At 62.3% G+C, this 49,280-nt stretch carries 45 protein-coding genes and 1 pseudogene; 22 read left to right on the forward strand and 24 right to left on the reverse strand.

Going from position 1 to position 49,280, the window contains the following annotated elements; all coding sequences use genetic code 11:
• Positions 1-58: 58 nt before the first annotated feature.
• The 4 genes from FSO04_RS30285 to FSO04_RS30300 all read left to right on the forward strand — a co-directional run bounded on the left by FSO04_RS30285 (position 59) and on the right by FSO04_RS30300 (position 4,014).
• Complete coding sequence (locus FSO04_RS30285; protein WP_154565327.1) at positions 59-589, forward strand: (2Fe-2S)-binding protein; 531 nt, start codon at positions 59-61, stop codon at positions 587-589.
• Positions 586-1,848 carry a c-type cytochrome gene (locus FSO04_RS30290; protein WP_414693484.1) on the forward strand — a complete coding sequence of 421 codons (1,263 nt, stop codon included), beginning with the start codon at positions 586-588 and terminating at the stop codon, positions 1,846-1,848. Before FSO04_RS30285 ends, FSO04_RS30290 begins: the two co-directional genes overlap by 4 nt.
• A 124-nt stretch (positions 1,849-1,972) precedes the next feature.
• Positions 1,973-2,389, forward strand: a complete 417-nt coding sequence (locus FSO04_RS30295; RefSeq protein ID WP_154565291.1) for a hypothetical protein — start codon at positions 1,973-1,975, stop codon at positions 2,387-2,389.
• A 650-nt stretch (positions 2,390-3,039) separates the two neighbouring features.
• Positions 3,040-4,014, forward strand: a complete 975-nt coding sequence (locus tag FSO04_RS30300; RefSeq protein ID WP_154565292.1) for a peptidoglycan DD-metalloendopeptidase family protein — start codon at positions 3,040-3,042, stop codon at positions 4,012-4,014.
• 151 nt (positions 4,015-4,165) lie between these two features.
• Here FSO04_RS30300 and FSO04_RS30305 read toward each other — a convergent pair whose 3' ends face one another.
• Positions 4,166-4,984 carry an alpha/beta fold hydrolase gene (locus FSO04_RS30305; RefSeq protein ID WP_154565329.1) on the reverse strand — a complete coding sequence of 273 codons (819 nt, stop codon included), beginning with the start codon at positions 4,982-4,984 and terminating at the stop codon, positions 4,166-4,168.
• Between the two features lie 461 nt (positions 4,985-5,445).
• The gene (locus FSO04_RS30310; protein WP_154565293.1) at positions 5,446-5,844 is read right to left on the reverse strand and encodes a hypothetical protein; all 399 of its coding nucleotides are present in this window, start codon (positions 5,842-5,844) and stop codon (positions 5,446-5,448) included.
• 449 nt (positions 5,845-6,293) lie between these two features.
• Here FSO04_RS30310 and FSO04_RS30315 point away from each other — a divergent pair, with 449 nt between their 5' ends.
• From FSO04_RS30315 to FSO04_RS30325, 3 genes are read left to right on the forward strand one after another with little or no spacing between them, the layout of a single operon-like run.
• Entirely contained in the window at positions 6,294-6,749 is a 456-nt protein-coding gene (locus FSO04_RS30315; protein WP_054036421.1) for a (2Fe-2S)-binding protein, read from the forward strand.
• Between the two features lies 1 nt (position 6,750).
• Entirely contained in the window at positions 6,751-8,985 is a 2,235-nt protein-coding gene (locus tag FSO04_RS30320) for a xanthine dehydrogenase family protein molybdopterin-binding subunit (protein WP_154565294.1), read from the forward strand.
• A 12-nt stretch (positions 8,986-8,997) separates the two neighbouring features.
• Positions 8,998-10,278 (forward strand): c-type cytochrome, encoded by a 1,281-nt coding sequence (locus FSO04_RS30325; protein WP_154565295.1) that lies wholly within the window; start codon positions 8,998-9,000, stop codon positions 10,276-10,278.
• 78 nt (positions 10,279-10,356) lie between these two features.
• Here FSO04_RS30325 and FSO04_RS30330 read toward each other — a convergent pair whose 3' ends face one another.
• The 7 genes from FSO04_RS30330 to FSO04_RS30360 form a co-directional block, all read right to left on the reverse strand.
• Positions 10,357-11,013 carry an amino acid ABC transporter permease gene (locus tag FSO04_RS30330; protein WP_054036418.1) on the reverse strand — a complete coding sequence of 219 codons (657 nt, stop codon included), beginning with the start codon at positions 11,011-11,013 and terminating at the stop codon, positions 10,357-10,359.
• Between the two features lie 2 nt (positions 11,014-11,015).
• The gene (locus tag FSO04_RS30335; RefSeq protein WP_154565296.1) at positions 11,016-11,768 is read right to left on the reverse strand and encodes an amino acid ABC transporter permease; all 753 of its coding nucleotides are present in this window, start codon (positions 11,766-11,768) and stop codon (positions 11,016-11,018) included.
• A gap of 67 nt (positions 11,769-11,835) precedes the next feature.
• On the reverse strand, positions 11,836-12,660 hold the full coding sequence (locus FSO04_RS30340) for a transporter substrate-binding domain-containing protein (protein ID WP_154565297.1): 825 nt from the start codon (positions 12,658-12,660) through the stop codon (positions 11,836-11,838).
• A gap of 90 nt (positions 12,661-12,750) precedes the next feature.
• Positions 12,751-13,824, reverse strand: coding sequence for an ABC transporter ATP-binding protein (locus FSO04_RS30345; RefSeq protein WP_154565298.1), 1,074 nt, complete (start codon positions 13,822-13,824; stop codon positions 12,751-12,753).
• Between the two features lie 49 nt (positions 13,825-13,873).
• Entirely contained in the window at positions 13,874-14,761 is an 888-nt protein-coding gene (locus tag FSO04_RS30350) for an ABC transporter permease (protein ID WP_154565299.1), read from the reverse strand.
• Positions 14,758-15,741, reverse strand: a complete 984-nt coding sequence (locus tag FSO04_RS30355; protein WP_154565330.1) for an ABC transporter permease — start codon at positions 15,739-15,741, stop codon at positions 14,758-14,760. Before FSO04_RS30355 ends, FSO04_RS30350 begins: the two co-directional genes overlap by 4 nt.
• Positions 15,738-16,832: an ABC transporter substrate-binding protein gene (locus FSO04_RS30360; RefSeq protein WP_154565300.1), complete on the reverse strand. Its 1,095-nt coding sequence runs from the start codon at positions 16,830-16,832 to the stop codon at positions 15,738-15,740. Before FSO04_RS30360 ends, FSO04_RS30355 begins: the two co-directional genes overlap by 4 nt.
• 550 nt (positions 16,833-17,382) lie before the next feature.
• Between FSO04_RS30360 and FSO04_RS30365 the strand changes: the two genes are divergently transcribed.
• Positions 17,383-18,276 carry a LysR substrate-binding domain-containing protein gene (locus tag FSO04_RS30365; protein WP_154565301.1) on the forward strand — a complete coding sequence of 298 codons (894 nt, stop codon included), beginning with the start codon at positions 17,383-17,385 and terminating at the stop codon, positions 18,274-18,276.
• 47 nt (positions 18,277-18,323) lie between these two features.
• Here the strand turns inward: FSO04_RS30365 and FSO04_RS30370 are convergent, their stop codons facing one another.
• Positions 18,324-19,406, reverse strand: a complete 1,083-nt coding sequence (locus tag FSO04_RS30370) for a calcium:cation antiporter (RefSeq protein ID WP_154565302.1) — start codon at positions 19,404-19,406, stop codon at positions 18,324-18,326.
• Between the two features lie 437 nt (positions 19,407-19,843).
• Positions 19,844-20,206, reverse strand: coding sequence for a BON domain-containing protein (locus FSO04_RS30375; protein ID WP_154565303.1), 363 nt, complete (start codon positions 20,204-20,206; stop codon positions 19,844-19,846).
• Between the two features lie 394 nt (positions 20,207-20,600).
• Here FSO04_RS30375 and FSO04_RS30380 point away from each other — a divergent pair, with 394 nt between their 5' ends.
• Both FSO04_RS30380 and FSO04_RS30385 read left to right on the forward strand, forming a co-directional pair.
• The gene (locus FSO04_RS30380; RefSeq protein ID WP_154565304.1) at positions 20,601-21,248 is read left to right on the forward strand and encodes a DNA-3-methyladenine glycosylase; all 648 of its coding nucleotides are present in this window, start codon (positions 20,601-20,603) and stop codon (positions 21,246-21,248) included.
• A gap of 269 nt (positions 21,249-21,517) precedes the next feature.
• A complete protein-coding gene (locus FSO04_RS30385) occupies positions 21,518-21,862 on the forward strand; it encodes a DUF4148 domain-containing protein (RefSeq protein ID WP_154565305.1) in 345 nt (114 codons plus the stop codon).
• A gap of 284 nt (positions 21,863-22,146) precedes the next feature.
• On the opposite strand, the gene FSO04_RS30390 is transcribed toward FSO04_RS30385, so the two are convergent.
• The gene (locus tag FSO04_RS30390) at positions 22,147-22,590 is read right to left on the reverse strand and encodes a CBS domain-containing protein (protein ID WP_154565306.1); all 444 of its coding nucleotides are present in this window, start codon (positions 22,588-22,590) and stop codon (positions 22,147-22,149) included.
• Between the two features lie 267 nt (positions 22,591-22,857).
• Between FSO04_RS30390 and ribA the strand changes: the two genes are divergently transcribed.
• A complete protein-coding gene (gene ribA / locus FSO04_RS30395; RefSeq protein ID WP_154565331.1) occupies positions 22,858-23,508 on the forward strand; it encodes a GTP cyclohydrolase II in 651 nt (216 codons plus the stop codon).
• Between the two features lie 176 nt (positions 23,509-23,684).
• Here ribA and FSO04_RS30400 read toward each other — a convergent pair whose 3' ends face one another.
• Positions 23,685-23,885 (reverse strand): hypothetical protein, encoded by a 201-nt coding sequence (locus FSO04_RS30400; protein WP_154565307.1) that lies wholly within the window; start codon positions 23,883-23,885, stop codon positions 23,685-23,687.
• 26 nt (positions 23,886-23,911) lie between these two features.
• Positions 23,912-24,826, reverse strand: coding sequence for an NAD(P)H-binding protein (locus FSO04_RS30405; RefSeq protein ID WP_168435897.1), 915 nt, complete (start codon positions 24,824-24,826; stop codon positions 23,912-23,914).
• Between the two features lie 207 nt (positions 24,827-25,033).
• Here FSO04_RS30405 and FSO04_RS30410 point away from each other — a divergent pair, with 207 nt between their 5' ends.
• The 3 genes from FSO04_RS30410 to FSO04_RS30420 all read left to right on the forward strand — a co-directional run bounded on the left by FSO04_RS30410 (position 25,034) and on the right by FSO04_RS30420 (position 28,232).
• Positions 25,034-25,969 carry an AraC family transcriptional regulator gene (locus tag FSO04_RS30410; RefSeq protein ID WP_154565309.1) on the forward strand — a complete coding sequence of 312 codons (936 nt, stop codon included), beginning with the start codon at positions 25,034-25,036 and terminating at the stop codon, positions 25,967-25,969.
• A 105-nt stretch (positions 25,970-26,074) separates the two neighbouring features.
• Positions 26,075-27,169, forward strand: a complete 1,095-nt coding sequence (locus FSO04_RS30415; RefSeq protein ID WP_154565310.1) for a triacylglycerol lipase — start codon at positions 26,075-26,077, stop codon at positions 27,167-27,169.
• Between the two features lie 4 nt (positions 27,170-27,173).
• A complete protein-coding gene (locus FSO04_RS30420) occupies positions 27,174-28,232 on the forward strand; it encodes a lipase secretion chaperone (RefSeq protein ID WP_154565311.1) in 1,059 nt (352 codons plus the stop codon).
• Positions 28,233-28,260: 28 nt separating this feature from the next.
• Here the strand turns inward: FSO04_RS30420 and FSO04_RS30425 are convergent, their stop codons facing one another.
• The 3 genes from FSO04_RS30425 to FSO04_RS30435 form a co-directional block, all read right to left on the reverse strand.
• A complete protein-coding gene (locus tag FSO04_RS30425) occupies positions 28,261-29,088 on the reverse strand; it encodes an anti-sigma factor family protein (protein ID WP_154565312.1) in 828 nt (275 codons plus the stop codon).
• Positions 29,085-29,603 carry a sigma-70 family RNA polymerase sigma factor gene (locus tag FSO04_RS30430; protein ID WP_154565313.1) on the reverse strand — a complete coding sequence of 173 codons (519 nt, stop codon included), beginning with the start codon at positions 29,601-29,603 and terminating at the stop codon, positions 29,085-29,087. The genes FSO04_RS30425 and FSO04_RS30430 overlap by 4 nt, the downstream gene beginning before the upstream one ends.
• 141 nt (positions 29,604-29,744) lie before the next feature.
• Positions 29,745-30,470 carry an anti-sigma factor family protein gene (locus FSO04_RS30435; RefSeq protein WP_154565314.1) on the reverse strand — a complete coding sequence of 242 codons (726 nt, stop codon included), beginning with the start codon at positions 30,468-30,470 and terminating at the stop codon, positions 29,745-29,747.
• A gap of 167 nt (positions 30,471-30,637) precedes the next feature.
• Between FSO04_RS30435 and FSO04_RS30440 the strand changes: the two genes are divergently transcribed.
• The 3 genes from FSO04_RS30440 to FSO04_RS30450 all read left to right on the forward strand — a co-directional run bounded on the left by FSO04_RS30440 (position 30,638) and on the right by FSO04_RS30450 (position 32,649).
• Complete coding sequence (locus tag FSO04_RS30440; protein WP_154565315.1) at positions 30,638-30,907, forward strand: DUF4148 domain-containing protein; 270 nt, start codon at positions 30,638-30,640, stop codon at positions 30,905-30,907.
• A gap of 114 nt (positions 30,908-31,021) precedes the next feature.
• Positions 31,022-32,113 carry a catalase family peroxidase gene (locus FSO04_RS30445; protein WP_168435898.1) on the forward strand — a complete coding sequence of 364 codons (1,092 nt, stop codon included), beginning with the start codon at positions 31,022-31,024 and terminating at the stop codon, positions 32,111-32,113.
• Positions 32,110-32,649, forward strand: a complete 540-nt coding sequence (locus tag FSO04_RS30450) for a cytochrome b (protein ID WP_154565316.1) — start codon at positions 32,110-32,112, stop codon at positions 32,647-32,649. The genes FSO04_RS30445 and FSO04_RS30450 overlap by 4 nt, the downstream gene beginning before the upstream one ends.
• Here the strand turns inward: FSO04_RS30450 and FSO04_RS30455 are convergent.
• A complete protein-coding gene (locus FSO04_RS30455; RefSeq protein ID WP_154565317.1) occupies positions 32,646-35,150 on the reverse strand; it encodes a GcvT family protein in 2,505 nt (834 codons plus the stop codon). The genes FSO04_RS30450 and FSO04_RS30455 overlap by 4 nt on opposite strands.
• A 166-nt stretch (positions 35,151-35,316) precedes the next feature.
• Between FSO04_RS30455 and FSO04_RS30460 the strand changes: the two genes are divergently transcribed.
• The 4 genes from FSO04_RS30460 to FSO04_RS30475 all read left to right on the forward strand — a co-directional run bounded on the left by FSO04_RS30460 (position 35,317) and on the right by FSO04_RS30475 (position 40,597).
• Positions 35,317-35,613 carry a type II toxin-antitoxin system MqsR family toxin gene (locus FSO04_RS30460; protein WP_168435899.1) on the forward strand — a complete coding sequence of 99 codons (297 nt, stop codon included), beginning with the start codon at positions 35,317-35,319 and terminating at the stop codon, positions 35,611-35,613.
• A 2-nt stretch (positions 35,614-35,615) separates the two neighbouring features.
• Positions 35,616-36,017 carry a type II toxin-antitoxin system MqsA family antitoxin gene (locus tag FSO04_RS30465; RefSeq protein WP_154565318.1) on the forward strand — a complete coding sequence of 134 codons (402 nt, stop codon included), beginning with the start codon at positions 35,616-35,618 and terminating at the stop codon, positions 36,015-36,017.
• A 114-nt stretch (positions 36,018-36,131) separates the two neighbouring features.
• Entirely contained in the window at positions 36,132-36,911 is a 780-nt protein-coding gene (locus tag FSO04_RS30470; RefSeq protein ID WP_154565319.1) for a DeoR/GlpR family DNA-binding transcription regulator, read from the forward strand.
• 200 nt (positions 36,912-37,111) lie between these two features.
• Positions 37,112-40,597, forward strand: a complete 3,486-nt coding sequence (locus FSO04_RS30475) for a DEAD/DEAH box helicase (RefSeq protein WP_154565320.1) — start codon at positions 37,112-37,114, stop codon at positions 40,595-40,597.
• Between the two features lie 675 nt (positions 40,598-41,272).
• On the opposite strand, the gene FSO04_RS47730 is transcribed toward FSO04_RS30475, so the two are convergent.
• The 4 genes from FSO04_RS47730 to FSO04_RS30495 form a co-directional block, all read right to left on the reverse strand.
• Positions 41,273-41,404 (reverse strand): porin, encoded by a 132-nt coding sequence (locus FSO04_RS47730; protein WP_233465025.1) that lies wholly within the window; start codon positions 41,402-41,404, stop codon positions 41,273-41,275.
• Positions 41,405-41,685: 281 nt separating this feature from the next.
• The gene (locus tag FSO04_RS30485) at positions 41,686-43,329 is read right to left on the reverse strand and encodes a glycoside hydrolase family 32 protein (RefSeq protein WP_154565322.1); all 1,644 of its coding nucleotides are present in this window, start codon (positions 43,327-43,329) and stop codon (positions 41,686-41,688) included.
• Positions 43,330-43,370: 41 nt separating this feature from the next.
• Positions 43,371-43,622 carry a GntR family transcriptional regulator gene (locus tag FSO04_RS30490; RefSeq protein ID WP_154565323.1) on the reverse strand — a complete coding sequence of 84 codons (252 nt, stop codon included), beginning with the start codon at positions 43,620-43,622 and terminating at the stop codon, positions 43,371-43,373.
• Between the two features lie 147 nt (positions 43,623-43,769).
• A complete protein-coding gene (locus tag FSO04_RS30495; protein WP_154565324.1) occupies positions 43,770-45,350 on the reverse strand; it encodes a glycoside hydrolase family 68 protein in 1,581 nt (526 codons plus the stop codon).
• Positions 45,351-45,851: 501 nt separating this feature from the next.
• On the opposite strand from FSO04_RS30495, the gene FSO04_RS30500 reads away from it, so the two are divergent.
• Positions 45,852-46,862 carry a substrate-binding domain-containing protein gene (locus tag FSO04_RS30500; protein ID WP_154565325.1) on the forward strand — a complete coding sequence of 337 codons (1,011 nt, stop codon included), beginning with the start codon at positions 45,852-45,854 and terminating at the stop codon, positions 46,860-46,862.
• A 208-nt stretch (positions 46,863-47,070) separates the two neighbouring features.
• Here the strand turns inward: FSO04_RS30500 and FSO04_RS30505 are convergent.
• Positions 47,071-47,370, reverse strand: a pseudogene (locus FSO04_RS30505) (DDE-type integrase/transposase/recombinase); the annotation flags it as partial.
• 65 nt (positions 47,371-47,435) lie between these two features.
• Positions 47,436-48,854, reverse strand: coding sequence for an ISKra4 family transposase (locus FSO04_RS30510; protein WP_154565326.1), 1,419 nt, complete (start codon positions 48,852-48,854; stop codon positions 47,436-47,438).
• Positions 48,855-49,280: the final 426 nt, after the last annotated feature.

The raw sequence follows: 49,280 nt of genomic DNA on the forward strand, positions 1-49,280 counted from the left end.
CCGCCGCCCGACAGACAGGGGGGCGAGGCGCCCGCAGCCCCTTTCCCGCCCCCCGCCGCTGCGGCCAAGGGTAGCGGGGAAGACCGTCGGCCCGACCGACGTGCCCGCCGGTCTGATGATGATCGACTTCCTGCACGAGTATCTGCACCTGACCGGCTCGCGCCTCGGCTGCGGCCAGGGCATCTGCCACGCGTGCGTCGTGATCGTCGACAAGCCGGACGGCACCAGCGAAGAAGTGCGCACCTGCATCACGGGCGCGAATTTTTTCCACGGCAAAACCATCCGCACGATCGAAGGCCACGCGAAGCGCAACGAAGCAGGCGAGGTCGTCGAACTGTCGCCGATCCAGCAGAAGTTTCTCGAACACTTCAGTTTTCAGTGCGGCTACTGTACGCCCGGTTTCGTCAATGCGGCGACCGTGCTGATCGAACGTCTGAAGCGTCAGCCGATTGCTAAAGACAAGGTCGAGCAAACCATCACCGAGGCGCTGAACGACCATATCTGCCGTTGCACGGGCTACGTGCGCTATTACGAAGCCGTGAAGGAGGTTGTGATGACCACGCCAGGCCTTGTAAAGGACGCGGCATGATGACTCCCTCGAAGAATGTGCGCCGCGCGTTGCTGTTGCTCGGCACGGCCGCGTTGCTAAGCGCTTGTGGCCAACAGGACGACTCCGCCGCAGCGATGCGGGCTGCCGCCGCAATGGGCCCGCAGTCCACCGCGGCCGATCCGCTCGCGCGCGGCCGCTACCTCGTGAAAGCCGCCGATTGCGCCGCCTGCCACACCACGTCGGATGGCGCGCCGTTTGCCGGTGGCGTAAAGCTGGCTTCGCCGTTCGGCACCTTTTACGGCACCAACATCACGCCGGACAAGGACCACGGCATCGGCAACTGGAGTGCGGACGATCTCTACAAGGCGCTGCACGATGGCGTCACGCCGACCAAGCAGTTGTATCCGGCCATGCCGTACACGTCCTACCGCCAACTGTCGCGCGCGGATAGCGATGCGATCTACGCGTATCTAATGGCGCAGAAGCCGGCGGTCGTGGCGAACCACGAGCCCGAGTTGTCGTTCCCGTTCAACATGCGTTTTGGTGTGCGTTTCTGGAACTGGGTGTTCCTGAAGGACACGTTGCCGGACGCATCTAAAGGGCAATCTGCAGACTGGAATCGCGGGCGCTATCTGGCGAGCGCGCTCGGCCATTGCGCCGAATGTCATACGCCGCGCGGCAAGTTCGGTCAGCTCGACGGTGCCAGGCCGCTGACGGGCGCGGCGCTCGGCAGGATCGCCGCACCGGACATCACACCGCATGGTTTGGCAGCACGCGGCTGGACGGCCGCGGACCTGCAGACGTTCTTCGCGACGGGCATCGCGCCGCAAGGCTCGGCGTTCGGCGAGATGTATCCGGTCGTGCATCTGAGCAGTCAGTACATGACGCATGACGATCTGCGCGCGATGTCGACCTATCTGCTTGGTGACCAGGCGCTGGCGCCGCAACCATCGCAATCGGTCTCCGCCGATGCCGCGCAACTCGAGGCCGGGCGCAATGTGTATCTCGCGGTGTGTGCGGGCTGTCACGGGCTGAGCGGCGAGGGCAAGCCGCACGTTGCGGTGCCGATGCACGGCAACTCGACAGTGCGTCAAGGCGATGCGCACAACCTGATCGTGGCGATGCTCGACGGCATCGGCGCGCAGGATTTCCCGGGCCTCGAGCGGATGCAGGAGATGCCGGGCTTCGCCACGCAACTCAGCGACGCGGAACTCGCGCAGCTCGCGAATTATCTGCGCGCGACGTACGGCGGCCAACCCGCCGACGTGACGGCCGATGCGGTGAAGGCGTTGCGTTGAAGCGTGAACGGCGCGCAATGAACTCACGCGTAATGGTCTGCTCAAACGGTATCGCGCCGTTGCCGTCCGGCGGCGCGCCGTACGTTTCGCCGTAGACCGGTCCGATGTCCTTCACGGAGACTTCATGAGTCATCTCGCCACGCAGATTCTTCCTCGTCATAGTGACCCTCATTCGGTGGGTGCACCGCTGGCTTGCGTACAGGGTACGATCAGCAAGGTGTTCCTCAGCCCGGAATTCCACCACGCCGCCGATCACCAGCAATTCGTCATCAGGATCGACAAGGTCGTGAAGTTCGAAGGCGGCACGCAGAACCTGGTCGGTACCGAAGTATTCGTTGCCGTGCGCTACGGCGACAGCGAAGGGCTCGCGCAGGCAATCCCCGGTCTGCAGGCCGGGCAGCCAATCGAGGCGCAAGGCGAATACATCGCCGAAGCCAGCGCCTATCCCACCGCCGACAACAACAACCCTGTTCTGCCGGTGCTGCACTTCACGCATCATCCGGTCGGCTACGTGCTGTATCAAGGTCATACCTACAGCTAGGCCAGGCCAGTCGCTGCGAGCCGGGCGGGCGCACGCCTGTCCGTCCGCTCGCCTGCGCATTTCCCCTTGGCTCCTCGTCTCGCGTACCGGCAATTCAAGTTTTCGCAGGGTTCTGCCGATAAGCAAACGTTATCGTCCGGTCGTCGGGCGACGCAGCCGTTTGCGGGTCTTCGCGATCATGCGCGTAGAGACACCAGGCAGACACCGCGCGTGCGGCGCGGACGGACCTGATGTGCCGGCTGATGCCGCCTGGGCGGCGGCCACTGGACCAGCACCGAGCAGCGGAGGCTCCAGGACATGCGGCGCCGGACTGGTTGCGGATGCAACCGTGTCTGCAACACCGTGAGTAAGGTTTGTATCTGTTTGTGTGAGCCGGGACGTTTTTTGCAAAATGCACTTTACAATTCCGCGTGAATTTTAATCGGCAATCTGGCCCTTTTCGCGGAAGATCGGCTGTTTTTGAGCATCCGGGCGTCCGGGCATCCGGCGTCCGGTGAAGCGAAAGGGATTGGGTTGGACGGCAGGGCACGGATGGGCGCCGCACGAGGCGGCCTCGCTGTGTCGCGACAGAAAGCAGCGCTTCGTCAGAACGCGCGCATCGCACGCGACAGGGCAGCATCCGGCTCGCCAATAAAAAGCAGGAGTCGAACATGTTGGGAAAGCGTTTCGACAGAACAATGATGGCCAGTCTGGCTGGCGTGTGGGTTGCGCTGGCGGTCAGCGGTTGTGCGAATGTGGGGCAGCAGGACGCGCAAGCTGGCGGGGCATCGGGCGCATCGGCTGCGTCCGGTGTGCCGGCAGCGGCTGCAGTGCCGGCTTCTGATGCGCTCGCAGGTTCGTCGGTCAAGCCAGCCGCCGACGACGGCACGCCGCTTAAAAAATCGCCGCCGTTGGTGTATCGCGTCAAGCGTGGCGACACGTTGGCACGCATCGCGCAGCATCATCATTGCAGTGTCAGGCAGTTGCAGGCGTGGAATGGCCTCAAGCCCTCCTCGCGGTTGAAGCTCGGGCAGGTGCTGCACGTCGCTTCGCCGGAAACGGTCCGGGCGGTTAGTTCGGCCAATGCGGCAGCAAACGCGGCAGCCGCCGCTGCGAAGGCTGCGGCGGCGTCCGCGCCGGCTGTTCCGCTTGCCGCGCAGCAGGCGCCGGCGGCAACCACGTCGCAGGCAACGGCGCAGTCCGCCACGCCATCACCCGCGCCCAGCGCCGCCGAGGCACGCGAAGTCGCGCAGCAAACCTCCCGGCATGCAAACGGCGTATCGCTGGCATGGCCTGCAGGTGGCCGTGTAGTCGAAGCATTCCAGCCGGGCGAAACACGCGGCATCGAAATCGGCGGAAAGGCCGGCGATCCGGTGCGGGCCGCGGCCGACGGCAAGGTAATGTACGCCGGCACCGGTTTGAACAGCTACGGCAGTCTGATCATCGTCCAGCACAACAAGGACTTTTTGACCGCGTACTCGCATAACCGCAAGCTACTGGTCAAAATCGGCGACATCGTGCGGCAAGGCCAGCAGATTGCCGAGATGGGCGACGAGAACAACTCGCGCGTCTCGGTCGGCTTCGAGTTGCGCCGCGACGGCAAGCCGATCGATCCGATGCCGTATTTGCCGCAAGGCCGCGGCTAGGCGAGCCTAGGAATTAGCCGACGATTTTTCGCCAATACCAAACAAGCAGCGATCCCGGTTAGTCATTTGCCGGTATCGCTGCTTTGTCACATCCTCGCATCCGGGTCGACTACAGGGCAGATCAGATCGGCTACCGGTAACGCGCCTTCCTTCAATCGAACCAGCGCAGCGCCGCTGCGACGATCGCTTCGGGTGCATCTTCCTGCACCAGATGACCGGCCTTGGGCACTGCCTGAAAGCGCGCCTCGGGTATGACCGCCGCCAGTTGCCGGCCGCGTTCGAGTGGAATCCACTGGTCGTCTTCGCCCCACAGGATTTGCGTCGGGCAACGCATCTGCGGATAACGTGTTTCGACCGCGTCGGTATAGCGCTGATCCATTTGGGCGATCTGGCGGTAGAACGCGGCTTGTCCCGTTGCGCCGAGCCACGGTGTTACATAAGGCGCGAGTTCCTCGTCCGGAATATCGCGAGCGATGGCGCCACGCACGTATGCCTTCACGACCGCTTCGTGGATATACGGCGGCAGCCCGGCGAAGGCTGCGCCGTGTTCGCGCACGTGCTGCACGAACGGCGACCCCCATGGTGCGACGGCGACCGGATCGATCAGCGTCAGGCTGCGATAGTCGCACCCGTCAATGAGATGCGCGCGCAAGGAAGTCGCGCCGCCGAAATCGTGCGCGATGATGTCCGGATTCGTCAGTTGCCAAAGCGCGAGCAATTCCGCCAGCAGCACGTTCTGCACGCCGAGCGAGACATCCTGAGCGTCGCGTTGCTCGGATTGGCCGTAGCCAAGCAGATCGTAGTAATACACGGTGCGAACTTGCGCGAGATGCGGGGCGATGCGATGCCACACATACGAAGAAAACGGTGTGCCATGAACCAGCACCAGCGGCGGGCCGTTGCCGGTCACGCGAAAACGCACGGTTTGATCACGGAACGTATAGCTTTCGGGAAGCAGCCAGTTTTGCATGGTGATGAGCGTCACGAGAAAGTCTGCTTACCTTAGCAGGGTGCTCCGAAGCGCGCTGACCGGCTTTTCGCAGCATCCTCCGGGTACCTCCCGCAAAAGCTCACCTTTGTTTTAGTCAGCAAAGCCAGGCAAATTCAAAAGACTGTGACTCACGGCGTCGCCGGATCGATCGGTGAGTGGTGCTGACACAGCGCACTGTTACGAAACGAGCATAAATCACCTTGAAACAAAGTATTTTTGTGTTGGCTGGATTCGGGAAGCCTGGTAATCGTCGAGGACGCGTCGATTCGGTATTCAACGAAACGACGCGTGACCGACCAAAATGTGCGCATGGCAATGGTGAGCTAATTCGGGGGCCGAAGGCTCAATCAATACCGGATGCGGCACTGCCACACTCCACCACGGCGACCAGCTCTGCTGGCTAACGCCGACGAAGCCCAGGTGAAGTGACGCGCCGCCGGCTACTTCGCTTCAGCGCCGCGCAGCAATTGCGAAACCTGGCCGTGGTGATGCAGGATCGCCGGGTCGGCTTGCAGGAGCGGCAAGTAGCGCGGCAGGAATGCGTTGTTGGGCTGGTCGGGTGAAAAGAGGCCAGAGACGGCTTCGGCTGCGGCGAGCCGATCGGCGGCGTCCGCCTCCTTGTCGTCGAGAATTTCGTCGACGTTAGCGATCACCGTGGAGAGCGGCGTGAGCCAGCGGAACGCAGAGCCGTTGATGAGCACCTGCAGGAAGGCCGCCGGGGTCACGGGGCCGAATTCCTTTTCGTACGACGCGCGCTCGTGATCGAGAATCGACTTATGCAGCGCCAGTAGCGGTTTGCGAATTTCCGAGAGGAATTGAATGCATTGCTGGTCGTTCATCTTGCCGCTCCTTCGGATAGTCATGCCGGATCAAGCCGGGCGATCGGGTCAAGCCAGATCCATGCTAACAAAATCGCTCGAAGATGCATCAATAAATAAGATTGATGCGCGCACGCGAAGCGCATCAGATCAAGCCGGTGTCGCAATGGTAACGCATTGATTTAAATCTCGTTTCACTTGCGGCAGGGGCCGCGGCTGCGTCTTTCTCAATGCGTGGACACGCTGCGGACATGTGCACCCTGTCTGCGAACTTCTTTATCCACGGCTACAATTTCCAGGTCTCTTCCAGTGCACTCGCGCTGCGCATCATCTCCTGTACGCATTGAACCGCAGCCGCATCGCGTATTAGCACGGCGTGTCGAATAAACCCGGCAAGTCTTTGCGTTTTGGTTCGACGTCTCTGTCTAAACATCCGCCTGACAAACAATAAACCCCACCCGGAGCCGCCCATGACAACGTTCAACATCAACGGCCAGACTCATACTGTCGACGCACCGCCTGACATGCCCCTCTTGTGGGTGTTGCGCGATCTCGTCGGCTTGACCGGCACCAAGTTCGGTTGTGGCATCGCGCAATGCGGCGCATGCACCGTGCACCTCGATGGCGTCGCGGTGCGCTCGTGCGTGCTGCCGGCGGCGGCTGTGGGCGACAAGAAAATCACCACCATCGAAGCGGTCGGCAGCACGCCGGCCGGGCAGAAGGTGCAGCAGGCATGGCGTCAACTGGACGTCGTGCAATGCGGCTACTGTCAGTCGGGGCAGGTGATGTCGGCGGCCTCGCTGATCGCGAGCAACCCCAATCCAACCGATGCGGATATCGACGCCGCCATGGCCGGCAACATCTGCCGCTGTGGGACATACAACCGCATCCGCGCGGCGATCAAGCAAGCCGCGAAGGGAGCCTGACATGTCCCAGGGATTGCTCGATTCACAAAACGGCGCGCAGCCGTCGAAGGGCGGCATCTCGCGCCGCACCTTCCTCAAATTCGGCATCACGGTTGGTGCGGCAACCGGCGGCGGCTTGCTGCTCGGCTTCAGCATGCCGGCCGCCAGTCAGGATCAGAAGACGGGCAAATCGGTCATCGGCGGCGATGGGGATGAAGCGCCGCAGAACGGCGTGTTCGCGCCGAACGCCTTCATCCAGATCGACACGGCGGGCAAAGTTACGCTGGTGATTCCGAAGGTCGAAATGGGGCAAGGCGTCTACACGTCGATCCCGATGCTGATCGCCGAAGAGCTCGAAGTGCCGCTCGACTCGGTCACGCTCGACCATGCACCGCCGAACGAAAAGCTCTTCATGGATCCGCTGCTCGGCGGCCAGCTCACCGGCGGCTCGACGTCGATCCGCTATGCATGGGAGCCGATGCGCCGGGCTGGCGCGACCGCGCGCACAGTGCTGATCAGCGCCGCCGCGCAGCAATGGCAAGTCGATCCGGCAAGCTGTCATGCAGAAGCCGGTCAGGTGATTCATGCGGCGAGCAATCGCAGCATTGGCTACGGCCAGTTGGTGACAGCGGCTGCCAAACTGCCTGCGCCGCAGAACGTCAAGTTGAAAGACCCGAAAGACTTCAAGCTGATCGGCACCGCGGTGAAGCGTCTCGATTCGCCCGAGAAGGTCGACGGCACCGCCATGTTCGGACTGGACGTGCGCGTGCCGGACATGGTCTACGCGGCCATCGCGAACTGCCCGGTGTTCGGTGGCACGCTCGCGAGCGTCGACGATACCAACGCGAAGAAGATTCCCGGCGTGCGCCAGGTCGTCAAAGTGGATAACGCGGTCGCCGTGATCGGCGATCACACGTGGGCCGCCAAACGCGGTTTGCAGGCGCTGGATATCAAATGGAACGAAGGCGCGGGCGCGCAGATCGGGATGAAGCAGATCGTCGACGATCTCGCCAATGCCGCGCAGCGAAACGGTGCGGTGGCGCGTAAAGACGGCGACGTGAACAACGCGTTTTCAAACGCGAAAACGCGCGTCGACGCCGTGTATCAGCAGCCGTTCCTCGCGCACGCCACGATGGAGCCGATCAACTGCACGGTACACGTGCGGCCCGACGGTTGTGATATCTGGCTCGGCTCGCAGGTGCCGACGCGGGTGGTGGACGCCGCGGTTGCCGTCACCGGCTTGCCCGCGGACAAGATTGTCGTGCACAACCATCTGATCGGCGGCGGCTTTGGCCGGCGGCTCGAGTTCGACATGGTCACGCAGGCGGTCAAGATCGGCAAACAGGTGTCGACGCCGGTGAAGGTAGTGTGGACGCGCGAAGAAGACATCCAGCACGACATGTACCGGCCGTACTACTACGACAAGATCTCCGCCGGGCTCGACGCGAACGGCAAGCCGATCGCGTGGCAGCATCGGATTGTCGGCTCGTCGATCCTGGCGCGTTTCGCGCCGCCGGCGTTCAAGAACGGTATCGATCCGGATGCGGTGGAAGTCGCCTCGGACCTGCCGTACGACTTGCCGAATCAGCTGATCGACTATGTGCGGCAGGAACCGCACGCAGTGCCGACTGCATTCTGGCGCGGCGTGGGACCGACACGCGGCACCTTCGTGGTCGAGAGTTTCATCGACGAACTCGCCACGCAGGCGAAAATCGATCCGGTCAAATACCGCCAGGATCTGCTGGGCAAAACGCCGCGCGCGCTGAACGTGCTCAATACCGCCACGCAGGCGGCGAACTGGGGCAGTGCGGTGCCCAAGGGCCAGGGGCGCGGCGTGTCGGTGATGCATGCGTTCGGCAGCTTCTTTTCGATGGTGGTCGACGTCGCGGTGGATCAGGGCGAGGTGGCCGTCAAGCGCGTGGTGTGCGCGGTCGATTGCGGGATGGTGGTGAACCCGAACACGATCGAAGCGCAGGTACAGGGCGGCATCATCTTCGGCATCACGGCGGCGCTCTACAGCGAAATCACGATCAAGGACGGTCGAGTGGAGCAGAACAACTTCACCGACTACCGGATGCTGCGCATCGATCAGGCACCGCCGATCGAGGTGCATATCGTGAAGAGCAGCGAGGCGCCTGGCGGCATCGGCGAGCCCGGGACGGCGGCGCTCGCGCCGGCTCTGACGAATGCGATTTTTGCGGCCACCGGCAAGCGGCTGCGGCAATTGCCCGTCGGCAGTCAACTACAAACCGCCTGACTGGAGCCCAACATGAAAAACACACTGAAGGGTTTCGGTGCTGCGCTGTGTATGGCGTTACCGTTCCTCACGCAAACTCCGGCGCAAGCCGCGGATCAGGCGCTGGTGCAGCGCGGCGCCTATCTGGCGAAGGTTGGCGATTGTGTCGCTTGCCATACGGCGCCGAAAGGCAAACCGTTCGCGGGTGGCCTGCCGATGACCACGCCGATGGGCCAGATCTACACCACCAACATCACGCCGGATCAGCAAACCGGCATCGGCAATTACACGGAAGAGGACTTTGCGAAGGCGATGCGCGAAGGCGTCGCGAAAGACGGGCACAACCTGTATCCGGCGATGCCGTATCCGTCGTATGCAAAGGTCAACGACGACGACATGAAAGCGCTGTACGCGTACTTCATGAGCGGCGTCGCGCCGGTGCTACAGGCGAATCGCGAGCCGGACATCAAATGGCCCTTGAACATGCGCTGGCCGTTGAAGTTCTGGAACATGGTGTTCCTGGAGAAGGGCGCCTATCAGGACAAGCCGGGCAAGGATGTCGCGTGGAATCGTGGCGCGTATCTGATTCAGGGGCTGGGGCATTGCGGCTCGTGTCATACGCCGCGCGGCGTCGCGTTCCAGGAAAAGGCGCTGGATGAAAGCGGCAACGCGTTCCTGACGGGCGGCGTGCTCGACGGCTGGTTCGCCGCGAACCTGACGGGCGAGCACAACGTCGGCCTGGGTCGCTGGAACGATCAGGATCTGCAGGCGTTCCTGAAGACCGGCGCCAATCGCCATGCGTCGGCATTCGGCTCGATGACCAGTGTGATCAACAACAGCACGCAGGGCATGAACGATACCGACATCGCTGCGATGTCCACGTACCTGAAATCGCTACCGCCGGCGGGCGGCAGTGGCGCGCCGCCGTATACGTATGACCCACAAGCGACGAAGGTATCGCTGAACCGTCCCGCGAACGATGCCGGTGCGCGTGTTTATACGGCGTATTGCATGCACTGCCATGGCGTCGATGGACGCGGCTTTGCGCCGATGCTCGCGCCGTTGGCCGGCAATCCGAACGTGCTGGAGAAGGATCCGTCCTCGCTGATCAACGTGACGCTGAACGGCACGGAGGACCTGGTGATCGGCGGTATTCCCGCGCCGTATCCGATGCCGAAGTACGCGCCGGTGCTCAACGACCAGCAGATCGCCGACGTGCTGACCTTCGTGCGGGCCGGGTGGAATAACGGTGGTTCGGCTGTCACGGCGGGCGACGTGGCGAAGTTGCGGAAGTCGACCCAGGCGGCTCGATAGACGCACCGGGCTGACAACGAAAAAAGCGGCAACCGTGCAAAACGGTTGCCGCTTTTTTTACAAGCCAGTATGAAAGCGTCAGCGGTGCTGCCCCACCTTCTGCCGCTTCTCCAGCACCCGCGCGTACCACGTCAACGGGAAACACATCGCGAAGTAAATCATCGCGACCATGCCGTAGATCGGGAACGGGCGGAATGCGGCGTTGGTGATCATCGTGCCGGTCTTGGTCAATTCCGTGAAGCCGATGATCGACGCGAGCGCCGTGCTCTTCACCACCTGCACGAGGAAGCCGACCGTCGGCGCCACAGCGATCTTCAGCGCCTGCGGCCAGATGATGTAGCGCAGTTGCTGGCTGAACGTCATGCCCAGACTCGCGCCCGCAGCCCATTGACCACGCGGCACGGCTTCCACGCAACCGCGCCAGATATCGACCAGATACGCGCTGGTATAAAGCGTCAGCGTGACGGCTGCCGCAACCCATGGCGACACATCGACACCCAGCAACGGCAGGCCGAAGAACGCCAGAAAAAGCTGCATCAGCAACGGCGTGCCCTGAAACACTTCCACATACACCACAACGATTCGCCGCAGCCAAGGCAACGGCGACACGCGCATGGCGAGCAGGATCAGCCCGACAATGCCGCCGCCGACAAACGCGATCAGCGACAACAACACCGTCCAGCGGGCGGCGAGCAACAGATTGCGGGCGATGTCCCACAGGGTGAATTCGACCATGATCAACGCTCCGTCGGCAGAGTGCGGGCGGCGCGCCACATCAGTCGGGTGCGCCAGTTACGCGGCGCGCTGTCGCTGCTGCCGCCGCGAGCTACGCGGCCCGCGAAGAGGCCACGGCCGAGCCGGTTCATGAGTTGCCGCAACACGATCGACAACACCAGATACGTCGCGGTGATGATCACGTAGCTCTCGAACGAGCGGAAATTGCGCGACTGGATGAAGTTGGCCGCATAGGTCAGATCGGGCACCGAAATCTGCGAGACCACCGCCGAACCGAGCATCACGATCAGCACCTGGCTCAGCAGCGCGGGAAACACGTTGGCGATCGCCTGCGGCAGCACGACGTAGCGAAACACCTGCCGTCCATGCAGGCCGAGCGCTTGCGCCGCCTGCACCTGACCGCGCGGGATCGAGTCGATACCGGCGCGCACGATTTCGATTGCGTACGCGCCGAGATTGACGGTCATCGCCAGAATCGCGGCCTGCACCTCGTCGATATGAATGCCGAGGCTCGGCAAGCCAAAAAAGATGAAGAACAACTGCACGATGAAGGGCGTATTGCGGATCAACTCGACGTAGGTCGCGACCACCCAGCGCGCCCACTTCGGCCCGGCCACCGCAATGCTCGCGCCACCAATGCCGACGAGGCCGCCGAGTATGGTGGACACGGCGGTCAGCCCCAGCGTGACGGCGACGCCGCGCGCGAGCAGCCCCGCATACAGGCCGAAGCCGCTGAAATCGAACGCATAGGTCATGGCGTGGCGCTCATCGTGAGGTCAAACTCCGGCGCGGGCCGGCCTGGCCGGTCCGCGCAATAAAGGTTCAGAGGTCGGCCGGCAGCGGCGCACGCAGCCACTTCTGCGAAATCGCGTTCATGGTGCCGTCCTTGCGGGCCTTGGCAATCGTTTCGTCGACTTTCTGCTTCAGACGCGGCTCGTTCTTGTTCAAACCGACGTGATCCGGCGAGCTGAACAGCGAGAATTTCTGCTCCGGATCGTTCGCCGGATGACGCGCGAGAATCGTTGCGCCGACGTCGTTGCCGACTACCATCAACTGTACCTGACCAGAAAGAAACGCCGAAATTGCGCCGTTAGGATCGTCGAATCTTTTGATGGTCGCGCTGGGGGGCGCGATCTTGCTGACGCTCAGGTCTTCCAGCGTGCCGCGCGCGACCGAAATCGATTTGCCGGCGAGGTCGGCGGCGTTCTTCACGGGCAGCGTTTTCGGGCCGAAGACGGCGAGATAGTAGGGCGCGTAGGGCTGCGAGAAGTCGATCACCTTTTCGCGTTCCGGGGTCTGGCCGACTGAAAGCAGCATGTCAGCCTTGTGGTCGGCGAGGTAGGCCATGCGGTTGTCGCCGGTCACCTGCACGAGTTCGACCTTCGCGTTGAGCGCCTTGCCGATCAGATTGGCGACGTCGATGTCGTAACCCATCGGCTTCATGTCCGCGCCGATCGAGCCGAAGGGTGGGTAGTCCTCGAATACGCCGATCCGTACCGTGCCGGACTTGGCGATGTTGTCGAGCGCGTCCGCATGCGCGGCCGACGAAAAGGCGCACAGTGCGCCGAGGCCGGTGAAGGCGAGCGTCGCGGCGAGGGTGGCGAAGACTCGGCGTGCGTTTGATTGGGCAACTTGGGGTTGATTCATGGTCTTTCCTCTGTCGAAAACTCGGTATTGGAATGGGTTTCAGTGAACGCTTCAGCGACGCGTTTCGGTGCCTTGCCTCAGCGATACGTTTCAATGCGCCGCACGGGCGGCGATCAGTTTGCACGCGTGTGGTGGCAATTCCGCGAACACCGGCATGCCGAGCGTCAGCCCCGGCGTTTCGCGCGGTGTGGTCGCGGCAGTCAGGGTGAATCCTGCGCAATCGATCGTGGCTTCCAGGGACGCCCCCACGTCACGGATAAAAGTCACCGTGCCCGCGAGCCGGTTCTGCCCGGCATCACCGGACGCTGCTTTGACGCAGACGTCTTCCGGCCGGATCAGCAGGCGGATATCGCTGCTGGACTCAGGCATCCGCGCCGGTTGCGCGACCGCAATGCGCCTTCCACCCGGCAGACTGACGCCACCCGCGCCGTCGTAGCTGACCGGCAGGATGTTGCCGAGGCCGATGAAGTCAGCGACGAATTCGCTGACCGGATCGCGATAAATATCAAGCGGCTTGCCGACTTGCGCAATCCGGCCTTTTTCCATCACCACGATTTCGTCGGCCATCGTCATCGCTTCGCGCTGATCGTGCGTGACCATGATCGTCGTGATGCCGAGACGCTGTTGCAGCAGGCGGATCTCGACCTGCATCGCTTCGCGCAGCTTGGCGTCGAGCGCAGAGAGCGGTTCGTCGAGCAGCAGCAGTTTCGGTTGCGAGGCGATTGCACGGGCAATCGCCACGCGTTGCCGCTGGCCGCCGGAGAGTTGCGTGACCGGACGGTTCGCCATGTGCGGCAACTGGATCAGTTCCAGTAATTCAGCGACGCGGCGCGCTTGCGCATCTTTTGCGGTCTTGCGCAGCTTGAGCGGATACGCGACGTTCTGCGCCACCGTCATATGCGGAAACAGTGCGAGCGACTGGAACACCATGCCGAAGTCGCGCTGGTTCGCAGGCAGATGCGTGATGTCGCGGCCGGCAAAATTGATGCTGCCCGAGCTCGGCGTTTCCAGCCCGGCGATCATCCGCAAGAGCGTGGTCTTGCCGCAGCCGGACGGCCCGAGAAAGCACACCAGCTTGCCGTCGGGCACGCTCAGATCGACGCTGTCGACGGCATAGGCCGCGTTGAAGCGCTTGGTCACGGCCTGCAAGGTCAGATGGGTCATCGAATGCTCCAGCAAAAAGACATCAGCACAGCGCGAATCGGAAGGATGGTCAAAGCGCCACCCCTTCGTCGCCGATCAGCTTTTCGAGCAGCCAGATCAGCGCGAAGTCGATTGCGACGATGAATACGGCGAAACAGAACACGGTCGGATCGAGCGACGACACCGTGCGGCTATAGAGCCACACCGGCAGCGTCATCGTGTCGATGCCGTACAGGAAGAAGGTCACCGTGAATTCGTTGAACGAGACGATGAACGCGAACAGCATGCCGGCGAGAATACCGGGGCGCATGAGCGGCAGGATCACGTCGATCAGCGCGCGGCTCGGGCTCGCGCCCATCACGCAGGCGGCTTCCTCGAACTCCGGGCCGATCGAGGCCACTGACGCCGCGCAATTTTTCACGGTGAACGGCAGCGCCAGAATCACGTGCGCGATGATCAGGCGGAATACGCCGAGTTCGACCGGCAGCACGTTGAACACCAGCAACAGCGACAAGCCGAGCATCACCAGCGGATAGACGAGCGGCAACGCCACCAGTTGTTCGACCGCGGGCTTGCCGCGAAAACGGTAGCGGCTCAGCGCGTAGGCGGCGGGCACCGAGACGAGCGTGGCGATGACCATCGTCGAGAGCGCGACGATCAGGCTCGTGCTGAGCGCGGCGCCCATCGAGAGGGAGTCGCTCGCATCCGGCGAGACGAAGCTGTGCCACGCCGCGCGATACCAGTGCAGGCCGTAGGCATGTGGCGGGAATTCGAGCGTGTCGGCCGCGCTGAACGACATCGTGATCATCGTCAGGATCGGCAGCGCGGCGAGAAACAGCACGATGGCGGCGAGCAGCGCGGTGGCTTTGCCGAGCTGGCCGGGCATGGTGGTCGGCAAACGCGGCAAACGCGGCAGGCGCGGTGGGCGTGCCAGGGGAGTCTGGATCGGCGTGCTCATGCGTGAGGCTCCTCGGCGAGACGTTGTGTACGGCGCACGAGGCGCTGCGACAGTGCCATCACGGTGAGCGTCGCGACCATCAATACGACGCCCGATGCGGATGCGGCGGGCCAGTTAAGCAAGGGCGCGACCTGGTCGTGGACCAGCACGGCGAGCATCGGCACGCGGCGTCCGCCGAGCAGCAGGGGCACGGCGAAGGCGCTGGCGTTATACGCAAACACGAGCAGGGCGCCGGACACGAGCCCCGGCATGGCGAGCGGCAGCAATACATGACGCAGCGTTTGCCAACGCGTCGCGCCAAGCGTGGCCGCGGCTTCTTCATACGAGCTCGAAACCGCGCGCATCGCGCTCGACAACGGCAGCACGGCCAGAGGAAACGCCGTCTGAATCAGACCGAGCAACACGCCATGTTCGCGATACAGCCACATCACCGGGCGCTCGACGAGGCCGCTGCCGAGCAGCGCGTGATTGAGGAGACCGGCCGGGCCGAGAATGATCAGCCAGCCATAACCTTGCAGCAGCAGATTGACGAGCAAGGGCAGCAGCACGCCTGCGAGCAACAGTCGCCGCGCCAGCCGCGACTTGGTGCGCGCCATCGCGAGAGCAACGGGAATCGCCAGCAGCACGGCGCAGATCATGCTTTGAAATGCGAGCCTCAACGTGAGCCACAGCGACTTCATGAAATAGCCGTCGATGAGATCGGCGTAGTTCTGCAGCGTGAAGCCGTGCCATTCGTTACCTTGCGTGCCGAAGCTCATGCGCAGCACGACGAGTGCTGCCGCGCCGAGAATGGCCAGAAACAGCAGGATCGGCGCGAGCAGAATCCAGGGGCGCGCTTTCGCGAGCGCCGTGGACGCCTGCTCGTCCGGTGCGCGGGAAGCGGCGCCGGGCGAGCCGGAAGCCGCGCCCGACGCGTCACCGGACGCAGCGTCCGACGCCGACGAGGCACGCCGCGAGAAACGCGCGAGCATCGCGGTCATGCCGAGAAAATTTCGGTGTAGCGCTTGATCCACGCAGGCTGCACGACGGCGAGCGCTTTGTCGTCATGCAGGATTGCTTTCTCGGCGATCTGCTGCGGGCTCGGCACGAACGCGCGGCTCTCGGCCGGAATCACCGCCTTCGAATTGACCGGTCCGTTCAGCACGTCGGCAGCCATGCGGCCTTGCACACCGGCATCGAGCGAATGGTTGATAAAGGCGTGGATCAGATCGCTGTCGGCGGGATGCGACTTCGGGATCACCGTGAACATCAGTTGTGTGGCGAAGCCTTCCTTCATCCCGTAGGTCACGCCCATCTTGTACTCGGGTTTGCGGATCTGGTCCGGGAAAAAGGCCGGCGAATAGATGCCGCCGATATCGAGCGAGCCGGTGCGGAACAGATCGGCCACCTGGTTCGGATTCTCGCCAAGCGTCATCACGCGATCTTTCAGCTGCATCAGCTTCTTGAAGCCCGGCTCGATGTTCTGTTGCGAGCCGCCGTTCATTTTCGCTGCGATGATCGCGAGGTCCACCGCTTCGGCCCATTCAGGCGGCGGTAGGAACAGGCGTCCGGCGTACTTCGGGTCCCACAGCGCTTCGTACGAAGACGGCGCCGTCTTGACCGTCGACGTGTTGTAGATCAACCCATCCGACCACAGCAGATAACCCACGCCGAAGCCGTTCGCGCCCGTGCGGTATTGCGGCGCGACCTCTTTCAGATTCGGCAGCTTGTCGAGATCGGGCTTCATCAGCAGGCCCGCGTCGCCTAGACCCGCCGCGCCGACACCGGCCAGGGTGATGACGTCGTAAGTGGGGCGATCGCCCGCGGCCTTCACCTTGGCGACCATGCCGGAGGTGCCGTCGGCGCGGTCGGCGATGACCTTGGCGCCGGTCTTCGCCGTGAACGTGGCGGCGATGTTGCGCAAGGCGGCGGCGCCGGTGTCGTCCGACCAGGTCAGCAAGCGCAGTGTCTTGCCGGAGAAGTTGTGCTCCTGTGCCCGCACGTTGATGAACGGCATCGGCAACGTGGACGCCGCGAGTGCTGCGCCGATTGCCTTGATGGCCTGCCTTCTACCCCGTTTGATCTCTTGCATGGCGGTCTCCTGTGTTGAACGCCTGTTGCCTGGTGATATTCGCTCTGACCGCTGCTGCTGCATCGCCCATTTGCGTTGCCCGTCGTTCCCAACCTCACGCGATACCGGGTGCGTTGCGTGTTGATGCACTCTAGGTTTGCCAAAATCCCTCAACAAACGAAATATGCGCATGGAACGCATGACGGAATCTCATGGGTAGGCTGTCGCGCGACGCTAGCGGCGGCTTTGCTGTGGTCCGTGGGAACGCCAATCCAGTGGCGTATCGGGGTTAACGTCCATGATTTTTTTGCGCAGGCGGGCTGGAGGGAGGTATGAGGAAAGCTCGGTTCTGGTGCGGTATCCGGCGGGATGCGCCCTGAGTCGGTGCAAGCGGTGGCGCTCAGACTCGGATTAATAACCGGGCCATGAGCGAAATGCATGCATATTTGCCCGCGCACAACACGTGCGAAACATTCTGATCGCTTATCCTGTGGGCTCGATGGGCGTGATGGCACGCAAGGCCGCCCGCCCGCGCAATGACTTTTCCTGATCCCTGACCGGACTTATCCAGATGCGACGTCTCCCGCCGCTCAATGCGCTGCAGATTTTCGAAACCGTCGCGCGGCATCGCAGCTTCACACGCGCCGCTGACCACCTATGCCTGACACAAGGCGCGGTCAGCCGGCAAATCATCGCGCTCGAGGACTACTATAAGTTTCCGCTCTTCAAGCGCCATGCAAAGGGCCTGACGCTGACCGCCGAAGGCGAACTGTTGCTGCCGGCCGTCAAGGAGAGCTTCGCGCGTATCGAAGAGATATCGCTGCGCCTCACGCGTCAACGCACCGATCTCGCGCTGAAAGTGCCGACCTGCGTCATGCGCTGGATGTTGCCGAAGATCATGCGCTTCCAGGCCGAGTATCCCGAGCTGCACGTTCAGATCACCACCACCTGGCAACATGACGTCGACTTCCAGCTCGAGCCGTTCGACGCGGCGATCATCTATGGTTCGTCACCGGGTGCGGACGTGCAGGCGGTGCCCTTGTTCGAGGAGCGTCTGACGCCGGTGTGCGCGCCCGATCTGCTGAAAGACAAACCTCTGGACGAGGTGGCGGATCTGGCGCGCCACACGCTGCTGCATCCAACGCGCGACCATCGCGACTGGAAGATGTGGCTCGCCAAGGTCACCGAGGTGGATGCCGCGAATGCGCCTGCGATCGATGCTGAGCACGGCCCGAGCTTCGACACGCTCGACATGGCGACCAACGCCGCTTTGCAGGGCTTCGGTGTTGCCATCAGCGATCTTGCCCTGATCGACGAAGACGTCGCGGCCAAGCGTCTCGTGCGGCCATTCGATACGGTGCTCAAGACCGGCTGGCGGTATTACTTCGTGTATCCGGATTCAGTCGCGCATCAGCAGAAGCTGAATCTGTTCCGCGACTGGATTGCGGAGCATTGGGAAGAGTAGGAGAGCAGCCCGTCGTTTGGGTAGAGCGCGGATCGTCAAGCCTATCGTCAGGGCGCGAAGGACAGAAACAGATACGCCGCGAACAACGACAGATGGACGGCGCCTTGCAGGATCGTCGTGCGTCCGGAACTGAGCGTCAGGGTGCCGACGATCAACGTGAGCACCAGCAGCACAGTTTCCTTGCCGTCGATACCGAGGATGAGCGGCTGGGCGGTCCACAAGAACACCACGGCGACCGTTGGAATGGTCAGCCCAATGCTGGCCAGCGCCGAGCCGAGCGCGAGATTCAGGCTGTTCTGCAAGCGATCGGCGCGCGCCGCGCGCACGGCGGCGAGCCCTTCCGGCAACAGCACCAGCGCGGCAATGATAATGCCGACCACCGCCGGCGGCGCGCCCGCGTTCTTCACTGCCGTTTCGACCACCGGCGAGAGCACTTTCGCGAGCAACACGACGGCGACGAGGCACACCACCAGCAAGCCGCCGGCTGCCAGCGCGACACCGGCACTCGGTGGGGCGGCATGGACGTCCTCGTCGGGGACGCCGGCAAGAAAGTAATCGCGATGCCGCACGGTCTGGACGAACACGAACACCCCATACAGCACCAGCGAAGACACCCCCGCGAACGCCAGTTGCGACGACGACAAAACCGGGCCGGCACTCGTCGTCGTGTAGTTCGGCATGACCAGAGTCAACACGGACAATGACGCGAGCACTGCCAACGACGCCGCAGCGCCGCGACTTTGAAAATCCTGCTCGCGATGCCGGATACCGCCCACCAGCAGGCAGATGCCCACGATCCCATTGCACACGATCATCACCGCGGCGAATACGGTGTCGCGCGCAAGCCCGGCTTTTTCCGGCCCGGACGTCAACATCACCGAAACGATCAGCGCGACTTCGATCACCGTGACGGCCACCGCCAGCACCAGTGTGCCGAACGGCTCGCCGACGCGATGCGCGACCACTTCCGCGTGGTGCACCGCTGTGAACACCGCAGCGCACAGTGCGACCCCGATCAGCGCGAGCAGCAACCCGTTGCCCGGCAAGGCATACGCGATGCCCAGCACGATCCAGGCAACGAAGGGCGCGGCAATGGTCCAGCGGGGCAAAACGGTCGCGGGCGTGGTCATTCAGGGCTTCCTTTCGTTGCGTGTTCTTGTTGCTTGTATTGGACTGGCGCAGCAAGCGCGGACGGGCGCCGATGACACACGGGCGTGAGACACGGGCGCGGGCGCAAATCCTAAACCATCCTGTCAACAACGCGCCCTAACGCATTAAATTATAAAGGATAGTTCATAGCGGACGAGGTTTTGTCAGTCCGTGCGACGGATTGTGCCGACGCAGTGGCGAAGGCGGCAAGGCAACCTGCGGCTCATCGGCATCTGAAGGATTGAGTCGCGCAGGATTGCGCGGAAAATGCGACGCGGGTTCGATGGGTGAAACTCCATCAGACCACCACTGCCAGGTTGGCAGTTTCAGGGAAAGAATCCGAATGTTTAGGTCCGGACGCGCCGCCTCGTGATGAAGCGTTGCGTCCGGATGTAGCGCAACGACTGACTAAAGCGGTTTACTGTCCGACCGGACGGATCGACAGTGCGTTCTTGACCGACGTCACGCCCGGCACGGCTTGCGCGGCCTGGGTTGCCAGGTCGACTTGCGGTTGCTCAGGCACCGTGCCGGCCAGCGTCACTGCGCCGCCACGTGCGCGCACGGTGATGTTGGTCACGCTCAGGCCCTTGGTTTTCGACAGGGCGGTGCGCACCTTGCGTCCCAACGCACGGTTGGCCGCCTTGGCCGCCTTGGCGCTCGGCGCCGAAGAAGCAGCCATGGGGGCCGCCGGAGCAGCGTCGCTGCTTTGCGCGTACGCATTGACGGATGCCAGAACGATCAGCGCGCCGCCGACCATCTTGATTGCCTGGAATGCTTTCATTCAACTCTCTCCTATTGTCATGGATACGACGGCCCCGGGATGGGCCGGTGTACTGCACCAGCGGGTACTTCGGGATCAAATCTGAATGGAACGTTGCTGCGATCGAGCGACTTCTTGCAATCTGTAAGCTGATCAGGCGCGCCTAAGCACACGCATGCCGGCAAAGGCTGTCCTGCAAGCCGGAAACACACGATACTCCAATTAGTGCCATGGTGAATGCGTCAGTGCCTGGAAATGAGGTTTTGGTACAACGAATGGGCCGATGAAGGCAGGCCGATGGCGCTCCACCGCTTGGTGCGGCGCGGGTGGCACGCCCGTTGGCGTGTCTGCTGCACTGGCAGGTCGCGCATCTATCGAACCCTGCGCCTGGCGCCTAACGACTCGTCCGAATTGCATGCCGAATCAGCCTCTATCTATCCTCCCATTGCTTCGTGACGATTTGCCGCTCGATACCGTCGCGCTGGCACGTTTCATGATCGGCAAATATCTGGTGCACGACCTCCCCGAAGGCCGTATCAGCGGCCGCATTGTCGAAACCGAGGCGTACCCGCTCGGCGATTCGACCAGCCACGCGTTTGCAGGCCGCCGCCCGTATAACGGGTCGATGTTTCTCGCCCCCGGCCACGCTTATATCCGGCTTACGTACGGGCTTTCGTACATGCTGAACATGTCTGCGGAAGCGGAAGAGGTCGGCGCAGGCATTCTGCTCCGCGCGATCGAACCGCTGGAGGGCTTGCAGTTGATGGAAGCGCGGCGGCCCGGCGTGCCGTTGCGCGATCTCGCGCGCGGTCCCGGCCGGCTCACCATGGCCTTGGGCATCGACCAGTCGTTTGACGGCCGCGATCTTTGCAGCGGACATGGCCTGTGGATCGGCGTGATCGAGACGGGTGATGTGCAGATCGGCGTGACGACGCGCATCGGCTTGTCGCGCGAGATGCATCGGCCGTTACGGTTTTTCGAACCCGGCAGCGCGTTCGTCAGCGGACCGCGAAAATTGCTGCTGCCGCCGCACGCCGACGCATTGACCAGTGCGCAAATCTGACTATCCGCGCCGGGCAATGCGGCAAAACACGCTCAGCGGGGGTGCTTTCTCGAAACGTCAGACGCAAAGGTTACGATTCCGACAATTATTACGGTAAAACGAAGCCTTCAATCAAGTTTGGCGGTAAGTTTCGTCACACTCTTGCGTTTTGAACAATTATCTATCTCACAATTAAGGGTTTTCCCGCGATGATTGGGTGACTAGACTGAAATCACTCGCTTCTCACATGGTGTGGCAAGCGAAGCAAAAAACAGGTCTGGAGGTAAGTCATGAAATCGCTCATCAAGGCAATCGCCATTGCAGCCGTTCTCGCCGCCCCAGTTGCTTCGTTCGCTCAATCGAGCGACCAGCCTGCGACCCGCGCGGAAGTCCGCAGCCAATTGATCCAGCTTGAACAAGCGGGTTACAACCCGGCCGCCAGCAACGACACGAACTATCCGCGCGACGTTCAAGCCGCCGAAAGCCGTGTGCAGGCGCAAAACCCGGCTGTCGCGCAGACGCAGGAACCCGTCGCGGATACCAGTGGCTACGGTGGCCGGGCGAGCGGTTCGTCACAAGCGGGTGGCGTCTTGCAACCGACGTCCGGTCCGAAGTCGGTTTATTTCGGTAACTAGGTTTGGAGCCCGGCTGGTGCGGCCGGCAGTTGATCTGATCGAAGCGGGGCGTGCGTGAACCAGCTCAACGCACGTTCCGCGTTCTGCAAGCAATCAGCAGTGTGATATGGCGAGGCACATGCGCGCTTTATGCGGCGTGCATTCTCGCAGTCCACAATTCAGGAACCTCCGCTGCCGCAAGGTAGCTTCGCCCAACCTTTTTCAAGGATTGGGCTTTTTTTGCGCCCCGTTTCGGCAGGGTGCGACGCCCGGCGTGTGGCGCGACCTGCGATAGGCCGCGAACCTCAGGGGCGTTCGCCGTGGATATAGAACTCGAGTTGCTGAATCGTGAATTGCTGCTCGGCGATGATGTTCTTCACCAGGTCGCCGATCGATACCATGCCTACCAGGCGGTCGTTTTCGATGACCGGCAAGTGACGCATGCGCCGTTCGGTCATCAGGGCCATGCAGTCGTCGGTGGTCTGGTCGGGGCGGACGAAGCGCACGGCTTTGCTCATGATGTCGCGCACCGGCGTAGCCTTCGATGAACGGTCCAGCAGGACGACCTTCCGCGCATAGTCCCGCTCCGTAACGATCCCGGCGATGCTGTCGCCGTCCGTTACGACCAGTGCGCCGATGCCTTTTTCAGCCATCAGCTTGATCGCCTCGTAGACAGAATCGTCGGCCCCGACCGTGAAGACGGTGGTGTTGTTCGGTTTGGTTTTAAGAAGCTGTGCAACGCTTGTCATGGAGCGACTCCGTTTCGCAGTGCAGCACGCCGATGCGGCGCGCTGGCGTGAGGGACAGGCCATTCCAGTATAGGCGCGGTGTGCGGCGGACGGACCTCGGGAATACCTGTGGCGCGCGGTGCGTTCAACTCAGGTAGCCATGTGATGTGCGTCGGTTTCGTACGCGGCACGCGGGCATCCGGGCGCGGTGTGCCGATTAGCGGTAAACTGCCGGTCCATACCGCATCCCAATATTGCGGGTTCATGTCAGCACCATTGTCCAACGCCATGCTCACGTCTCACGATCCGTCGCAAGCAACAGACGGCGCACCCAGCGGCGAGTGCGTCGTCCTCGACGCTACCGCCACGCTCCCCACGCGCTACGGCACGTTTACCTCCTACGTGTTTCGCGTGGCCGAAAGCGGCGCCGAACATCTCGCGCTCGTGATGGGCGACGTCGCAAACCAGTCGTCCGTGTTGACGCGCCTGCACTCCGAGTGCCTGACGGGCGACGTGCTCGGCTCGTACCGCTGCGATTGCGGCGAACAACTCGATCTGGCGCTGCGCTATATCGCGGCTGAAGGCTGCGGCGTGCTGCTGTATCTGCGCGGCCACGAGGGGCGCGGCATTGGCCTGTCGAACAAGATTCGCGCCTATGCGTTGCAGGAGCAGGGCCGCGACACCGTCGAGGCCAATCTCGATCTCGGCTTGCCCGACGACTCGCGCGAATACGATTCCGCGGCAGGCATTCTGCGCACGCTCAAGGTCACCTCGGTTCGCCTGATGAGCAACAATCCGGAAAAATTCGACACGCTGTCAAAGCATGGCATTCCGGTGTGCGAGCGCGTCGCGCTGGCAATTCCGATGCGCGAGGAAAACGAGCGCTATATCCGCACCAAACAGTTGAAGTTTGGGCACTACTTCGACGAAAACGAATAATTGACGTGTGCGCACCGGCCACCGTTTGCAAACGGCGGCCGGTGTCGTGGCGTCGGTTTTGTCAATTTAGTGCGGACTTTGACATGGTGATGACCCATCTGCGGCGTGTCTACGGCTTATCGAACCGCGAGTGGAGCCGAATTGATTCGATTCGATTCGATTCGAGCCGCGTCGAATCAGAACAAACCAAAGTCGTCGTTGCTATCGGGAATCGCGTTGAGCATGTCCCGAAGCGCTCGCCAACCGATGAGTCCCGCAAGACCTGCTGAGATGGCCGTCCAGTAGCGGGTGTTCGTCGTTCCGCGTGGTTGCGGGATGTGATGCGTCGCGCTTTTCCGAGCTTCCATCGATGCGCGCAGCAAAGGGCAAGTATGCATGTCGTTTCTCCTATCGCGAGTGCGGTTTAGCGAGCCGTCGCAGTTGCAGTTGAAGTTGCAGCGACACGCGCCAGGATCGACGCAAACACATCCGCTAGCGCAGTCGCGCCGAAGCGCCGCTCGCTGATCTCCGTTTCGACGTCGATGCGGCCCGCGTTGTGCGCGTCGTATAGATCCGTGATGAGACGCGCGTGGTTCTCACCGAGTCCCGCGCCATGGAGCATGGCGGCCCATTCGCCGCGTGGCACTTCGTAGGCCGTGATCTGGCGGTGCGCCAATGCACCGAGCGTACGCGCGACGTCTAACGCGCTGACACGCGCTTCACCTTCGATGCTCACCACCCGTGGTGACACCTTCGCCGGTCTGTCGTCGAGCAATAGTTCGGCGGCCAGCAGCCCGACATCCTGTGCGGCGACCGTCGGATACAGCTTGCTCAATGGATGATGCAGACTCGGCAGCACGCCTCTCGCGAGCGCGATTGGCAGCACGCGACCCCAGTTGTGCATGTGTTCCGCTGCACGCAGAAACGTCAACTGTGAGGCAACGGGCGCGAGTTGCGTTTCGAGGGTGTGAAACAGCGTCGTGATGCCGGTGCCGCTCGCGTGTTCCGCGCCGTAGTCGGACAGCGCGAGCACGCGTTGCGGCGGGTTGGCGCGTAATGCGCCCGCGCTCACGTCGATCATGCGCCGCATCGTGGTTGCGGGATCGGCGTCTGCGTGTGGCACTGGGCACAGTATCTGCACCGCGTACGCTCCCTCGATAGCGCGTGCTACCGAAGCTGGGTCGAGCAGATCGGCGATGGCGATTTCACAGCCGATTTCCGCTAACACGTCGCCTTGCTCGGCTTGGCGCACGACCGCGCGCACTTCGCGGCCCGCCCGGCGCAACGCCGCCGCGCTCACTCTGCCAACATTGCCTGCTGCTCCAAAGATCACGAACACGTTGAGCTCCTTCCTGGGTCGGTATGCGGCCATCTTAGGGATACGGGGACGGAGAAACGCGCGGGCACGGATCGTCGTGCGCAGATTCGGATGATTGTTTTTCTTTGTGGCGGCGCAGCACGTGTGTTGAGGCGGTGCGAGCCAAGCGAAGGAGCGAAAAACGCAGCACAATGCACACACGTTTGCCGCCATCCACGAGGAAAAGCAATGAACGCCGTGACACCGATACCGCAGCCGCACAGTGGCTCCCGCATCGCGCTGCTCTCGAGCAAGACGCTCGGCTGGCAGGGCTTCGGCGCGGAACTGGTCAACGTGTCGGCCGGGCTGCACCGGATTCCGGCGCTCAAGCATCATCGCGTGGGTGTGCATGTCGGCGCGCCGGTCAAGGCGCGTTGCATGTGCAATGAGCGCCGCTTTTCGCGGATTCAGGCGCATGGCGATGCGGATGTGATTCCCGCTGGCGTCGACGGACAGTGGACCGATGAAGCCGCCTGCACGATTTTCAGTGTGTGGATCGGCGAAGACTTCGCACAGAGGACCGTCGAGCAACTGGAATTGAAGACGAGCGAAGCGCGGCTTCGTCCGCAGTTCCAGATGCGCGACCCACGTTTTCAGCATCTGGCCTGGGCGCTACGCGCGGAACTCGAAGCGGACGATGCGTCCGATCCGCTCTTCGCCGAAAGCCTGTGTACCGCGATGGTGGTACGGCTGATCGGCAGCGCGCCGGTGCTCGACAAACTCGAGAACAAACGTCGCACGCTTGCGCCGAAGACTGCCGCTCGCGTGATCGAGTTTATCGAAGCGCACCTCGATCAACGCCTCACGCTTGGCGAACTGGCGGTGCATGCTGAATTGAGTGTCCCGCATTTCAAGGTGCTGTTTCGCGAAACGCTCGGTATGCCGGTGCATCAGTATGTGGTGCAACGGCGAGTGGAGCGGGCGAGGGCGCTATTGCTTCAAGGCAGGTTGAGCGCGAGTCAGATCGCGCTGGAGACGGGCTTTGCGCATCAGAGTAATATGGCGCATTGGATGGGGCGGTTGTTAGGGGTGACGCCGCGGGAGTTGGTCAAGTCAAGCGCGAATCCAGGCAGCATTGTCGACCTCGATGCCGTCAATGCCCGTCGCATCGCCACACTGCGATAGACCTTAGAAACGCACTGCAGCATAAGCAGTTTGGAGTTCCCGCTCTATTGCCCTCGATCGATTTGTATAGCTAAATACGCGGACTTCGCAACCGGAGGCCGTCACATGTCGAAATCGAAGGGTTCTCGCATCGTCGCCTGGGCGATTGCGGCCGCTGTCGCCAATGCGCCGCTCGCTGTGCTTCTCACAATCGCCACACCGGTTGCCATCGATCGCGCAATCGCCGCGACGTCGACCACCAGCGCCGACGATTATGCGGCAACCCGCTATCCGATCATCCTCGTCCATGGCCTCACCGGGACCGACAAATATCTCGGCGTACTCGACTACTGGTACGGCATTCAGTCCGACCTCCAGCAGCACGGCGCAAGCGTGTATGTGGCGAACCTGTCGGGCTTTCAGACCGATGACGGTCCGAACGGGCGCGGCGAACAATTACTCGCCTACGTGAAACAGGTCCTGGCCGCGACCGGCGCACAGAAGGTGAATCTGATCGGCCACAGCCAGGGTGGCTTGACCTCGCGCTATGTCGCTGCGGTAGCGCCGGAACTCGTCGCTTCGGTCACCACGATTGGGACGCCGCATCGCGGCTCGGAGTTCGCCGATTTCGTGCAGGACGCGTTGCAAAAAGATCCGACCGGTCTTTCGACATCGATCATCGGCGCGTTTGCGAATATATTCGGCATCCTGACGAGTAGTAATAACAACACGAATCAGAATGCGGTAGCCGCGCTGCAAACGCTGACCACGGCTAACGCCGCGGCCTACAACTTGCGCTATCCGAGCGCTGGCCTCGGTGCACCCGGCTCGTGCCAAACGGGCGCCGCGACTGAGACCGTCAACGGCAACACGCATCTGCTGTACTCGTGGGCGGGCACTGCGATTCAGCCGACCTCCGTGCTGGGCATCCCTGGCGCCACCGACACCAGCGCCGCCCCAATCGATTCCGCCAACCTCCTTGATCCGTCGACACTCGTTTTGTACGGCACCGGCGCGATCATGCTGAGCCGCCAGTCGGGGCAGAACGACGGACTCGTCTCGGTGTGCAGCGCGCTCTACGGCAAGGTGCTTGGCACGAGCTACAAGTGGAACCATCTCGACGAGATCAACCAGTTGCTCGGCGTGCGCGGCGCGAATGCGGCGGATCCGGTGGCAGTGATTCGCATGCAGGCGAACCGCCTGAAGACGCAAGGCGTGTGAACGGATGCGGCGATTGGAGAGGCAGCGGGGCAGCGCGCGGAGTCAGTGGCTGGTTTTCGTGGCGGTGGGTGCGGTGTCGGCGGGTGCGGCCTTGTGGCTGAACCGCCCGCCGTCCGCGCATCATGCATCCGCGCTGCATGCGGTGAATGCGGCGAGTTCTGCGAAACCCGCGCTCGCTTCGGGCAAGGACATGGCCGCCGGCACGTCGGCGGCCGGCGCATTGCCCGCTTCGCTCGACGGTTCGTCGCCACCTCATCTGCCAACCGATGGCCGCGGCCACCTCGCGCACACGCGTGCGGTCCGCGATTTCTTCGACTACTTCCTGACGGCGCAAAACGAAATCTCTCCCGCGACGCTCGATGCATTGGTGCGTCGGCAGATCGCCGCGCAACTCGACGGCACGCCGGCCGCCGAAGAAGCGGTGACTGTCTGGCAGCGCTACAACGCTTATCGCACGGCGCTCGACCAGTTGCCACAAACCTCGCCAATCCAAAGCCAGAGCGGCGCAAAGCTGGACCTCGACGCGCTGCAGCTCTCGCTCGACCAGCGCGATGCCTTAGGCACCCGCTTGATGGGCGAATGGAGCGAGCCGTTCTTCGGCGCCGAATCGCAGCAGCAACATACGGATGTGGCGCGTCTGCGCATCGCGTCAGATGGCGCGATGAGCGCCGCGGAAAAAGCGGCGCGTCTCGCCGCACTAGACGCGGCACTGCCGCCGGAAACACGCGCGGCCCACGAACGGGCACGCCCGCAGCAGGCCGCACTCGACGCGATCAGTCAGGCGCAGAAGCAGGGCGGCTCGCTCGATACGATGCGCGCACGGATTACGCAGACACTTGGACCTGAAGCGGCGCAACGCGTCGTGCAGATGCAGCAGGCTGACGACGCCTGGCAAGCCCGCTATGCGGACTATTCAAGCCAGCGCGCGCAGATCGACAAACAGGGTTTGCCACCTCAGCAACGCGACGCGCAGATTGCGCAGTTGCGCCAGCAGTTCTTCACCAATCCGAGCGACGCGATGCGCGCGGCGTCGCTCGATCGCGGCAGCAGTGCGACAAACTGAACCCGCTATCGCGACCTGACACGGCATCTCAACCCGGCGCGGCGCCCGTCAATTGCGAGTACACGTCATGCGACAGTTGCAACAGCACCTTGCGATCGATCCCGCCTGACACGGCATAGCCAAAGTCGCCGTCGACCCAGTAGAACACGTTCACCGGCCCGTCCTGATACAGCTTGAACGCGGTGGTATTCGAGTTCACCTGACGATGCGAAATGCACAGTGTCACGCGTTCGCCGTTCGGCCCGCGATACATGAACTGCGCGGTCGGCCCATCGGCGCCTGGCAACAGACGCCCGCCCGAAAGATTGAAACCGCTCTTCGAAAGCATCGGCGGATGCACATTGGTGCCGAGCCGGTTGGACAGCCACTGCACGAAATCCTGTTCGTGATCCGCCGTCATTTCGGCTGGACGGTCGACGGCGGGCATATAGACCACATGCGCCACCGCGGCTTGCCGCGCAAACATTTCCGAACTGTCCGCACTGACCGGGCGCGTGTCGGAGTGGTCGGTGACCGGCGCCACGACGTCCTGTCCCATATGCGTGCCGACGCCGATGCCTACGCCCAGCACCAGCGCTGCCGCCATCCCGGCGAACTGCGGCCAGTTGGCGGCTATGCGCCAGCGGCGCCTACTGGCCAGAGGCGTTTGCAGACGTTTGGGCACGGGCTCGCTCAGCACGCGGTCATAGCGTTCATGAAACATGCTGTTCAGCGAGAAATAATCGCTGACGCGTGTGGCCAACTCGGGGTTCTGTTCGAGCGCGCGCTCCACCTCGATGCGTCGTTCGTCGGACAGCGTGCCGTCCACATAGGCGTGCAGCTCTTGTTCGCCGATCGGAGTGTGTTGGTCGCTCATCGCACCACCTGTAATTTTGCACCGGGCTGCGTGCCCGCCATCAATGCCCGAAGCCGCTCGCGTCCGCGTGAAAGGCGCGACATGACCGTGCCGATCGGAATGTTCAGCGCGAGGGCCACATCGGCATAGCTCATTTCCTCGAGACCGACCAGCAGCACCACTTCGCGCTGCTCCATGGGCAGACGCTGCAATGCGTAGTCGAGGTCGCGCATTTCCAGCGAACGGGTCTGATCGGACGGCACGGCAAATTCGCTTTCGTGGACGCTGTCGTCGTCGACCGCCACGTGGACTGCACGCGCCGACGCCTTGCGCGCCTGATTGGCGAACACGTTATGCATGATCGTGAACAGCCACGCACGCAGGTCGGTGCCGGGCTGGAACATGCCGGTCCGGCCGAGCGCGCGTTCGAGCGTGTCCTGCACCAGGTCGTCGGCGAGATCGCGATTGTTGATCAGCGCTCGCGCATAGCGCCGCAAGCGCGGCACATGCTCAATCAGCTCGTCACGGACATCCATTTTCAATCCCAATCGTGGGCTTCTCGTGGGGCGCCGGGTGGGCGGCCGTCGATTGAACCACCACGCGCATTCGAACTGCAAACACGCGTGGGTGCATTTTATTCCGTTGTTTTTGCAGCGTTGCAAAAACCTGGAGAGGGTCTATCGCACGGTCATCACGTCGGCGGCGCGCATCAGACCGTGGGTGCGGGCGTCGCCGGCGACCACAAAGCGCTGGCGCTGCGCCGTCCAGGTCAGCAGCCTGATCTCGCCGATACGCAGGGCGGCCCACTGCGGCTGGGCCGGCGCCAGCAGTGCCAGCGTGGAAATCAGCACGACGGGGCGGTTGTCGCCGTTCAGATAGATGAATTCGCTGGCGCGTTGGAAGGGGCTGAGCGATAGGACCCTTTGATCCACCAGTCGCAATCCGATCGCCGCGAGGTTGGGGGCGGCCACGTCGGTTCGCGTCGGCGAGGCAGCGGAATACTGTGCGGCGGCGGTTTCCGCCAACGCCATCACGGCGGCATTGTTGAGTGCCTGCCGGGACACCTCTGTGGCGGCCAGCCAGCCGCTCGCGGCGACCAGTGTAAGAACGAGCGCCCCGAGAGCGTTCAACACTTTGCCCGGGCGCTTTGTGGCCTTCAACCGGTCGAGTACGCCGCGCCATCCTTCGGCGCGGGTCGAAACGGGTTCGTCAGTTGTTTGGAAGGCCTGCTGCATCTGCGCGTTGAGCCTGCCGTAGAACGCCACGCGGCGTGCTTCCGCCGGATCTTTGCCCAGATAGTCCTGCAGAAACGCAGCGCGTTCCGGCGTCAGCGTCCCATCGGCGTAGGCCTGAATGTCGGCTTCGGAAAGCGGCGAATCGGAGGGAGGGGCGGTTGAGGTCATGGTTTCGGCATTCGTCGGATTTCAGCTATCGAGTGGCGAACACACGCAGGTGTGAGTTTATTCCACATTCGAAGTTTGTTTTTTACGAAGCGCCAAGGCAGGAATAAAAGCCGCGAACCCGTGGTTATCCCTCATGCAAACCCGCACAAAACTCTCTGGAGTTCATCATGAAGAAGATTGCTTTTGCCGCATTGTCCCTCGCCGTTCTCGTCGCTTCGTCGAGCGTTTTTGCAGAAGGCAAGACACGTGCTCAGGTGTACCAGGAATTGATCGAAGCCCAGCAGAACGGCCTTGACTACGTCACTGATACGTCGTATCCGGATGTGAACCCCATCTTCGCACAGCAGGTCGCGCACAACAAGGAAGCACTTGCCGCCAAGGCGGCCGCCGCGAGCCATGCCGCGAGCAGCACCGCGCCGGCAGGCAGCGTCAATTGACGGTATCGATAGCCGGCGCGCACACGGAATGGACGCGCCGGATGTCGAATGGAATAGATCGCCGAACTCGGTGTTTGCCGATGAGTGCATCTATCCGAGAGTCAAGGAGTCGTCGTGACAAAACCATCCGTTCCCAACGCTGCGCCTCGATGCGTGCCATGCCGGCTCGCCGCGATCGGCGCGGTCGTCGCGGTTCTTGCCGGAGGCTTCGCCTATACGGCAGGCTGGCTGACACCTGCGCGGCTCACCGCGCCACGTTTCATCAATACCTTCGAAGTGGTAGCCGGCCAGGCCCATCCCGGCTATCGCCGCAACCATGCAAAGGGCTTGTGTGTGGCGGGGTATTTCGACAGTAGCGGCGCCGGTTCGGTTCTTTCACATGCCGCAGTATTCGCGCCGGGCCGCACGCCGGTCATCGGCCGTTTCGCGGTTCCCGGCGGCAATCCGTCCGCGCCCGATACGAGTTCACCGGTACGTAGCATGGCCTTGCTGTTCCAGTTGCAGAACGGTGAGCAGTGGCGCACCGGAATGAACTCGACACCTGTATTCGCGGTTCATACGCCCGAGCAGTTCTATCAGCAACTGGTCGCGGCGAAACCCGATGCCGCGACCGGCAAACCGGACCCTGCAAAGCTGAAGGCGTTTTATGCCGCGAATCCTGAGATCAAACCGTTTCAGGCATGGGTGAAAGCCCATCCGCCATCGTCGAGTCTGGCGAATGCCGCGTACTACAGCATCAACGCTTTCCGGTTTACCGACAGCGCGGGCAATACTCGCGCCGTGCGTTGGGCGATGGTGCCTGAAACGCCGTATGCGCCGATCACCGATGCACAAAAGGAAGAGAAGAATTTCCTCGAAGCCGACCTCGATCAGCGTCTGCAAAATGGACCGTTGCGCTGGCATCTGATCCTGACGGTCGCGCAGCCCGGCGATCCCATCGACGACGCGACGATGCAATGGCCCGACGATCGTCAGCATATCGATGCCGGCACGCTGGTGATCGATCACACGACGTCGCAGGAGGACGGTGCCTGTCGCGATGTCAATTTTGATCCGACCATCTTGCCGGCCGGTATCCGGCCTTCCAACGATCCGTTGCTCGCCGCGCGCTCGGCTGCGTACGCGCTGTCGTATAAGCGCCGCACGCGCGAAGAATCGTTGCATCCCGAGGTTCATCAAACGAAGTCGAACGGAGAGCGTTCATGACACAGACGCGTACCCATTTCAGTCCGCTCGCGCGACTCCTGCATTGGACGATGGCGCCGTTGATCATCGCGATGCTGTTTATCGGCGTGGGAATGGTCGCGACGGTGTCGCGGGCGCATACCACGCTGATCGCGATTCACAAGCCGCTTGGGATAGCGCTGCTGCTGTTGGTGATACTGCGCGTGAGCGTGCGTATCCGGCGCGGCAGTCCGCCGTTGCCGGCGGACATGCCCGCGCCGCAGCGTACCGTCGCGAGGCTGTCGCATCTGATCCTCTACGCGCTGATGGCGGCGATGCCGTTGATCGGTTGGGCGATGCTATCCGCGGCGGGATATCCGATCACGCTATGCGGCCCCCTGCATTTACCGCCGATCGCGCCGCATAACACGGAGTTGTTCGCGCTACTGCGTGCATTGCATACATGGCTCGCATTCGCGCTGTTCGCCACGGTGCTGTTGCATCTCGCGGCGGCGTTGTTTCATGGTTTGATCCGCCGCGACGGGGTGTTTTCAAGTATGGCGCGCGGCGGGCGTTAGCCCTTCACCCGTTCCGAGCGCGGATCATAAGGCGCCTTCAGATGCACGGTCGCCGGCAGCAGATCGCCGGCGACGTCGATCATGTATTGACCGCTGTTCAGATACGCAGCATCGGCGACGCCGTCCGGATTGTTGATATAGCCCATCGCCACCGGACAGCCGAGCGTGTGCCCGAACGCCGCCGAACTGACGAAGCCGACCGGCTTGCCGTCACGCAGAATGGCTTCGCCGCCCCACAGCATGCGATCGGCGGCGCCGTCGGCGGTGAGCACCACCATGCGGCGGCGCAGCGGCTCGGCGCGCAATTTCAACAACGCGTCGCGGCCGCGGAACGGGATGTCCTTATCGAGCTTGCAGGCAAATGACAGACCCGCCTCGAACGGATTCGTATCCGGCGTCAGTTCGCGACCCCACGCGCGGTAGCCTTTCTCGATGCGCAAAGAGTCGATCGCGTAGTAGCCCGCGTTGACGAGACCGAAGGCCTTGCCTGCCTGTCGCAACGCTTCGTACACGCTGACCGCGAACTCGACCGGCACGTACAGTTCCCAACCGAGTTCGCCGACGTAGGTGAGGCGGGTGGCGCGCAGCGTCGCGTAACCGAGATCGACCTCGCGGCTCTGGCCGAACGCGAATGCCTCATTGCTCCAGTCCGCCTTCGACACGCTTTGCAGCAACTCGCGTGAGCGCGGGCCCATTACAGCGAGCACGGCGTATTGGCCGGTGACGTCGACCAGCGTGCAGTGTTTGTCGCGCGGAATTGCTTTTTCGATGGTGTCGAAATCGCGTGTGGTTTGCGCGGTGCCGGTGACCAGCAGGTATTGATCGTCGGCGAGGCGCGTGAGCGTGAAATCCGATTCGTAAGTGCCGCGCTCGTTGAGCATGCCGGTGTAGACCGCGGTGCCGGGCGGTACCTCTACATCGTTGGCGACGATGCCTTGCAGCACGCTTTCCGCATCACGTCCTTTGACGAGAAATTTGGAGAACGACGTCATATCGAATAGCGCGACGCTTTCGCGACACGCGCGATGTTCGGCGCCGCTCCACGGCAGCCAGTTCTGCTGGCCGAACGCGTAATCGATCTGTGCTTCGGCGGGCGTCGGCGCGAAAAAGTTGGCGCGCTCCCAGCCCATTTTGCTGCCGAAGCAGGCGCCCCCATCGCGCAGCAGCGAATACAGCGGCGAGCGGCGGAACGGCCGCGCGCTGTCGAGTTCGCGATTTGGCCACGGCATCGCGTAGTGCAGGCCGAGCGTTTCCTTCACGCGATCATGCAGCCAGGTGTCGTTGCCGTTAAAACGCGCAAAGCGGCGGATGTCGACCGGCCACAGGTCCATCGTCGGTTCGCCTGCGACGATCCATTCGGCGAGCGCCATGCCCGCACCGCCCGCCGATGCGATCCCCATCGAATTGAAACCCGCGCCGATGAAAAAGCGCCGCAATTCCGGTGCTTCGCCGAGCATGAAGTTGTTGTCCGGCGTGAACGATTCCGGGCCGTTGTAGAACTGCTTCACCTGCGCTGTTTCGAGTGCGGGCACACGCTGCAGCGCATTTTCCATCAGGATTTCGAACTGATCCCAGTCGTCGGGCAGCAACTGGAATTCGAAATTATCCGGGATGCCGTTCATGCCCCACGGTTTCGCGTTCGGTTCGAAGCCGCCCATTACGAGACCACCCACTTCCTCCTTGAAGTAGATGAAGCCGTCTGGGTCGCGCATCACCGGCAGGTCCGGATGCACGCCGGCAATGCGTTCGGTAACGATGTAGTAGTGCTCGGCCGAGTGCAGCGGCACGGTCACGCCGCACAGGCGGCCCACCGCCTTGGCCCATTGGCCCGCGCAATTCACGACGATGTCCGCGCCGATCGTGCCTTCCTCGCCGTCCTTGTTGCGCCACGCGAGGCCGCTGACTTCGCGCGCGCCTGTCGTGGCGTTTGCCTTGTCTTCGAGCGCGGAGCGCGTGTGAATCGCCGTGATCCGGGTGTTCTCGACAATGCGTGCACCGCGCGTGCGGGCGCCGCGGGCGAGGGCCTGGGTCAGATCGGTGGGATTTGCTTTGCCGTCGCCGGGCAACCAGACGGCGCCGAGCAGGTCGTCGGTGCGCATCACCGGCCAGAGTTCACCGGCTTCCTGCGGGCTGATCACGTCGCACGCCACGCCGTAGGCGCGCGCGACGGCGGCGGTGCGCTTGAGCTGCGTCATCCGCTCGGCGGTGCGGGCCACCGAGAGCGAGCCACATTGCTTCCAGCCGGTCGCGAGGCCGGTATCGGCTTCGAGTTCGGCGTAGAGCGCGGTCGAGTAACGGATCAGTTTGGTCATGCTTTCCTGCGCGCGCAGTTGGCCGACGAGGCCGGCCGCGTGCCAGGTCGTGCCACACGACAACTGACCCTGTTCGAGCAGAACCACGTCGGTCCAGCCCAGTTTGGTCAGGTGATAGGCGACCGAGCAGCCAATGATGCCGCCTCCGATGATGACGACACGGGCGTGGGCGGGGATTGATGTGGACATATGTGGAAATAAGTTGAATTGACGCGCGTAGATTGCAACAAAATTTGGCAAAAAGCAACGATCGATTTGGCTGATGTGGGATCAAAGGGGATCGCGGATACGTCGGCAACAGACGGCCGCGCTACCTTTTTATAACCAAGTAGGTTAATATCAATCGGAGGCAAGAGTGGAAAAAATTACGCCTCACTGCAAATTGGCCGATGTCCAGGACTTGGCGCGTGCAGGGAAGATCAGAATCACGAAATCGGCCGTGATTGGGGCTGCGGCACTCGGCTTCGGGCCTGCAGCGATTGTCGAAACGGTGATGTCCCTTGATCGGCGTGCTTTCAGAAAAAGCATGACCACGTACGCGGACCATCGGGTCTGGCAGGACGTCTACTGCGCCATGACTGAAGCCGGCATGGTCTATTTGAAATTGACGGTGGTCGATGACGTCCTCGTCGTGTCATTCAAGGAGTGGTGAGCATGAAATGCCCGAATTGCGGAGCAGCCGAACTGGTGCGCGATACGCGCAATATGCGCTATGTCTACAAGGGAGAGACAGCCGTCTTCGAGGCCGTCACCGGCGACTATTGCCCCGCGTGCGACGAGGCGGTGCTCGACATGGACGAGGCGACCCGCACGGGTCAAATGATGCTGGCCTTCAACAAGGAGGTGAATGCATCTCAAGTGGATCCCGCCTTCATTGCCGCCGTCCGCAAGAAGCTTGAACTGGACCAGCGAGAGGCGGCGGAAATTTTCGGCGGCGGGGTGAATGCTTTTTCGCGGTACGAGAATGGCAAGACTAGGCCGCCGCTCGCGCTCATCAAACTGTTGAGAGTACTGGATCGGCATCCCGAGTTGCTGGCGGAAGTAAGGGCAGTTTGAGCTTTAGTGCGGCTTTAGCGTGCCGATTGTGGATTTATATGGGAATGCGTTGAGATTTCTTGGCGAACTATGAGGTGTTTGCTAGACTGAGCACCGTCTCCCGGTCTCGATCCTATGTTCTCCACCCAACGCCAAGCCGAAATCCTGCGACTCGTCCGCGACGAGCGCACCTGCACGATCACCGATCTTGCCGGCCGCTTTGAGGTTTCCGACGAGACCATCCGCCGCAATATCAAGCCGCTGATCGCGGATGGCCTGCTCATCAAGGTCCATGGCGGCATCATGCTGCCCGAGCGGCTCGACGAGCCGCCGTTCCAGCGGCGCATGGTGGCAAGCCGCGAGGGCAAGCAGGCGATCGGCGCGCGCATCAGCGAACTCGTGCGGGACGGCGACTCGCTGATCCTCGAGGGCGGCACGACCTGCCTGCACATTGCTCAAGCGCTCACCGCGCGCTCGCGCCTCACGGTCGTGACCAATTCCATCGAAGTCGCCCGCGTGCTGGCGCCGCGCAACGGCAACCGCGTGTTCATTGCGGGTGGCGAACTGCGCGCCGACGACTCCGCCGCCGTCGGCGACAGCGTGCTTGCCTTCCTGCGCCAGTTCCATGTGCGCTACGCAATCGTCTCGGTCACCGCGATCGACCTGCAGGGCCGTTTCATGGACGCACTGCCCGCCGATGTGGCGTTTTCGCTCGCTGCCTTTGCTCAGGCCGAGCGGCGCGTGGTCGCGGCGGATCACGCGAAATTCGGCCACAGCGCGCTAGTACATGCTTTCGGTGCGGATGCGGTCGATCTGCTGGTCACCGATGAGGCGCCAACGCCTGCGCTCGCTCAGGTGTTCGCGGCGGCGGGGCTGGAAGTGAGCGTCGGGGCATCCAGCGACCCCGCACTCTGAGCGAAGCCAGGCCATCCGTCCCTTGCACTGCATTGAAAGCCGTCTCCACAGCTAATTTCGTCCGACGCGTAAAATGGCCGGTTACCACGGGCAATCTATGCCGGGCTGAAACTGTGCGGGCAGTCGCCATTCATCGCCGCCGCGCCACTTCTGCGTCCGCGCACAGTTGCCCCCGCCGGCTTGAAAAGGAATGGACCCTGATGTCGTCAGTTTTCTTCGATCGGGAACGGATTACGGAATGGCTGGGTGACCACACCGTCGCCAAGGCGCGCTCAGTCGGCGCCGTCACGAACGTGAAATGGGACGGCGCCAAGCTCAGCGGCTACGTGCAGGGCTCACGAGTGCTGCCCTATCACACGCGGGTGCGGTTTCGTACCGATGGCGGCAGACCTTGGGCGCAGAGCGAATGCAGTTGCCCGGTCGGCCGCAATTGCAAGCATGTCGCCGCGCTGCTGCTCGCCGAGCTCGAGTATCACGACGAGATGGACCACATCACCAACGTCGACAGTGACATCGACGCCGATGAGCGCTCGTCCGCCGGTTATCCGCAGGCGTCGTCCGGAACAGCGATGCAGCCGCCATCTGGCGTGCGCCCCGAACTGGTCAGTTGGCTCGAGCGTTTTCGCGCGCGAGCCGAAGCCGCCGATGCGGTTGCCCAGAAGGCGGCCGCCGCACGTACCCAAACGCTGGCCTACCTGCTGAACTGGTCCAAGTTCCACATGCGCCACGAAGTCGTGTTGTACCGGGCGCACTGCAATCCGGACGGCACGATTGTCGAAGTCGACGAGCCTTGGGGCAATGTGGAAGCCGCCTTACTCAAGCAACCCAGGTTTGTCTCCGACGAAGACCTGTCGATCCTGCGCGGGCTTTGGCTGGGCCGCTCGCGCGAGGATTTCGGCCAGTTCATTCTGCGCGGCACCAGCGGCGCGGAGATGCTGCAAAAGCTGATCGCCACGGGGCGCCTGTTCTTCGAGCTCAAACCGGCGCCGGGTCACGAGGGGCCGACGCCGCTGTCGCGCGGCGCCGACCGGCCCGGGCGGATCGAATGGGAGCCGCTGGCGGACGAACGCCTGCGGCCTGTCCTGTGCACCGAACCGCACGCCACCATGGTGCTGCCCACCGAGCCGATCTGGTACGTGGACGGCGTCGCCAATGAAGCGGGCATTGTCGAATCGTCGCTGCCGTTCCAGCAGTTGCCCGATTACCTCGCCATGCCGCCGATCTCGCTCGCCGAAGCGCCGCTCGTCGCCTCGGTGTTGCGTGAGATCGCGCCCGATTTGCCGCTGCCGCCCACGCACGACGCCTCCGCGATCCGCGTGATCGACGTCGATCCCGTGCCGGTGCTCACGCTCAACAGCCACGCGCTGCCATCAACGGCCAAGGCGGGGCAGCGCAAGTCAGAGGCCGTTGAACTGGCCGGTGTCAGCTTCGATTACGACGGCGTCAGCATCAATGTCGATAGCAGCGTCACCCTCGTGCCCATGCCGGGCGGCGACGTCATCCATATCCGCCGACGCTACGAAGCCGAAAAGAAGCGCTTGCTCGAACTGCGCAAGACCGGGCTGCAGAAAGTGCCGACCAGTCGCGTGTACGCATCGCGGCTTTTGCCGGACACAATGCTCGGTCTGCCCGATGCCGAATCCTGGTCCGCCTTTGTCAACGACGCTGTGCCGGACCTCGTGAGCAAAGGCTGGCGCGTGACGATGGCGCCGGAGTTCCGCTACAACATCATCGAGATCGACGCGATCGACGGCACCGCGCAGCAGGCGGGCGACGGCTGGTTCGATCTGGAGATGGGCATCCGCATCGGCGAGCGCAATGTGCGGCTCGAGCCGCTGCTCGCCGATCTGTTCCGGCGCGACCGGCGCTGGCTCGGCGGCGCGCTTGAAGCCATCGCCGACGACGAACCGATCGAGTTGAAGACCGAAGAAAACAAACGCCTGCGTTTGCGCGCCGACCGGCTGAAGCCGGTGGTGCGCGTGCTGGTCGATCTGTTCGACGCACTGGGCGGCACGTTGGCCGACGGCGCGCCGCTGCGGGTGCCCTCCGTCGATGCGGGCCGCCTCGAAGCATTGAACAGCACGGGCCGCTGGCAATTCCAGGGCGACGATTCGATTCGCCAACTGGCGCAGCGTCTGCAGGCCGGCCCGGGCTTGCACGAGGTGCCGGTACCGCGTGGTTTGAAGGCGGAACTGCGCGCGTATCAGCAGCAGGGCCTGAACTGGATGCAGTTCCTGCGCGAACACGATCTGGCCGGCGTGCTCGCCGACGACATGGGTCTCGGCAAGACCGTGCAGACGCTCGCGCATATCCTGGCGGAGAAGGAAGCCGGACGGCTCGACCGTCCCGCACTGATCGTCGTGCCGACCACGCTCGTGCACAACTGGCGCGAGGAAGCGCGCCGCTTCGCGCCCGACCTGAAAGTGCTGATATTGAACGGCCCGCAGCGCAAGGAGCGTTTCGAGCAGATCGGCGAGCACGACCTGATTCTTACGACTTACGCGCTGCTGTGGCGCGATCAGAAGGTGCTCGCCGAGCATGACTATCACCTGCTGATCCTCGACGAGGCGCAGTACGTGAAGAATGCCAGCACCAAAGCCGCGCAGGCGATTCGCGGATTGCGCGCGCGGCATCGGCTGTGTTTGACGGGGACGCCGTTGGAGAATCACCTCGGCGAACTGTGGTCGCAGTTCGATTTTCTGTTGCCGGGCTTTCTCGGCAGCCAGAAAGACTTCACCAAACGCTGGCGCAATCCGATCGAAAAGAACGGTGACGGCGTGCGCCGCGCGCTGCTGGCGCGCCGCATCCGGCCGTTCATGCTGCGCCGTCGTAAGGACGAGGTCGCGAAGGAGTTGCCGGCCAAGACCACCATCGTCTGTTCAGTCGATCTCGAAGGCGCGCAGCGTGATCTATATGAAACGGTGCGTACGGCAATGCAGGAGCGGGTGCGCGCGGCGGTCAGCGCGCAGGGCCTCGCGCGCAGTCACATTATCGTGCTCGATGCGTTGCTGAAGCTGCGCCAGGTTTGCTGCGATCCGCGTCTCGTGCGGAAAATCAGGGTTGACGAGGCGCCAGGCGAACCAGGCGAACCGGGCGGGAAGCGCAGCAAAGTGGAAAAAGCGGAAAGGGTCGAAAAGGGCGCACGTGTCACGCGTTCGGCCAAGCTAGATTTGCTCCTCTCGATGCTGCCTGAATTGATCGAGGAAGGACGCCGCGTGCTGCTGTTCTCGCAGTTCACGGGCATGCTGGCGCTGATTGCCGACGCGCTCGAGGAAGCCGCGATTCCCTACGTCATTCTGACTGGCGACACGACGGACCGCATCACGCCGGTCGAGCGCTTCCAGCAAGGTGACGTGCCGTTGTTCCTGATCAGCCTGAAGGCGGGTGGCGTGGGTCTGAACCTGACCGCTGCGGATACCGTGATTCATTACGACCCGTGGTGGAATCCCGCCGCCGAGAATCAGGCGACCGACCGCGCCCATCGGCTGGGGCAGGATAAGCCCGTATTCGTCTACAAGCTGATTGCCGCGGGCAGCATCGAAGAAAAGATCGTGGAGTTGCAGGAGCAGAAGGCGGGACTCGCCGACAGTATTCTCTCCGAAGACGCCGCCGGCGCCGCCAAGTTCTCCGACGACGACCTCGACGCGCTATTCGCACCGATGCCGGAGATTGAAAGCGGCAGGTGAAAAGTGTGGGCCGCGCCTGCCGCGGAGATTCTGACGGCGGCGCGACGCACCCCCAAAAGCGCCAGGTTCGCCGCCAATCCGCCAGTCTTTTAATTTCAACCAACCGATCTAACAATTCTTAAACGATTGTGTTGCGCCTTATTCAGTGGGAATGTTGGGAGAAGCCTACGCTAGAACCAACGCAGGGCAACGTAAGTGTCTTCCGTCGGAGTTGAAAGCCAGGTTCCTTGCGAAGACTGTGAATTTCACTGCGGGGAAAAGCTTTGTAGAACCCCTGCCGTAGGGCCTGCTCTGGACTGATGTCTTTGACGTCAGTCGGTGCCACGAGAGGACTCGAATTTTATGTTTAAGTACTTGATTGTGAAATAAAAAATTTCAAGATCTGCGTTAGATTTACGCATGTGTATACGCAAAATTACCGAGCCCTCCGGAATGCTGTTCCGTGGCGAATAGTGCCGAGCGCCTCGACTCCGGGCAGGCTCTACAGCTTGGGACGATTTATTCCTTTCGTGGGGTGCAGGTGGGAGGAGGTTCAAATCCTCTCGCCCCAACCAAAGAAATCAAGGCCTTATGGATGCATGTCCATAAGGCCTTTTTCGTGTGCGCCCAGCATGGGCGCATTGCCGGAAGCCAGATCGTCGGGCTGTGCGGTGCGAGCAACTGGCGGTACGACGCTTACTGCCGCCCGCCCGTGGTCGAGCCGAGCGTCGTCGTACTGCTCTGATAACCGATGCCGGTGCCGACGATACCGTGCAGCGTGACGCTGCTTTGCGCCATCTCCGGTAACGCGGCGAGCGTCAACGACACGGTCCGACTTGTGCCAGGCACTGCTCGAAGGGGTCTCAATGAGCGCCTCGCTTCGGTTGGCAAGAAAGCTCCCGCACGAACCAGCCGATCCACGCCTTCGCGACGTCGGCGCCAAACGGCATTTGAGTCACCAAAACTGTTTTCTTGAGCGCTGCCGTATGGGTGACCTATCGGTGGTGTTTCACCGGAGAGGCCATCCTCCCTCCAGAATTCTTCGCTGGCACTCCGCATCAAGCTGAGTTTGGGCCGAAACCGGCTAAACCTCGCAAGAAGAACGTCTGCTAGCGCGCATGCAGGGTGCTGCGCGGATCGGGAAGGTCGGTAATGGATATATCGCTGAATGTCGCCGTGCCGTTGTCGGCGAAAAGGGACAGGCGATCGTCGTCGAGTGCAGGGAAGATCAGATCCGTCACGACGATTTCGCCGCCACCCGCAAACACTTCCACCGAGTTCCTGTCGGCCACAATAGTGAGGCGCAACTTCCCGTTCTCCAGTGGCAGATTGACGATGTGCTGTTTGCTGAACGCATCCGAGAAACCGGTTTCGCCGGAGCTCGAACGGTCGAGCGTCAGCGTCTGGGTACTGGTGTCGTAGAAGATGCGGGTGCCAGCAGCGCCATTCGCCGAACCTCGCACGATGAGGCCGGCACGCTGTGCGGAACGCGGCGTGATTGTCAGGTCGATGTTTTGCACGGTGCCTCGCGTGGACGGCGCGAGTTCCTGTGTGCTGGACGAAACCGTGCGCTCCTTTATGCGCGTCGTGGAACCTTCGCGTACGAGGGACGCGTATTGCTCCACCGGCTCGAACGTCAGTCGCGGCATGCCGTCGACCGTCGTCAGCGACAGCACGCGGGGAAGCGCCATCGCACCCTTCCACGGAGCGGTCGGTATGCGGGCCGCGTAGTCCCAGTTGCTCATCCAGCCGATTGTGATGGCTTTGCCGCCCGGCGCGCCGGCGAAGGTTCCCGCCGCGTAATAGTCCGCGCCGTGGTCGAGCCATTGATATCGTGAAGGATCGGAGCCGGCCGGCGGCACGTGCTCCGGCGTGAACGTCCTGCCGTCGAAACTGCCGACGAAATACATCGCGCCGGACCCACCGGCAATCGACCATGGGTTGACGTTGACGATCATGACCCACTTCTGATTGTGACTGTCTCCATCGAGAGGAAGCGGGAAGAGATCGGGCATCTCCCACAATGACCCTTGATGAGGAATGTCCGGAAGCGTGAAGTCGCTCAGGAACGTCCAGTTAATGAGGTTGTCCGACCGGTACATTTTGACCACTTGCGCGTCGGCGACGACGGTAGTCATCAACCAGTACCCACCCGGCTCGTACCACGAAACCTTAGGATCGCGAAAGTTATTCGATTCCGGGTTGAGCGTCAGCACCGGATTGCGAGAGTACTGCTGCCATGTCTGGCCATCATCCAGACTGTACGCGAGCGACTGAGCCTGGGTGCCCCGCGGATGTCCAGATCCAGCCTTGTACGCGCTCGTATAAAGCGCCACGAGTGGCGATGAATTCGCGGGTCCCAATCCGGCGGTGTTGTGCGTGTCGACGACGATTGAGCCGGAAAAAATCTCCTCGGTCTGATTCGCGCGCATCGCGACCGGTTGCTCGGTCCAGTGGAGGAGATCGCGGCTGGTGGCATGTCCCCACGACATGTCCCCCCAGACATTTGCATTCGGGTTGTACTGATAGAACAGGTGATAGACGCCCTTGTCGTAGACCAGGCCGTTGGGATCGTTCATCCAGTTGCGCTGGGGCGTGTAGTGAAGCGCGGAGCGCCATTGCGGCGTACCTGAATCGCCTGCGGCCGGCAATGGGTACGACGCAGCGTTCTCTGTAATTGAAACCGTCAGCGCGGCGCACAGCAGCGACGACAGAAGGCGCGAGTGGCGGAAGGGGCGTCGCGAGTCATGCATGAGTTGTTTTCTCCTTGCAGCGAGCTGAAAGCATCATCTGCTCAGGCCGGTTGCCCGAGAATGACCGTGCCGCTGCGTTTGCTGCCGGCCGTCAAGCCGCGGCGCGCCGTTTCGCGCATCGCGCGGTTCACCGTGTTCACATGAAGGCCGAGGAAATCGGCGAGCAGGCGTTGCGAGGGTAGTCTGTTGCCCGCCTTGATGTGTCCAGCACGGATCGCCGTTTCGATTTCGTCGGCCACGGCTAGATAGGCCGGCCCGCGGTGGGCAGACAGGTTGGGAATCCAGCGGTTCATCGTTGCATCGTTTATTCGGTGGATGCGGTTGCGACTGGGCGAGGGCAGACCACTTCTGCCTGCTCTCGCCGTGTCAGCGCCGCTTATCCGCCGGAATTACCGCAGCCGGCTGCGGCGCCGAAGCGCAAACCGCCGGAGGCGCCGTGATCACCGGCCCTGGCCGTTGCCTGGCGCGGCCGTGGTCGCTGGGATATCGCCGTAGCCGCCGAGCCCACCGTTGCCATAGGTGCGATCCACGGTCGTGGACGCGCCGTCGATCCGGATCTTCACCGTCGGCGCCAGGGTGCCGCCGCGTCGCGAACCGATGGCGTCGATGAACGACTCGACGAGGCCACCCGGCATGACGTAGTGCGAATAAGACTGGAACGCGCGCGGATTCTGGTTCGGATCTTCCGCGTAAGGCGCGCCGACTGGCGCGTCGAAGTCGGTCGGGTTGCCGAGCGCGAGACCGCTGCCGCCATTCAAGGGCAGGAAGTCGCTGCGTATGCCGTTGCCCACAAAGCCGTACACGCCGTCCGGCCCGTCTACACCAGCGGCCATCGTCGCGCGGTGGCTGATTGTGAAGAGGTAGTACTTGCCGTCCTTCATGTAGATCTGCGGGCGTTCCGTCTGATCGTCCACGCAGTTCGCGGACAACAGCGGCGGCAGGAATTTCCACTGGGTGAGCTGTGGGTTGGTCGCGATGGCAAGGCCGACGTTCGCCTTCTGGTACACCGCGCCCGAGTTCATCACCGTATTGAGGTCCTCCTTGTACGGATCATTGGCTGCATAGCCGAGGTCCGCGTCGGTACACGTCCGGGCGCCGCGGGGGCCGCCCGTGTTGCCTTCGAACACCATGTAGGTCTTGCCCGGATGCGCGGGATCGGTGAAGACGAACGGATCGCGGAACGAGTAGTAGTCGTTCTGCTGACCCGTCTGATACATCGCCCCATCGGGCTGAAGCAGGGCCTCGTGGTCGTCGAAGCCCGTGAACCAGACGTGCGTGTCGTCTGCGTGAATGTGTCCGTCCGCGCGCGAAATGATCGCGATTGGCGGCGTGATGTCCGAGCCGCCTGGCGCCGAGCGGTTGAACGACAGCGCCGTGTAGTAGAGGCTCACATTGTCGCCGTGGATCAGGCGCGCGGAGCCGGACCATTCCGCGTTGTTGGTCATCGGTGCGTTGCCGAATACCTTGGCGCTCGCACCGTCCGGGAACAGGTGGCCGCCCCATGTCCAGCCGCCGTTGGCCGGACGCTGGGACGCCGGAATGCCCGCGCGGCGATAGAAGAAGCCGATGCGTGCATGCACGTGGCGATCGTCGAACGTGTAGCCTGCGTGCGGATCCGCTGTCAGCGAGAAGATGATTTCCCAGCCCTTGAAGCTCAACTGGTTCGCACTCAGATCGGCCAGCGGCCACGTGTCCCATACCCACACGTTGGAATTGATGAGTGGAAAGTCCTGCGGAATGTCCGGCATGGTCAGCGACGCAGGCAGCGAGTTCTTGTCCACCGCGCTTGCCGTATGCGACTGCGCCTTGATCTGACGGATGTCAGCGCGGGTCCAGCGCATGGTGAAATTGCTTTCCGGGTCATAGGCCTGCTGCGTGTGCGGCGTCGGCGCAGGAAAACCCGGCACCGACGACTGAGCCAGCGCGGGTGCCGCCGCGGTGACGAGCAGGGAGCCGCAAACCACGGTGGAACGCAGGCGGGCACGAGTCGACAGGGATTGGGAGGATCGGAGTCTGTTCATCGGGTGTCACATCCTAAGGTAAGTGCGCAACGAAGGCTGCCCGAAACCGCCGGAACAGCGGAAAAGCTGCCATTTGACTTATTAGCTATCCGAAATATCTGATTCAGTATCTCGAGATACCGGGTACTGGAGACAACAGAAAGCTCACTGCGGCGAAACAATGAAATGAACTACGCTTGTCGGCTCCGCCCGCCCTTGCTTTCAGGTGGATGAAGCTGGAGCGTTCCGGCAGCCGAATGCAGCAATTGTTCGCCGCAACAGGGCCGCCGGACTGTTTTTTAGCGGGCCAAAGATGGTCTCTCGCGCGCCCGTGTCAGGATGAACGGCTCCAATTTCTCGAAGCCAGTATCTTTCCAAACCGGTTTGGATCTTAGTTCAAACCGGTTTGGATTGTCAAACGCGTTTGTGGGCTTGAGGTAACATGGCGACTGGCCGGGGGCCGGGAAATCCAGCTCTGCAAGGGCGGTCACGTGCAAAACAGGAAATTCCAAGGGTGGAACTTTGAAGGTGAGTCTGAAAACGCTGTCCGATTCGCTCGGACTTTCCCGCACGACCGTTAGCCGTGCGCTAAACGGATACGACGACGTCAATGAAGCAACGCGCCAGCGGGTCATCGAGGCGGCGCACGCGCTGGGCTATCACGCGGATCCGACCGCTCGCCGGCTCGCGACAGGCCGCGCCGAGGCAGTGGGCATGATCTACCCGTTTGGGACGGACGATCTTGGCGATCCGCGCCTCGGGGAAGTGGTGGCCGGCATGACGGAGCGCCTCGGAGAGAGCGACCTGGACCTGATCATCGTCTCTGCCCGGCCGAATGCGGAACTCGAAACGTACCGCCGCCTGGTCGAAAACAAGCTGGTGGATGGTCTGATCGTGGCGCGGACTCAGATCGACGATGCACGCATCCAGTTCCTACAGGCACGCCAGTTTCCGTTCATCGCCTATGGACGGACGAACAGCCCTGTGCCTTATGGGTGGTTCGACTTCGACAACGAAGCCGGAGCCCGGGCTGCGGCACAACGTCTGATTGCCTTCGGCCATAGAAGGATTGCCTTGATCAGTGCGCCGCTTACGATGAGCTTTGCGGCACAACGGCGCGCCGGATTTCTGAGCGCGCTAGGCGAGGCGGAGATTCAGTCGGAGGCTTCGCTGATGATCGAGGGCGCGTTTGACCGGGTGCACGCTTACGAAGCGACGCGTGCACTGCTTGAACTTGCCGAACCACCAACCGCGTTGCTGGTGGACAACAACATTGCCGGCGTTGGCGCGTTTCGCGCGATCAGAGACAGCGGCAAGCAGCTCGGCACGGACATCTCGCTGATTGTCTATGACGGTGTGCCGTCCGACGTCGCGTCACCCCGCACGGTAACGTCCATCGTGCAGCCGACAGGGCACTCGTCCGGCAGAATCATTGCTGAACTGATTCTGGATGCGATAGCAGGCAAGGGGCATGCGCACCGGTTGGCACAGCCGCATATCGAGCCTGGCGACACCGATGGGCCGCTTACTTGACTACGTCCGCCGAATCCACAAAACACGGGGTTCACAAAAAGGCATACGACGAAAAGGAGCGCGCTCGCTATCGAGGGCGCTTCGTCGCTTGAAGTCAACGGCGCTGTTACGTTGACGGGGCGACGGCGTAAAAACTGCTGGGAACGTGTGTTGGTTGTGTCGCAATAAGGCCGGCAAGGCTAGAAAGCGGTGCCATGCTAGGGATTCCTTACATGACCGGTGAATTGAACTGCTCTGCGGCAGTTCGCGTGACGCCATCAGCTTTCATCTGCCCTTTCCTGATCATATGCATCGTTTCGATGCCCGACAGGATGATGCGGGCACAACTAAAATTCTTGAATCCCAGCATCGGTCGGGTACGGCGCTTGATCGCCCGGTGGTCCTGTTCGATGAGGTTATTCAGATACTTGTTCTGGCGGACCTTGATCGGCGTGTCGCGCTCGGCATTGAGGGCCTCCAGCGCAGCCAGATTGGCGCCGCTTTTGTCGATCGTTACCGTCTCGGGTTTTGTTGGTGTTCACAATTGCCGCTAGCCGTGTCGATGGGAGTGAACAAAAAGTGGGGGAAAGGCGCTCATTGTCGAGCGACCTCCGGCGATCTGAAGTGAGGGAAGCGCTTGGCGAAACACGTCTCCAGCCTCCCGTCGAGCAGTTCTATTCGGGTTTGCAGTAGGTAGTGAGCGCCCTTCAACGACCAACGCATTTGTTGACGTTTCGTGAGCCGTCGGTTTATCAAATGATTCATGACCGATTCGGCCGATGCCGACGATACCCGACGGCCGTTCATACGTGCTTGTTGATAGTCGATAAGATCGCTCCGATTGTTCACAAGGAAAGTCAATAATCGAGCGGCTGCGCTACTCGCTGTGCCAGCGCCGAGACCATAGAACTGTGGCAAAGATCCGATCTCAAGATTCAGGGAGGCGATGAGGGTACGTAGGATCTCGATTGCCGCGTCGCCCCGGCCGCGCCACAGCTTGTCGCGCACGCGATTTATTAGTCGCTCGCATCGCCGCATCACCACCGGTCGCTGGTAGAGAGGAAATGTGTATGCGCAGAGCGCTGACCGCACAGCGTGAAGTTTCATGCCGATGTGAAACCAGTCAAGAATCCGCGGTGCGACGCAAGGCGCCACTGAAGTCACTAACGATCGCATACCCCGGGCACCATCTGTGACCACGTCGACCAAAGTAGAATGGACCCAGTCACACTGGTCGAGTGCAGCAGCGATAAGCACGCGTGTAAGGCTTGGACGCTGGAGAGCACGAGCGAATCGTCGAGCCGCTATCCCCTCACACTCAACACGGCCCGCGATAACTTCGATCCTGCGCACCTCTTCCAGCGGCACCGCCGTGACTACCGTGCCGTCAATTGCGAGACGCAGGTGCTTCGTTCCACCACGGTGTTGGGTTCCCGCGAACCACCCAACGTAGAACTGGTCGTTTTCAATTTGCTCACCGCAGTTGAGCGTCTCTTTGCGAACAGTGGCGTGAGACAGAGTTTGCAACCCGGTGAGATCGGCGATATTGCGTGCAGCAGACCGGTAGGAAACGGCAGCACCTCGCTTCGCACACAGGTATGCAAGCTCCGGCGTACGTCGTCCCGGTAGCAAACTTTCTATCGGGCACTCGGAGAATCGAAGATCCGCTGAGTCATCGTTCTCGTCGAGCGGTTCAGGGGTGCACAAGCACGATATCACCCGGGGCACTCGAACTTTGACACTGCCCAACGCGGTCGCAAACACCCGAGGGCGCCAGTCTTTTATACGGCGGTATCGCCCGCAATGTCTGCAGCGGCGGCGTCGAGCATCGTAGGCGCGGATCTGGTCCTGAGCCACCACTTGTTGAAGACTGGAAAGCAGGCTTCTTGCCTCAGACATCGACAATCCGAAGTCAGCCGGGGTCGCTCCTTCGAGCGGACGCTGAAACCTCGCCAACGGCACATTCTCGTCGGCACCGTCTCGCTGCAGGTAAATCGTCCAGTGCATATCCATCCGTCACCTCGCTGAACGGGTGTCGAAGGTAGCTTAGGGCAAACCGCCGCGCTCCCCCAGTTTTTGTCCACTCCCATCAATTGTGAACGCCAACAGCAGCGGTGGTCGTCGTGTCGCCGGGGTGGCATGGCGACCGTTACTGCGACGGACGCCGCTACTGGGATCGCGACGAATGGGAAGAGCGTCATCGCCATCACGGGCATGGGCCCGATCACTGTCCGCCGGGACATGCGAAAAAAGGCGAGTGCTGATCAGCGTTTCGAACTGCGGCCGCGAGGAAGGACGTAAGTGCGTTCGAACGGCTGTGTTCCGGCACCCCCGTTTGCTTAGTGCCCGGCACACATCAAGCGGTCGACTCAACGTGACGCCGCGACGCCGCTCACCCGTCGAGCGAAGCGTCCGGGAACGCGTCGCAGAGAAACTACA

It is taken from the genome of Paraburkholderia madseniana, assembly GCF_009690905.1.
Lineage (GTDB): Bacteria > Pseudomonadota > Gammaproteobacteria > Burkholderiales > Burkholderiaceae > Paraburkholderia > Paraburkholderia madseniana.

What these genes read in the sequence shown, in the direction of transcription:
- FSO04_RS30290 (WP_414693484.1), top strand. Translation starts at nt 586, where the DNA reads ATGATGACTCCCTCGAAGAATGTGCGCCGCGCGTTGCTGTTGCTCGGC.
- FSO04_RS30295 (WP_154565291.1), top strand. Translation starts at nt 1,973, where the DNA reads ATGAGTCATCTCGCCACGCAGATTCTTCCTCGTCATAGTGACCCTCAT.
- FSO04_RS30300 (WP_154565292.1), top strand. Translation starts at nt 3,040, where the DNA reads ATGTTGGGAAAGCGTTTCGACAGAACAATGATGGCCAGTCTGGCTGGC.
- FSO04_RS30305 (WP_154565329.1), bottom strand. Translation starts at nt 4,984, where the DNA reads ATGCAAAACTGGCTGCTTCCCGAAAGCTATACGTTCCGTGATCAAACC.
- FSO04_RS30310 (WP_154565293.1), bottom strand. Translation starts at nt 5,844, where the DNA reads ATGAACGACCAGCAATGCATTCAATTCCTCTCGGAAATTCGCAAACCG.
- FSO04_RS30315 (WP_054036421.1), top strand. Translation starts at nt 6,294, where the DNA reads ATGACAACGTTCAACATCAACGGCCAGACTCATACTGTCGACGCACCG.
- FSO04_RS30320 (WP_154565294.1), top strand. Translation starts at nt 6,751, where the DNA reads ATGTCCCAGGGATTGCTCGATTCACAAAACGGCGCGCAGCCGTCGAAG.
- FSO04_RS30325 (WP_154565295.1), top strand. Translation starts at nt 8,998, where the DNA reads ATGAAAAACACACTGAAGGGTTTCGGTGCTGCGCTGTGTATGGCGTTA.
- FSO04_RS30330 (WP_054036418.1), bottom strand. Translation starts at nt 11,013, where the DNA reads ATGGTCGAATTCACCCTGTGGGACATCGCCCGCAATCTGTTGCTCGCC.
- FSO04_RS30335 (WP_154565296.1), bottom strand. Translation starts at nt 11,768, where the DNA reads ATGACCTATGCGTTCGATTTCAGCGGCTTCGGCCTGTATGCGGGGCTG.
- FSO04_RS30340 (WP_154565297.1), bottom strand. Translation starts at nt 12,660, where the DNA reads ATGAATCAACCCCAAGTTGCCCAATCAAACGCACGCCGAGTCTTCGCC.
- FSO04_RS30345 (WP_154565298.1), bottom strand. Translation starts at nt 13,824, where the DNA reads ATGACCCATCTGACCTTGCAGGCCGTGACCAAGCGCTTCAACGCGGCC.
- FSO04_RS30350 (WP_154565299.1), bottom strand. Translation starts at nt 14,761, where the DNA reads ATGAGCACGCCGATCCAGACTCCCCTGGCACGCCCACCGCGCCTGCCG.
- FSO04_RS30355 (WP_154565330.1), bottom strand. Translation starts at nt 15,741, where the DNA reads ATGACCGCGATGCTCGCGCGTTTCTCGCGGCGTGCCTCGTCGGCGTCG.
- FSO04_RS30360 (WP_154565300.1), bottom strand. Translation starts at nt 16,832, where the DNA reads ATGCAAGAGATCAAACGGGGTAGAAGGCAGGCCATCAAGGCAATCGGC.
- FSO04_RS30365 (WP_154565301.1), top strand. Translation starts at nt 17,383, where the DNA reads ATGCGACGTCTCCCGCCGCTCAATGCGCTGCAGATTTTCGAAACCGTC.
- FSO04_RS30370 (WP_154565302.1), bottom strand. Translation starts at nt 19,406, where the DNA reads ATGACCACGCCCGCGACCGTTTTGCCCCGCTGGACCATTGCCGCGCCC.
- FSO04_RS30375 (WP_154565303.1), bottom strand. Translation starts at nt 20,206, where the DNA reads ATGAAAGCATTCCAGGCAATCAAGATGGTCGGCGGCGCGCTGATCGTT.
- FSO04_RS30380 (WP_154565304.1), top strand. Translation starts at nt 20,601, where the DNA reads ATGCCGAATCAGCCTCTATCTATCCTCCCATTGCTTCGTGACGATTTG.
- FSO04_RS30385 (WP_154565305.1), top strand. Translation starts at nt 21,518, where the DNA reads ATGAAATCGCTCATCAAGGCAATCGCCATTGCAGCCGTTCTCGCCGCC.
- FSO04_RS30390 (WP_154565306.1), bottom strand. Translation starts at nt 22,590, where the DNA reads ATGACAAGCGTTGCACAGCTTCTTAAAACCAAACCGAACAACACCACC.
- ribA (WP_154565331.1), top strand. Translation starts at nt 22,858, where the DNA reads ATGCTCACGTCTCACGATCCGTCGCAAGCAACAGACGGCGCACCCAGC.
- FSO04_RS30400 (WP_154565307.1), bottom strand. Translation starts at nt 23,885, where the DNA reads ATGCATACTTGCCCTTTGCTGCGCGCATCGATGGAAGCTCGGAAAAGC.
- FSO04_RS30410 (WP_154565309.1), top strand. Translation starts at nt 25,034, where the DNA reads ATGAACGCCGTGACACCGATACCGCAGCCGCACAGTGGCTCCCGCATC.
- FSO04_RS30415 (WP_154565310.1), top strand. Translation starts at nt 26,075, where the DNA reads ATGTCGAAATCGAAGGGTTCTCGCATCGTCGCCTGGGCGATTGCGGCC.
- FSO04_RS30420 (WP_154565311.1), top strand. Translation starts at nt 27,174, where the DNA reads ATGCGGCGATTGGAGAGGCAGCGGGGCAGCGCGCGGAGTCAGTGGCTG.
- FSO04_RS30425 (WP_154565312.1), bottom strand. Translation starts at nt 29,088, where the DNA reads ATGAGCGACCAACACACTCCGATCGGCGAACAAGAGCTGCACGCCTAT.
- FSO04_RS30430 (WP_154565313.1), bottom strand. Translation starts at nt 29,603, where the DNA reads ATGGATGTCCGTGACGAGCTGATTGAGCATGTGCCGCGCTTGCGGCGC.
- FSO04_RS30435 (WP_154565314.1), bottom strand. Translation starts at nt 30,470, where the DNA reads ATGACCTCAACCGCCCCTCCCTCCGATTCGCCGCTTTCCGAAGCCGAC.
- FSO04_RS30440 (WP_154565315.1), top strand. Translation starts at nt 30,638, where the DNA reads ATGAAGAAGATTGCTTTTGCCGCATTGTCCCTCGCCGTTCTCGTCGCT.
- FSO04_RS30450 (WP_154565316.1), top strand. Translation starts at nt 32,110, where the DNA reads ATGACACAGACGCGTACCCATTTCAGTCCGCTCGCGCGACTCCTGCAT.
- FSO04_RS30455 (WP_154565317.1), bottom strand. Translation starts at nt 35,150, where the DNA reads ATGTCCACATCAATCCCCGCCCACGCCCGTGTCGTCATCATCGGAGGC.
- FSO04_RS30465 (WP_154565318.1), top strand. Translation starts at nt 35,616, where the DNA reads ATGAAATGCCCGAATTGCGGAGCAGCCGAACTGGTGCGCGATACGCGC.
- FSO04_RS30470 (WP_154565319.1), top strand. Translation starts at nt 36,132, where the DNA reads ATGTTCTCCACCCAACGCCAAGCCGAAATCCTGCGACTCGTCCGCGAC.
- FSO04_RS30475 (WP_154565320.1), top strand. Translation starts at nt 37,112, where the DNA reads ATGTCGTCAGTTTTCTTCGATCGGGAACGGATTACGGAATGGCTGGGT.
- FSO04_RS30485 (WP_154565322.1), bottom strand. Translation starts at nt 43,329, where the DNA reads ATGCATGACTCGCGACGCCCCTTCCGCCACTCGCGCCTTCTGTCGTCG.
- FSO04_RS30490 (WP_154565323.1), bottom strand. Translation starts at nt 43,622, where the DNA reads ATGAACCGCTGGATTCCCAACCTGTCTGCCCACCGCGGGCCGGCCTAT.
- FSO04_RS30495 (WP_154565324.1), bottom strand. Translation starts at nt 45,350, where the DNA reads ATGAACAGACTCCGATCCTCCCAATCCCTGTCGACTCGTGCCCGCCTG.
- FSO04_RS30510 (WP_154565326.1), bottom strand. Translation starts at nt 48,854, where the DNA reads ATGGATATGCACTGGACGATTTACCTGCAGCGAGACGGTGCCGACGAG.